The sequence below is a fragment of the Varibaculum cambriense genome, from assembly GCF_022133705.1.
GTDB classification, from domain to species: Bacteria; Actinomycetota; Actinomycetes; order Actinomycetales; family Actinomycetaceae; genus Varibaculum; species Varibaculum cambriense_A.
Genome location: NZ_JAKNHJ010000019.1, coordinates 1 through 47485, shown reverse-complemented (window position 1 = coordinate 47485; position 47485 = coordinate 1). Strand labels below are relative to the sequence as shown.

Below are 47485 nucleotides of genomic sequence, written 5' to 3'. Positions count from 1 at the left end.
CCCCCCCCCCCCCCCCCCCCCCCCCCCCCCCCCCCCCCCCCCCCCACCAGATTTTATTTACTAACGCTCACGCAGTAAGTAACCAAAGTTAGCTACCTACTGAAGTCGTCTACTAGATAAATAAGCTATTTACCTAGCTGTACGGTCCATTCGGGAGGAACGTCCTTGCCGGATTCCTCGTCCTTTTCCGCCTGAGCGAAAGTCTCTTGTACGATTCCCTTCGCATGGTGGGAAGGCGAATAAACTGCATAAACCTTCATCGGTTCATCACCGATGTTAATAATGTCGTGCCATTTGCCGGCCGGTACCATTACCGCCCAGCCATCGCCGACTTCTTGTTCAAAGGTGAGGTTATCTTCCGCATCCCCCATTACCACTTTGCCTTTACCAGCATCTAGGCGCAGGAACTGATCGTTGTCAGGGTGTACTTCCAGGCCGATGGATTCACCTACCGGGATAGACATCAGGGTTACCTGCAGGTATTTCCCGGTCCAGGCGGTGGTACGGTAGTTGGTATTTTCTTTGGTCTCGGTTTCCAAATCGAAGCTATAGGGCTCCGGTCCATTGTCATGAACTGCCATGAGTATTTTCCTTTCAACAGCCTTTCAGATCGTTCTCTTCCATGTTATCCAGGCTGAAACCAGGTCGCAGCACTTCCCGGGAAATATCGCTACCAGCGTTGAAACCGATTTTGTTCATTTTGAGAATATCAAGAGGCTGGTCAGTGTCTATGGTCTGATTTATTTAGTTTTCATTTTGCTGCTGATAGTGCTTGCTAGAGCGGGTTTATGCCGAATTTTTCCCCTGACGAAGATAGTAATGCTGGCGGCATCCCGGATCCTCTAATGGTTATCCTGCGGGAAAGATAACCGTCTTTGAACCAAACCCCTCGTCGGGCAACATGGACAAAATCCAAACACAAACAACGATTACGGGACACGAAATCACAGATTTTAATAGCAGTTATTAGCAGCAGCTCAGTTCTATTTTCAGCAAAGTAATAGTCGCTTTTTCTAGTCAGCGACTCTGCCTGTAAACTTTGCTGCGATGGGCGACCTCAAAGGCTAGTACTATCAACTCATCATCTTTTATTTCGCACAAAACCCGGTAGTTTCCTATTCGATAGCGCCAGGAACCCGCAAGGTTAGCACTAAGTGCTTTTCCTTTTTCTCTCGGATTCTCACATTGGGAAATATTTTTCCGCAGCCAGGAGGTAATCAGTTTCGCAGTTGGTTTATCTAACTTGGAGAGTTGTTTGACTGCATGGGGTGAAATCACCAATTTCCAACTCACAATCCCAGCATCTCTTCCACTTGATCTAGGTCGTAGCTAACTGGATTGGCATCATATTCCGCCTTAGCCTTTTGGTAGGCGGCAACATCTATTTCATTTTCAATCTGTTCCAATACGCACTGCCGCATGAATTGGGAAGTGTTCATTCCGATTATTTGTGCGTAATCAGCTATCAAAGATTTTTCCGCCTGGCTTAACCGCACAGTCATAGTAGCTTCTAACATCGACACCCTCCTTCGTATTACATTGTAACTCGAAGGAGAGTATCAACGCTATAGCTTTTTCGGATTACGGAACGTAGAGGGAGCCACTCCCCCAGTCAATCTTTTACAGACGTTGCTATTTGCTAGTTTTCGGCAAAACACCCAACTCCTTATACGCAGTGATAGCTGGGTAAACAGGCAGGTACTTGATTTCAATAATATCTCTGGGAAGGTAGTCCTCTTTTTTCTATTGAGGACGGTTTGGGCTTGTTAGAGTGGTGATATGTCGAAGTTTTCCCCTGATGAAGATAGTAATGCTGGCGGCACCCCCGGATCCCCGAATGGATTTCCTTCAACACCCCCACCAGCCCCTCCGGTTTACCCAATTCAACCAACATATGCTACTTCTCCCGGACAGCCGGTACCTCCTGCATACCATGTCTCGCAGACGACACCTCCTACCTATCCTGGGCAACCGGTACCTCCTTACTATCCGGGGCAGCCGGCTCCTGGTGGAAAAGCTAAATCGCGACAGGCTTTAATAGTCTCCTTGTGTGTATTGCTAGTGCTTGCGGTTTGTGCTTTAGGGATTACCCTATACAAGTTATTTAGCAGTGATGATTCTTTGGAGGTGGGGGTCAAACCAGCTTGGGATAAACCGTCAAAAGTAGTGATAGAAATAAAAAAGAACCCAGGCAAGCATATACGCTGTACGAACCGGAAAAAGACAAGCTGCTGTTGCTGCAACCATTCAAAGATGGCAGTGGTGTAGGACAATTCCTAGACCCTAAGTCTGGAGCTAAAATCGGTAACCTCATAGCCTTACCAAAATGCGATAGCTCCCTTCAGCAGCCCTACTTGACGGCAAGCGGGAAAATCGCATGCGTCACCAAAGACACCATAAAAACCAACCAAAACCAGAAATACCACTTCAAAGAACAAATTTACGCCGATAAGCACCTGATAGTTGGAGCTAGCCCTTCGGCCACTAACGCTAGGCAGATCGTTGCCTATAACCCGGAAACCAGCAAACTATTGTGGGTGCAAAACTTGGAAAAGCCCGCTGCAGTCACCTGTGACGGCAAAGGAATCTATACCACCAGTATCGCTCAAGATTCCCCCTCACAGCCCACCCAAAGCTCGCAGAATACTACCGAAAACGCAGAATCTGCAGAAACTAATCCTCCCACCCCAAAGGAAGCCTCCGAGCTAGAAGTTATGACCTTGATCGGCAGTTCTAAGGCGCAACCTCACCCTGAAAAAGAGTTAAACCCTAGTGAGAGCAAACCAAGTGAACCACCGGTAGCCAAAGACGCCATCAAAAACATTGACTTCGCCAACGCCTATCTACCCACTTTGGGACTTGATGGCTGTTCAGACCAATATTTCTGGAGCAAAAATGATGGCACTCCTATATCGAGAAAAATGCCAGGAGAAACCACCCCCTGCTGGGCAACCATGCAAAACGGGAAATCAATCGAGAAAGTCACTACTCCCTGGGATGAAGGGACACAGCTTCCTGCACTCAAGCTTTCAGAAAACGAAGGGAATAGCTCAAGCTTTTTTGATTCCGGAAGCTTTGCCGCGGACACCAGCAAGCGCTATAACGTGGCATATGGAGATGTAAACGGTGATGGCTACCTCGATGCGCTGCTAATAGCCAATGATTTAGAAGCAGTCAGTTGCCAGTTGGCGATTTTTGATCCCAGCGACCCCAAGCACCCCTATATTTCGATAATTGGGGGCACTCAAGAACCGAATACCGTAAGGATCGAAAACCCGGGAAAAATTACTATTTTCTATCCAGCATCTATGTCGCCTTCAGGAACTGAGCAGACCATAGCGGAAATATCGATTACCGGCAATGAAATTACCGGTTACAAAAAATTCTCCTAATGGCCGGGTAGTATCGGAGGTTTCCTTGAGATATTTACTGGGCTCAGGTAGCCCCGACTTGATAGCAGAAATGTCAATTAAAGGGTTTAAAATCAGCGACTATCACGATTCTTACTCTTCGCTATAGAGCAGGCAGGTCTGCCAGACCCTGGCAGAATTGCAAAGTGTCGCGGAATCGCTATTCACCGCTCCGAAGTGGGTAGCTGAGGCGATGCCAGGCTAATGGGGACATTTTCGGGCTCCGAGTAGCTTTTAGTGAAAAATCGGGGTTTCCGCCAGTTAAGTTCAAGCGGAAACCCCGATTTAATAATCCTGATGCCCTAGTTCCGTCTAAGGACGCACCCGATCAGGCACTACTGATTGAACAGTCCCTTGAGATCTTCCAGCTGGTCTACTTGCTGTTGCACTGTATCTTCTATCGCAGCTTTCGCGCTGGAGTGGACGGCATAGGTCGCGGTAGGAACCGCAAGTGCCCCAATTACGAGGGAAACGCAAATTGTCCAGATGATATAGAAAACGGTATGCCGCATCTCCGGGCTTTTATCTTGCGGGTACAGTTCTTTTAAGCCTCCGAAGATCAATAGCTCCATAATCAAGAAGGCGGCCGATAACAGTACTTGGAGGATCACTATCAATATCAGTGGCAAAACCGGAATCGGTAGCAGGGAAATCAAGAATATTAGCGCCAGCGCGAACGAGGGCATGACCAGCCCCGTTGCCACTATGGAAGCTACTTGAGTGAAGGTGATGCTACTTTGCTTGGTGCGAGCGGCAGCTAATGCTAATGCCGCCCGCAGAATAACGGCCGCAAATGCCACCAGAGTGAATACGAAGAAGCAAAGGAACCAATACCCGAAATATAAAATGCTATAGGCACCAAATCCCGAGCCGCCGAAAAATCCTCCGGAGAAGATATCGCCGCTGCGTGCTACCAGCACGGAGGCGCTGAGCCCCGCCAATAGGGAAAACAGCAGCGTAATTACCCACCACCAGTGTTTCAACTGAGAGTTGGCTTTTACCCGAAGTTGCCCCTCAGATTTGTGCATAGCCACAAAAGTAGGCCAAATAGCTTTCAAAGCAAGTACAAAATCATTGGGTGTTTTTTGGGGTTGCTGATAACCGGGGAGGTTAGCAACATAAGGAGACTGCATCGCTGCCGGATTCGCGGGCGGATAGCCAGCCTGGGGATACCCCACCATTTCTCCCTGAGGTACCGAAGCTGACGGAGGAAGTGTCTGTGGCATACCGACCATACCTTGCGTCGGATAAGGCGGATACCCAGCGGTAGGCACCGGTTGCGGATATCCTCCTGACGAATATGGCGGATTCATCCCCGCTGGCGGAGCAGGCGGAAGCGGGGGTTGTGCCCCATTAGCAGGGGCTGATGGCTGTGAGGAGCCGGCTGCGGGAGAAAATGAGCTGTTCTCGGAACCAGAGCTGGTACTAGGAGCCAACCTAGTTTCATATCCGTCTGGTTGCTGAGCTTCTTCATCAGGTTGGAAATGGGGCGAGTTACTCAATGTATTTCCTTTCAAATTGTTGCAATACGCAAATTCTAGCATCGTAAATTGTATTGAGCAGTGCCCTGCCAGCATTCGTAACACTCTACCTGCCGTCAGATCCGAATGAGTGTTTCTCTACGATAGAGTTACTCCTTGATCACTATTTCACAGCACTGCCTATCGGCTACTTCTGAACCGAGCAGGCAGAAGGGTGGCAGAAAGCAACGAACTAGGTTACTGCAATGCACTTTCTACCCAAGACACGAGTTCATCATAGCCCGCGGAGCCATCCGCCACTTTCAGCATAGCTTGGAGAAATGACTCATGATTGGGCTTGAAATCTATACCGGAGATTCTGAGATAGGTACCTAGAAGTGCAGCACCAGTTCTTTTGTTTCCATCCAGAAACGGGTGGTTGGAAATAATTCCGAACGCGTACCTGCATGCCTTTTCAACGGGGCTAGGATATAACTGTTGACCAGCAAACACCTGGAAGGGTTGTGCAAGAGCGGAATCTAAGATTCCTTCGTCGCGAATCCCTCCGAGCCCCCCAAACTTAGCGATTACCGTAGCATGAATAGCCAGGACTTCTTGCCGCGAGAACGCAAACTGATTCATTTAGCAAGTTCTTGAAATACGTCTGCGTACTCATCCATAAAATCGACTGCCACGTCAGAAACCTCTCTAACACCCTGCGCTGGTTGGATGACTACCCACGGCCGATTGTTCTTCATAATGGTAAGGGGTTTACCCGTCTTGTTTACCTCCGCGGTGACCCGAGAAAAATTATTCTTTGCTTCCGCGAGCCCCATCGTGAGTGCTGGCATCGACCTCTCCTTTCTACACCTACCAAAATTATGGTCAAAACTTTGGCCAGAGTCAACAGAGCCCTTCCCTCAGCGTCATATCCGCTAATGCTGTTCGTGACTGAGCAATAACATACTGGATCTAGGTAATTAGCATCGAAGTGCCTACAGCTCAAGGTATTGAAGAATGCCTACTCGCAGCCTCACGAAGCTCAAGCTACATCGATGCTATTGCTGACCAGTCAGCTTTTCTGCGCCATACTTCGACACTCTCTTTGCCGCACAAAAATCCAGGTGTCTTTTTTAGGAACTTGATAAACCTTGAGGGTTTCTTTCTGTGACCACGTATTTCTTTTATGTAAGTACAAAAAACGCCGATTCGCGCGCGAGAAATCATTACAGAAAGCACCCGGGCTTCTTCATTCTTCGATTCCTGATTTTTTGCTCTATAATGAGGAATACTCCCTTCTTCCAAGCCAAGCACAAACACCCAGTCGAATTGTTGCCCTTTCCCAGCGTGCCCCGTGAGACAGTGAACGCCTCCTATAGTCGCGATAGTCTCGTTTCCTCTTCGCGCAGCAATTCTCTTTTCAATTTCATGTATTTCCGATAGATCGAAATTGCGTTGAAAAAACTGGTCAAGAAGCCATGCACACCCGTCGTCAAGTTCACTTGTGTGACTTACTGGCGAAATTTCTGCTTGCTGCTGAATATACGGTAAAACTTCAAAACTACTTGAACATGATTTAGCCTGTATGCCAGAACAAATATTTTTAAGAACTCTAGCTACCTCTGGGCTGAATATCCCGCTTCCCCAATCGGTATAGTTGACTCCACTCTCCGTTAAGGTTGTCTTCAAGGTCAATGCGCGGTACCCCGTCCTCGTGATGATGCCAATTCTGTGGTCTGGACAATTCTCCAAGATAGACTTTGACATGTCGACAATCCACTCAGCTTCACAATTCTCGTTTTCAAAAGATGCTGAGCCAGCAACCCCACCCGATTTCCAGTGAGCGGGACAGGCGGTAGTGAGATGCCCACTCCCCGTCAGAGACGATAAGGAGTTGACAGTATCTAGGACCTCAGGAGCCGACCTAAATGACTTAAGTAGTTTTATCTGCGTACTAGAGGATTTGGCTATCTCCCGCTGTATAAAAGTGACGTCTCCTCCCGCAAAAGAATATATGCTTTGTGCCAGATCCCCAGCAAACGTGATGTTCTCACCACAAAGCGCCTGCACGAATCTCAGCTGTTGAGGTGTCAAATCCTGAAACTCGTCAACGAGTGCCGCGAAGAAGTGGTTTCTGTAAAGTGCAGTTACCCTAGGATCGTCTAACAACCACAGCGCGACTCTGATTTGGTCGTCATAGGAAATAATCTTTTCATTCATTCGCTTTTTCTCGATGCTGAGTGCAATTTTGCCAGCCCGCCCAGGTAAACCTTCGAGCTTTTTCTTCACTTCCTCATCGGTCAAACACGTGAGCTTTGCATCACGTATTGCTAGTCTAGCCTGATTAACATCCTCTCGATTGTATCCAGGGGCGCGAAGCTCTCTACCTACCCAGTCTGAATTCGCCAAACTCCAATCGCTTCCAATACCTATAAGCTGACCATGCGCCCTAATGATTCGTGACGCTAAACCATGGAAGTTACAGACGGTGACATGTTCCCTTAGCGTTTTCACACCAATATATTTCTTAAGCCGTTCGTTAATGTTGTCTCGTGCCTGATTGGTGAAAGAGACTATAAGCAGTCTCCTGCCATTGCCTGAGAAATCATATCGCTCAAGGAGTCCTCTTGCCCTATAGGCAAGCGCCTCAGTTTTTCCGCATCCAGCTGGCGCAGTGATTACCATCCCAAAAGGCTCGTAATCGAAAATCTTCTGCTGCTCGGCAGTTACCTCATGCGACTTGGACTGCATTTTGAAGCACCTTGACAACACTGGAAACCCGCTGTGCCGAGGTCTTATCCAGCAGCTTGCAGGCAACAATAGCACAGGAGATTTTCCTCTTCTTATGCCTACAAAACTCTGCAAGCTCATCTTCATTAGGTTTGACTGCGCCATCTGAGATAGCACAGTTCTTCAGTATGTTTGGCGTGAAAAGAGTCGATTTTCTCAATGCCTCCCACAGCGCATCTGCTCCGATTGCGGAAACATACTCGTCTTCGAGATCGGCTCTTGAGACGAACATAGATACTGAAGTGAGATTCTTTTGCTCGTTGGCTGTCTCATTTTCAGCATCTTCATCAACCAGAATACTGATTTGCTTGCCAAACCCGTTGTCGCCAAAAATACCCATAACGGGTTTCATCTCATTGCAACTACCTGCCTCGAGAATTTCAATTCCATCTCTTTTCAAGTGATATCCGCTTAGCTCGGCAACGCGCTCTACTACCATTCTGTCCGATTGCCCTTCTACAGCGATAATATGCCTAGCCGTGAGTAGCTCGATTCGGCTGCTGATCCACCATCTGGCTAGCGTTTTTTGTTCGTCCCGCCCTTTGAGAAACCCAACTTTTGGCTGAGCGGGGGACATGGACTCTCGCATTACTGCAATGTTGTCCGGGCTAAACTCACTTGCAACAGCACCAGAATGCGTAGCAATTATTAGCTGCCTACCGGAAGACTGAAGCACCTCAATCAAATTTCGCTGCGCTGATGGATGAAGATGGGTCTCGGGTTCATCTATAGCGATTATTCCACTCGAATTTATTAATCCGAATATTGCAAACGAGATTAGAGCCTTCGTCCCATCCGACTGCTCGGTAACTTCTCGCATGGAGCCAAACTTATCCTCCATCTCCAATCGCACATCGCTCAAAAGGTTTCCCTCGATTGCTGCTCCAGGTACGAATCGGAGCTTACTATCATCCACTCCGCTTTCCAGTGCCTGATTTAGAGTGGAAGCCAGTGAGTTCAGTGCACCAGTGAAAGCAGTGGAATCATTAATGGCTCCGCTGAGTGCGTTTATTGCTGCTTCTAACTTATATTGATCACCCGAAGCATCGATTTCTTTAAGGTAATCATCTACTAGTGTCCTTCGCCCCGGGGCTAGCGACTTTGCCGAAAAGTCAGATGAAATCATAGTCCATCCAATACTCTTACGCTGCTCTGAGCCTACTGAAGTATTCGCTGCCCCATACGGAAAGAAACGGCTGACAGTGAGATCTTCACCGTCGAGATTCGCTTTCAATCGAACCGTTAATGACTCGTCTTCAAGGTCTACTTCGTCTGGAAAAAAGGAACGTTCGTTACTATTGAGGTTCGTAAGCTGTGCTTCTATGCAGAGAGGGAGGTTTACGTCCCGAAAATCAGAGTTGCTGATGCTGTAATAAAGTTGCTGAATACTTTTTCCCAAGAGCATATCGAGACATCTAATTAACGAGCTTTTTCCAATTCCATTCGGACCTACAAGTATCAAATTGTCCCGAACGTCCAACTTACAGTCAGGCAATCGGCTATGGTTCATAATCGTTATCGAAGATATCTTCACCGTCTGTCATATTCCTTCGCCCACGAACTCTAAGTGTCTTTATCGACATTGTATTGTCTTGAGAATTATCTCACCTGAAGAGCATTAGGCGATGACAACAGAGCCGACAGTGGCTGCTTCCGCCGAGCCTTGTTTCCAATAAATCTGGATTGACAGATGCTGCTATAAGAAATTACGAACCTGGAAATAGATCTCCAAGTAAAGAACAATTACAAAAAATATCTGAAGCACTTGATTGTGATATATCAGCATTAATTGAGCATGAACCTAATTCTATTTTTGAAATAATGCATATAATTATTAATTATGAAAAAGACATGAAGTTTAGACCCTTAGCAGAAGATGGAGAAATTACTGGACTCTTATCAAATGATGTAGACTTCAATAATTATCTTATAGAATGGAATGAGATGAGAAAAAAGCACTATAACGATGAGATGACAGACGAAGAATTTGAAGATTGGAAGTTATCTTATCCTAAAAAATCAAGATTTTTAAAATAATTTTTTACGATTGGAGAAATAATGACAGATAATAATAATAATGAAATAATGATAATTAAAGATAATTCAACACCTGAAACTACAGTTTTTCAATCTTATTTAAAAACTTTAAATCTACCATCAGAAAATATTATTGCTGATACATCTCAAAGAGAAGCTGTAATGAAAACTCTACCTACACTTCTATCTACTATATCAAACGAAGATAAAAGCAACGCTAACTATTTATCTAAATTTGTAGCAGCATCAGCTATTGGGTTATTTGATGCAGCGTTAAATTACATCTGGAACGAAGTAATAGTTAATTTAAGAACTAAAATTAATTATTATGGTTTATATACATTCTATGATAATGCAGTTGGAAACAAGAGAAGAAGCGAATATTCTAATAAAGATGACTTATCTGGAATAAAAGATAAAACTCTATTAGACACGTGTAAAAAATTAGAGTGGATTTCTGATATAATATATCGTAAACTATGTCATATTTTAGATATGAGAAATCAAATCGGTGCTTCACATCCTAATGTTTCAGTTATTAATGCATATGAATTACTTGGTTGGCTAGATGTCTGTGTTAAAGAGGTTATAAACGAAAAACCATCTAAATCTGCAATAGTAGCTAAAAATATTATAGAAAATATAAAGGGGTTGAAAGAGGAAATAGATGATGTTACTATACAGAGTTTAGATATATCATTTAAAGATCTTTCAACTAATACTGCATCTGCACTTTTAGTAACTCTATTTGGTATTTATGTTTCTAGTGATATCCCTACTATTGTTCGAAATAATATTCTTTTAGTTTCATCGAAATTATGGGGATATGTTTTAGAATCAACTAAATATGATCTCGGTACTAAAAAAGAGTTTTATAAAAATAACTTGGAAAAAGATAAAGAAGACTTAGCGTATACTTTTTTTGAAAAATGCAATGGTCTAAATTATCTAACACTAACTGAAAAAAGTTTAACTATAAATAATTTGTGTGATGATTTATATTTAACAACACATGGATGGGATAATTATTACAATGAACCCCCCCATAGCTAAAGAAATAATGAAATATATAAAACTATCATCAGATATACCTGAGGAACAAGCTTCAAAATTAATAAAAACTTTTTTAGAATGTAGAATAGGACGCGAGGTTAATTATTGCAACGGTGTTTCCCCAAGTGCAAAATTGTATTACGATAATTTCTTTAAAATTCTTTCAAAAGATCAAATTAAAATTTTAATTGCTTTATTACAAGATAATTTGCAATCTATTGATCAAAACAATACAATTAAAATCCAAAATATTAAAGAAATTTTGGAACTGATTAAATCTGATTTGCTAGGAGATAGATTAAATGAAATTATAAATTATTTAATTGAATGTGCTGAAGAAAATATACTCCACACCGCATATAATCAAAAAGAATTCAAAGATTTATGTAATGGAGTAATTGAAATCAAATAAAAATTTGTACTCAAAAAGACCGCAGCTTGAAACTGCGGTCTAATTTTTTGTCCAAATGTAAACCACTTGGAACTATTATTCAATTTATTCTTTTTTACAAATGTTCCCATTTTAATCCCAGTTACAGTTTTTTATCTTCTGTAACCGTTGATTTTACAGGTTTTTTTGTTTTTTTGCTACTATTCCCACTCGATGGTCCCCGGGGGCTTGGAGGTGCAATCTAGCACTACCCGGTTAATCTCGGGAACATCCCCGGTAATGCGGTTAGAAATCCGCTCCAGCACGTCGTACGGCAAGCGGAACCAGTCGGCCGTCATCGCGTCCTCGGTTACTACCGGGCGAATCACGATCGGATGCCCATAGGTGCGGGCATCGCCTTGTACCCCGACGCTACGTACATCTGCCAGCAGCACCACCGGGCATTGCCAAATCTGGCGATCTAGCCCCGCAGCGGTTAGCTCCTCGCGGACTATCCGGTCAGCAGCCCGCAAAATAGCTAGGTTCTCTTTGGTGAGCTCCCCTAAGATCCGCACGCCCAAGCCAGGACCGGGGAACGGCTGGCGCCACACCAGATTCTCTGGCAAACCTAGCTCTATCCCTAGCGCGCGTACCTCGTCCTTAAAGAGAGTACGCAAAGGCTCGATCAACTCGAACGAGAGATCCTCTGGCAATCCTCCCACGTTGTGGTGAGACTTGATATTGGCGGATCCTTCTCCCCCGCCCGATTCCACAACGTCCGGATATAGGGTTCCTTGCACCAAGAACTTTATTTCTTCTCCGGCTTCGCCGGCTTGTTTTACGAGGGCGCGTTGGGCGTCCTCGAAGGCCCGAATGAATTCCCGGCCGATAATCTTGCGTTTTTGTTCCGGTTCTTTCACTCCGGCCAGCGCCTTTAGGAAACGTTCGGATTCATCTACCGTGACGATCTTGACGCCACTAGAGGCCGCATAGTCACGCTCGACTTGTTCGCGTTCCCCTTCCCGCAGCAGACCGTGGTCTACGAAGATACAGGTAAGTTGATCGCCCACGGCGCGATGTACCAGGGCGGCGGCGACTGAAGAGTCGACTCCGCCAGATAGCCCGCAGATCACTCGGGCATTCCCGACCTTTTCCCGAATCTGGCGGATTTCGTGTTCCTTAATGGACTCTGGATCCCAGTTTGGCTCTAGCCCGGCAGCATTAAACAGGAAATTCTTGATTAATTGGCTGCCGTATTCACTGTGGCGCACCTCGGGATGCCATTGCACTCCCCAAATGGGTCTGCCCTCAATTTCGAAGGCTGCTATTTGGGCACCAGGCGAACTGGCCACCACTTTTGCCCTTGCCGGCAGCACTTTGGCCTCATCATTGTGAGACATCCATACCACTTGTTCAGCGGGGGTATCAGCGAATAGGGGGCAGTCGGCAGCAACTTTAGCTTCGGCTTTGCCGTATTCGTGACGGCCGGCGCTGGCAACTTCACCCCCCAACATCTGGGTTAGCATCTGGAAGCCGTAGCAAATTCCCAGGATCGGAACTCCGCTTTCTAGAAGCTGCGGATCAATATGAGGAGAGCCGTCTTTATAGACCGAATGTGGGCCTCCGGAAACGATTAAAGCCAGCGGTTTGCGCGCCAGAATCTGCTCGGCAGAAAGCTTAGGAGAGACAATTTCGGAATATACATGGGCTTCCCGCACCCGCCGCGCAATCAACTGTGCGGTTTGCGCACCCATATCGAATACGAGGACGGGGCGTACCCAGTCAGGACTTGATTCATTCACGTATTCCAGCATAGCGGGAAATTATTACCCTAGGTGCCTCCAACCCAAAAAACTTTTTCACCAATGATCAAAAACTTACACATTACTTTTACTTGAGCATTAATTGACCTGGTAGTCTAGGGGTGGACAGTTTTGAAAGGATTGGAAGGAAACAAACGGCAATGGCAAGCTCCTATTATCTGGCGCCCCTGCAGGCAAATATCAATACCAAAACCATTACTGCGGCCTTAACGCAGCTGCTGGGAAACCTGCCGGTTCAACCGGTATTTCAAAGCGGATTGCCCGAGCCCCAAGATTGGGTTTTAAAATCAAAACCAGCTGCCCAAAAGCTAATTAACGCTTTCCCGGTTTCCGTCCCGGCCCTCTACGATGGTTCCTTTACCACCACTTTCCCCGGGATAGACATTGCCTCCGTACATGCGCGCGCTGCCTCCCACCTGCTCGCCCCCATGATTTTGCTAATTGATGCTTCCGGGATGGATGAGGAAGCAGCAGTTCAATCCGGACACATCATGGCGTTTAATGCCTCCCAAGCAGGGGGAACTCCCGTAGCCACTATTTTGGTCAACGCTAGTTTTACCCCTTCGGTTTCCCTCGAACATGCGCCGGTAATTGCATTCAGCGGTAGTGAGGTAAGCGCGGAAGATCTAGCTAAGTTAGCGCCGACTTTAAAAAATGCGCCGCGTCCCGCGATCCCTCCCCTGGCCTTCCAGGGCAGGTTGACCGAGCGCGCGAAAGCTGCCCCACGTACTATCGTGTTACCTGAATCTGAGGATGACCGCGTCTTGCAGGCTGCCGCGCAAATCCTAAAGCTTTCGGCAGCGAATATTATCCTGCTAGGTGAAGAGGCACAGATTTCCTCCCGCGCAAAAGAACTGCACCTAGATTTAGACGGCATACAAGTAGTATCGCTGCGTGATAAGGAACGACTAGACAAATATGCTTCCCGGCTTGCCGAGCTGCGAGCCCATAAAGGCGTCACCATAGAAAAAGCCCGGCAACTATTACAGGATTCCGCCTATTTTGGGACTATGATGATCGAAAGTGGTGACGCGGACGGGATGGTGTCGGGAGCTTGTCATACCACCGCTAATACCATTCGCCCCGCCCTCCAAATCATAAAAACCAAGCCAGAGGTTTCGACCGTGTCCGGGGCTTTCCTAATGCTATTTTCCGATCACGCTCATCTCTACGCCGATTGCGCAGTTTCGATTGACCCTAATGCCGACCAGCTCGCCGATATTGCTGCCTCGAGCGCCAACACTGCCTCCCAGTTCGGTATTGACCCCAAGGTCGCGCTCATCTCCTATTCGACTGGGGATTCTGGCAGCGGACAAACCGTGGAAAAAGTGTTGCAAGCTACCCAGATAGTCAAAGAGAATCACCCGGAATTAGCAGTCGATGGCCCCTTGCAATTCGATGCCGCTATCGATAAAACCGTGGCAGCAAAGAAATGCCCGACTTCGCCGGTAGCGGGACAGGCTAACGTATTTGTGTTCAACCACCTCGATGTTGGAAACTGCGTATATAAAGCGGTGCAACGCACCTCAGGAGCCGTAGCCGTGGGGCCAATCCTGCAGGGGTTAAATAAGCCCGTCAACGACCTCTCACGCGGCGCCTTGATAGAGGATATAGTTAACACCATCATTATTACTGCAGTTCAAGCGCAGGGATAAGTCCCCCAAAGGAGGAAAAGGGCGTGGAAAACGATACGATTCTAGTAATCAATTCTGGATCTTCATCCATTAAATATAAGCTGATGAATCCAGACACCGGTGAAGAGATAGCCCGAGGGATCGTTGAGCAAATCGGCGAAGAGCGCAGCCGGATCAAGCACATCTATCAAGATGTGGAAGAGAAGATGGTTCGCTCAGTACGCGACCACCTCGAGGGAATGGCGATCGTCGAAGAACTATTCGAAAAGATCGGTCCGTCTCTGCAAGAATCTCAGGTAGTGGGTGTCGGACACCGGATTGTGCAAGGCGGCCCCTACTTTTCTGGACCGGCAGTAATCGATAAAGACGTTTACGGTTTGATCGAAGAACTATGTCCCCTTGGCCCTCTGCATAACCCCGCACACTTAAAGGGGATTGATGCCGCCAAGCGGATTTTGCCGAAGGTTCCGCATGTAGCCGTATTTGACACGGCATTCTTTAATCACCTGCCTGAAAAGGCCTACACTTATGCCTTGAAACGATCAGTCGCCGAAAAGTACCGGATTCGCCGTTACGGCGCCCACGGTACCTCCCACCAGTATGTTTCCCAGCGAGTGCGTTCCATTTTGGGAACTGACGATTTGAAACAGATTGTTTTGCACCTGGGAAATGGTGCCTCTGCTTCCGCGATTGTGCGACACCATCCTATTGACACTTCGATGGGACTGACCCCCCTGGAAGGCTTGGTGATGGGAGGTCGCACCGGCGATATTGATCCGGCTGCAGTTTTCCAGCTCTACCGCGAGGCTGAGATGAGCATCGACGAAATTGATGAACTCTTCAACCGCCGCTCAGGTATGAAAGGTCTAACTGGCCATAACGATATGCGCGAGATTTGGAAGTTGATCGAGGCCGGCGATGAGCAGGCCGAGATGGCCATGGAAATCTATCTGCATCGCCTCTTGAAATATGTGGGAGCCTACTGGGCGCTGCTCGGGGGGCTAGATGCCCTAACTTTCACTGCCGGAGTGGGTGAAAACGATCCGGGAGTTCGGTGGGAACTGTGCAGAAGTCTGGCCTTTATGGGAGTTAAAATCGACCAGGAGCTCAACGAGGAACATTTTACCCGCGAAGCAATTATTTCTACCCCAGAATCTACAGTAAAAGTGCTGGTGATTCCCACTAATGAGGAGCTTGCCATCGCTCAGCAGGTCTACTCTTTAGTCAAGCATTAACCAACGATCCTGATAGGGGCGGGGATCGGACACCAAAGATCCGATCCCCGCCCCTAGTTATTCGTATTAGCAATTTTCGCCGCCATCCGTTCGCGGCGGGATATCTACCTGGTTGGCACGGCGTCTAGTTTTCTTGCTCGTATTTATCCATTAGGTCAATGCGCCGCTGGTGCCGCTGCTCCCCCGTGAAAGGCTCCGCAATAAACGCATCAATTATTGCTAAGGCCTCTGGCACTTCATGCATGCGCGCACCTACCGCTACGATTTGGGCATTATTGTGCATCCGGGCAAGTTTGGCAGTCTCCAGGCTCCAAGCCAAGGCAGCGCGAATCCCTTTAACACAGTTAGCGGCCATCTGTTCGCCGTTACCGGAGCCTCCTAAAACTACCCCTAAAGCTCCTTTGTCTGCTAGGACTGCTTCGGCGCAAGGAATACAAGTATTGGGATAGTCGTCCTCAGCATCGTATTCCTTAGATCCGTGATCAATTACCTCTAAGCCTTTCTCCTGAAGGTGACTGACTAGAGCTTCTTTTAATTCAAATGCGGCGTGATCGCATGCAACATGTATTTTCATGCCCTAAGCGTATCAGGGTAAGTAAGCTGAGCGGGCATTAATTGCAGCTTTGGCAATCGCGGGATAATCAGTCATGATGGCATCTACACCCAGGTCTGCCAGCTGTAACATCTCAGTTTCCTCATTAATTGTCCAAGGTTCTACTTTAATTCCTTGGCTGTGACACCAGGAGACAAAAACGCGATCTACCACGGTGATGCCTTTCCATTTGAGGGGCACCTGAGCAAAAGCACCGGCGGAACTAAGGTGCCGCTTACTGGCACTGTGGGCGGCGATAAACGCCTGTACTACTTCAACTGGAGATAAACAGGTTTGCGCCCCCGGGTGACTTTTTCGCAGCTTCGCTAAAGTGCGGGAGGAAAACGAAGAAAAAACTACTCGCTCCCAGGCATCTGCAGCGTTAACTACCTGTAAAGCTCCCGGAAGGGCGCGCGGCTCTTTGATATCAACGTTATAGGCTAAGGTAGGGAAATCTTCGAGGGCGGCTTTTAGCGAAATCGGGTGCTGCCGTTCCGGTCCGCGGAGCGCAAAGAATTCTTGGGAAGTAAGCTCTCCAACTTTACGCGGATCACCCCAGGGGGTTGTTAACTGGGCATCGTGTTGTAGCACCACAGTGCCATCTTTAAGCGCCCGGACATCGGTTTCATAGCGGCTTACCTTTTGAGCAAATGCATAGCCGATGGATTCGCGAGTGTTCTCCAGGGTTTCTCCGCCTCCACCTCTATGGGCAATAATTTGGGGAGTTATTCGCATTTTTGCCCCAGGTAGCGGAAATGATGGGATTCGAGCCAGGGAACGGGATCAATAAAATTGTTTTCATTGCCGGGCATGATCTCAAAGTGCAGGTGATTGCCGGTAGAGTTCCCGGTAGAGCCCACTGCCCCCAACTGGTCGCCAGCTTTAACCTGTTGTCCCACGCTCACCGCAAAAGATCCCGGAAGCATGTGTTTGTATTGGGAGTAAACAGTTTCCCCATCGATAATATGTTTAACCCGCACCGTATTGCCTCCCCCACCCATGGGGCCGACAAAATCTACTACCCCATCGGTTAGGGAATGGATCGGGGTGCCCGAGGGAGCGGCAAAATCCGTTCCCGTATGCAGTTTCAATATGCCCGATATCGGGTGGATACGGTTTCCAAAGGGCGAAGATTGATGAAAGACTCCCCGCTGCAACGGGAAAAGAATCGCGCCTTCGTTAGACATAGTTTGAGTAGCTCGGTTGCCCGATCCCACATTTGAAAACTGACATTGGGGATCCGCACTTAAGATCCGAGCCCGAGTACCGGCAGCCGGTACGGGGACCAATCCTTCTTCTGAATCTACTGCCTCGAGAGAGTGAGCACTTCCCGCCCAGCTTTCTCCGTCAGTCTGCAGAGATAGCACGTGGGCGATCATCGAGCCGGGCTTATCAGCCTGCACAAATCCCGTCAGCGGCGCAATAATAGTAACTGCTGCTAAAGCCAGAATCACCAGCGCCCGAGGAACCGCAGCGTAGCGTTGAAAGCGTCGTCTTCTCCTCCGTTCGGCGCCCCGAGAGCGCCGCCGGGTAACCGACTCGGCCATTTGCTGTTCCTCCAGAAAATAACTAACTCTGAAATAATAACGAATTTATAACGATTTATCCAGAGCAGGTCGATTTGCCACTTAAACAGCTCGACTATCAGTTGGCAGGAAAAACTCCATTCCGCGTCGATGCCACCCGGGACAGAGTTAGTTTTCGCTGCGCTGCATAGTGTCGCGGACTTCTCCCACTAATTCTTCCAAGATATCTTCTAAGAAAATAGCCCCAATGGTTTGCCCGTTCTCGTTGACTTTAGCCAGGTGAACCCCGGTTTTTTGCATAACTCGTAATGCGTCCTCTACTTCTTCATCAGGAGAAACTTCCGGGAGAACCCGAACTCGCCATGATTCCAGAGACGCCTGGCGAGCAGCGCTAGAATCAGCGAAAATAACATCTTTTAGATGCAAATACCCTTGCAAGTCACCGGATTCATCACTAATCGGGAAACGAGAAAACCCGGTTTTGGCCACTTCAGCTTCAAAGTCAGCGGCACTTAGTGGCCAGTCCAAAGTAACTAGTTGCGAGCGCGGAACCATCGCTGAACGCACGTCCTCTTTAGAAAACTCCAGGGTTCCCGACAATAATCCCAAATCATCACGCAAGGTTCCGGCAGCGGTGGATTTTGCGACAATCGCCGCCACTTCTTCAATAGTGAAAGACTGAGAAACTTCCGAACGGGGGGTTATCCCCAGCATTTTCACGAACCAGTTAGCGCTCTCGTCGAGGGCGTGCACAATAGGACGTAATGCCCGAGCAATCCGTACCAAATGCGGAGAAATGACCAGACAGACCCGCACCGAGGTGGCTACCGTGAGATTCTTGGGGATCATTTCTCCCAAAACGATATGTAAAAATACCACGATTATCAGCGCTAACACGAAGGCGATGGGGTGGGTAAGCGAGGGCGATACTCCGAAGAAATCTAGCGGACGCGCGATTAAATGCGCTAAAGCTGGCTCGGCTACGGCACCTAACCCGGTAGAAGCTAAGGTAATCCCCAATTGGCTTACCGCTAAAACCAGGGAAACATGCTTTACCGCCCATAGCGCTGCTTTCGTTCCCCGTTTACCTTGCGCAGCCAAAGGCTCAATTTGCGAGCTCCGGGTGGAGGTGACAGCAAACTCTCCGGCCACGAAAAACGCGTTTGCGGCCAGTAACGCTACCGCGATTATCAGTGCCAACCAATCAGACATTTCCTTCGCCGCCTTTACGGGGATCCTGCCCGGTCAGTTTCGTTACAGGGCGAGCTGCCGGAGTGGAATTAACGCTACTAATCAGCACTTTCTCAATCCGGCGCCCCTCCATTTTTGCCACTGTCAAGACATAACCGCGCACCTTATAGCTCTGACCCACCTGGGGAATCTTACCGGCAACGACCAAGATCAAACCGGCAATAGTTTCATAAGGGCCATCATCTGGCAGCAGCACCTCGATCCGGTCAGCTATTTCATCAGGGCGCAATGTCCCATCTACCAACCACTTATTATCACCCTCGAGGCGGATACCGCGCCGGCGTAAGTCGTGTTCGTCAGCCACTTCTCCCACGATTTCTTCCACTACATCCTCTAGAGTCACAACGCCGCAGGTACCGCCGTATTCATCAACCACAATCGCCATTTGCAGATCAGCTTCCCGCAATTGCACTAGCAGCGGTGCGAGCCTGACGGTTTCTGGAACGCGTAGTGCCTTAACCAGGAGAGACTGGGCAGTAACTGGTACGTTTTGTCTTTTTGTAAAAGGTACCGCCACTGCGCGACGTAAATGCACCAGCCCGAGGACGTCATCGGCGTCCTCGCCTATAACCGGGAATCGAGAGTGCCCGGTACGCCGCGATAGCTCCACCACGTCCTCGGCGCTTTGCCAAGCCTCTAAAGACTCCATTCGTCTCCGGTCAGTCATCACGTCGCGAGCACAGAGCCTACCTAACCCTACGGAGCGGGTAAAAATCGTGGCGGTAGATAAGTCTAAGGTACCGGCTTCGGCGCTATGCCGAACCATCGCCGTTAGTTCCGAAGCTGAACGCGCCGAGGATAACTGTTCTAAAGGTTCTATCCCCAAAGCCCGCACCACCTGGTTAGATATCCCGTTCAGAAGCGTGATTATCGGCTTAAATACGACGGTAAAACCGCGTTGGAGGGGAGTTACCACCCGGGCAACTTCGAAAGGTTTAGCTAACGCCAGGTTTTTGGGGAACAGTTCCCCAAAAACCATAGAAAAGGCGTTGACCAGTATTAGAGCTACTACCACCGCAATGGCCGTGGCCAGGGAGGCCGCCAGTTTTATGTCCTGTAATAACTGCGCAAACAAAGAGGTAAGCGCAGTCTGCGTAGTGTAACCCAACAGGATGGTAGTGAGAGTAATTCCCACTTGCGCCCCTGAAAGCTGGGTAGACAAATGCTGCAAAGCTTTTAGGACTCCGGCGGCTCCCTTTTCTTTCCGTTTCACCCTCTCTTCGACTTGGGTGGGGTCGAGAGCCAGCATAGAGAATTCGGCCGCCACAAACAGGGCGGTACCGATCGTCAGTAAGACCCCCAAAAGCACCATTAACAGGTAATAAACGCTATCAGGCAACTACACCACCATCATCAAATCCGGGGAGCACATACCACAAACACCTCTTCAAGTAGGCAATTCGTAAGCTATTTTAATAGCAATGCACCAACATTAGTAAAGTCTACATAAACTCTCTCAATATCGAGAGAAATGCTAGGACTTTCGAACTAAATAGGCTTAATATCTTATTGGATACTCCGTCACCATCCAGAAAAGGAAGCGCCATGCCCAATTCGGAAGATCAAATGGATCAGTCGGTAAGCCCGATCAACCAGGAGATCATCGATGATCTTTATGACAAATATTGCGCCGACCCCCTGTCGGTTCCCGAAGACTGGAGAGAATACTTCTCCGCTTTGGAGGCACGCAATGAGCAGATAAAAGAGCCAGACCCCCAAGAAAAGCAGCCTCACAAGGTGACGGGAACCGGCTTAGCGGTAAGTGCCCGGGACGTAACTCGTTCCGATTTGCCTCCCGCTCCCCCGGTGGCCGCCTCCGAACCGACCTCTCCCTATGTCGCCCGGAAAACGGCTCTAGATCTAGGCCCAGCAGGTGACAGTGACGAGGAAGATACGGTAGAGCGCCTCCGTGGGGTAGCTAAAGCGGTAGTTAAGAATATGGATGAATCACTGCAGATTCCCACCGCCACTTCTGCCCGCGAGATTCCTGCCAAACTGCTAATCGAAAATCGCAAAGTAATAAATACCCATTTGGCGGCCACTACCGGCGGTAAGGTGTCTTTCACCCACCTAATCGGTTACGCCATTATTGAGGCGCTAGTCGAAATGCCGTCCATGAACGTCCGCTTTGAAAAGGACGAGGACGGCCACGGCTGCATCCGCAAGTTTGCGCACGTCGGTTTTGGACTAGCGATCGATCTTCCCAAGGAAGATGGTTCCCGCTCGCTAATGGTTCCAGTAGTTCACAAGGCCGATACTCTAAACTTTCGGCAATTCATTGACGCCTACGAGGATCTAGTTAAGCGGGCGCGTGCCGGCTCCCTAAAACCTGCGGATTTTGCGGGAGGAACCGTTACTTTAACCAACCCCGGAACCTTGGGTACCAAACAATCGGTTCCCCGGTTAATGACTGGCCAAGGGGCAATCATTGGAGTCGGCGCTACCTCCTTCCCGGCCGAATGGGCTGGAGCCTCGCCTTCGCAACTGGCCAACGCCGGTATTGGGCAAATCATGACCATGACTTCCACCTACGATCACCGCGTGATTCAAGGTGCCGGCTCCGGGGAGTTCTTGCGGATTATTGAACAGAAACTTACCGGCCATGACGGCTTCTTTGAGCGCGTGTTTTCCACTTTAGGGGTAGCTCATGCACCTTATCAGTGGGAACGAGATTTCAACTATGATCAGGTAACCGAAAAAGGTAAACCTGCCCGGATCGCGGAACTGATTCATGCTTACCGGTCCCGCGGACACTTGGCCGCCAATACGGATCCTCTGCAGCAAATCCTGCGCCGCCACCCGGATCTTTCTATCGGATCTTATGGACTGAGCGTATGGGATCTGGATCGCGTCTTTCCTACCGGTGGTTTCGCCGGCCGCGACACTATGAACTTGCGGGATCTGTTAGAGCAGCTGCGCGCTACCTATACTCAGGCTATCGGGATCGAATATATGCATATTCAAGACCCGGTTCAGCGTCGCTGGGTACAAAGCCGCATTGAAAAACCCACAAAGAAGCTTTCAAAAGATGAGCAGATGCATGTGCTCAGTATGCTCAATCATGCCGAAGCTTTCGAGACTTTCCTGCAAACCAAATACGTGGGGCAAAAACGCTTCTCGCTAGAAGGCGCAGAATCCCTGATCCCGCTGCTAGACAAGATGCTATCTAGTGCTTCACGGACTGGGGTAAAAGAAATCACTATCGGGATGGCTCACCGCGGACGGTTGAACGTGCTGTCTAATGTGGCCGGTAAATCTTATGGCCAGATTTTCTCCGAATTTGAAGGCTATCTGGATCCGAACTCGACCCAAGGTTCTGGGGACGTGAAATATCACCTGGGCACCGAGGGTATTTATTCCGCTGACGAGGGCGAAGGGGTGCTGGTATCCCTGACCGCTAATCCCTCCCACCTGGAGGCGGCCAATGGGGTTACCGAAGGTATCACTCGCGCTAAGCAAGATCGCTTAGGGGGTGGAAAAGATGCGGAAAGCCAGGTAATGCCAATTCTTATCCACGGTGATGCCGCTTTTATTGGTGAGGGCGTGGTGCAGGAAACCCTGAATATGTCTCAGTTGCGCGGTTACCGTACTGGTGGCACCGTGCACATTATTGTAAATAACCAGATCGGTTTTACTACCGGGCCGACTTCGGGGCGTTCTACCCGGTACTGCACCGATTTAGCTAAAGGTCTGCAAGTTCCAATTTTCCACGTTAATGGGGATTACCCGCAGGATGTGGTGAAGGCCGCCAAGCTAGCCTTTGACTTTAGGCAAGAATTCCATAAAGACGTAATCATCGATATGGTCTGTTACCGTCGGCGCGGACATAACGAGGGCGATGACCCCTCCATGACCCAGCCGGTGCTTTATTCCTTGATCGATAGCCTTCCCACCACGCGCGAGGTTTATACCCGTAACTTGATTGGGCGCGGAGATCTGAGCGAAGAAAAAGCCCAAGAAGCCTTACAGGAATACCATGACGATCTGAATAAGATTTTCCAGGAGACCCGGGAAAAGAAAGAGTTCGACGCGGCCGAGCACGATGACACCACTAATCCCGGGGGCGACACCCGCTGGGTAATGCCTACCTCCCAGCAACCCGGTCAAGGGATGATGCTCGGCTGGACCTCGGCAATCACTCGCGAAGAGGTAGAGCGGATCGGTCAATCCCAAGTACGGGTGCCCAAGAATTTCACCCCCCACCCCAAGATTATGAAGGTACTGCAAAAGCGGGAAGTCATGTCGCGCGAAGGCAAGATCGACTGGGGAATGGGCGAAATGTTGGCCTATGGTTCGCTAGTAATGGAAGGCACTAATGTTCGTCTCGGCGGGCAAGATTCGCGTCGCGGTACGTTCTCCCATCGTCACGCGGTAATTCACGACTATGAAAATGGGCGCGAATGGACACCGTTGAATTTCTTGACTGAGGAGCAAGCAACTTTCCAGGCCTTCAACTCTCCACTGTCCGAGTATGCTCCGCTAGCTTTCGAATACGGCTATTCAGTGGAATCTCCCGAAACCTTGGTGCTGTGGGAAGCCCAGTTCGGGGACTTTGCGAACTGTGGTCAGGCAGTTACCGACGAGTTCGTTTCTTCTTCTTTCCAAAAGTGGAATGAACGTTCGGGAGTGGTAATGCTATTGCCACACGGATATGAGGGGCAAGGCCCAGACCATTCTTCGGCACGCATAGAGCGGTACCTGCAACTGTGCGCCCAAGAAAATATGTGGGTATGTCAGCCCTCAAATCCGGCGAATAACTTCCATATGCTACGCGCGCAAGCCTATAAGCGCCCACGTAAACCCTTGATTGTCTTCGAACCGAAGCAATTGTTGCGTTTAGCAGCAGCAGCTTCCCCGGTAGAAGATTTCATTTCGGGGGAATTCAAGCCGGTTATCGGCGAAGTAGACGAGCGGGTAAGTCAGCCTTCCAGAGTACTACTGTGTAGCGGACGAGTCTACTATGACTTGGTAAAAGAGCGGGCAAAGCGCGAACGTTTCGATACCGCGATTGTTCGCCTAGAGCAGCTGTATCCGCTCCCGGTAGCCGAGCTGCAAGAAGTTCTAAACACCTGGGGAGATTTGCCGCTCACCTGGGTACAGGATGAACCAGAAAACCAAGGTCCCTGGCCATTTATGGCCTTGCACCTTACCGGAGCTATCGGCAAGAGTCTGCAAGTAGCTTCCCGACCCGAAGCGGCCTCTCCGGCAGCCGGCAATTCCAAGTTGCACAAAGCGGAGAACGCCGAGCTAATGGAGAAGGCTTTCGCCTAGTTCAGTACCGGAAAACTCTTTGGGGGGTGGTGACGAAAAGTCACCACCCCCCAAAGCTTTTACCGCAATGATTTAGCGGTAGCTAAAGCTCTTAGCAGTTAGGCCGTTTGCCGTGATTGGCGGCACTGGTACGGCGGCTTTTGCGTTTACGTCCACGTTTAGACATCTTTTACACCTTCCCAATAAATAAACAACGTCCCTAGTTTTACATATAATCCCACGTTTTCTAAAACTGAAAATGCTGGCGAAAAAATATTTGACCTAAGTAACCATTAATTTCGGCAATCTCAGGTCTGATCTTCTTGGTAACGTTGTTCTTCTTGGTAACGTTGTTCTTCATAGGTAAGCTGCATCCCATCTGTTTGCATAGATACCGCCAGCGCCTGCACTATCCGAGTCCGTAAGGTCGAAGGAGCCACGGTTCCGTGACATAGGCAGCGCCGTAAAGACAAGGAGATTCCGGCAGCTTCGCCCTCTAGGATTTTCCGACAACAAGGGCATTCAGCAATATGGCGTGCCTCATCCTCACTAAGTTCGCGACACTCCTCCGTGGCATGTCTAAAGGGATCACGCCCACATGGCTGCTCGTTCATTACTTCACCCCGATTCCGTACTCGCGGGCATATTCTGATAGTTCCTCTCTAAGTTGGCTGCGCCCTCGATGAAGCCTAGACATTACAGTACCTAGGGGGATTCCCAGAATCTGCGATATTTCCTTATAGCTGAACTGTTCCACATCCGCCAGGTATACTACCGCTCGATGCTCATCCGAAAGTTTTTCAAAGGCAGCCTGGATAGTTTCATTCGGAAGGCGTTCCAAAGCGGTAGTCTCGGCAGAGGGCATTCCCTCTCCATGATGCAGTGATTGCGCTACCTGGGCGTGATCAGTTATTTCTCCAGATCCCTGTTCTTGGGGACGCCGGGTTTTTAAACGGTACTGGTTTATAAAGGTATTAGTCATAATCCGGTACATCCAGGCTTTGAGATTGGTACCTGGTTGGTACTGGTTAAACTTACGAAAAGCCTGCATATAGGTGTCTTGAACCAGGTCTTCCGCATCTGCAGGTTTACGAGTAAGTCGCAGCGCTCCTGCATAAAGTTGATCTAGTAACGGTAGGGCTTCTTTGCTGAAACGGTCCGAAAGGAGCACATTATTATCACCGGTAGCTAAGGGATCTGACACAGATCCGTTCCCGTCCTCGCCGGCAGGCCTATGCCCGCGCTCAAGCGCTACCGTTTTAGGGGGCGCCGCCGTGCCTACCCGCTCTGCCTCTAGGATTTCAGTTTTCATTAATTCCATTCTAGCTTGGTTTCAGCAACCCTACTTTGGGTAATTAAGCTCCCAGAAGCTAGAAATAGCCAGCAGCTTAGGTAAGAATAGAAGCATGGCTAAAAGGTATGCACTTTCTCGCGCGCTTATAGCAGCGCCTTTGATGATTGAGGGGATCGACGCGATCCGTAACAGTGATAAGCATGCACACTTAGCCCAACATCACCTAGAGCTAATGGAAAAGAACGGTTTTCCTCCTCTAACCAAAAACGATGTGAAAACTATTGCGAAAGTTTGCGGCGCGGCCGTTGCCGTTTTGGCTTTGCGGATGGCTACCACTCGTCGTTCTCCCCTAGCCACTAGTGCTTTGGTGCTAGCTAACGGAGCCGCTACGATTGTCAATGGCTGGCAACCAGGCAAAGTTGATGCTTTACGAATTGCGCAAGGTTTAGCGCTCCATGCCGGTCTAACCTCCGAAGTGTTTCCCACTAGACAGGACTAAGTATTGACTGTCTGGAACGCCCCCGTTAAAAGTACCCCGCTGAATGCGGTAATCTCGCTTCCGCCCTCTAAATCTTTAACTGCCCGCGCCTTAGTGTTAGCACTGCTAGCGGAAGAACCAACTTTAATCACCAATCCGCTACGCTGTCGGGATACCGAGTTGATGATTGCCGGGATCCAAGAGTTTGGTGCCCAGGTGGAAAAGCAAGCGGGAGGACTCCTAATTACTCCCCCGGCACATTTATCTCCCCAAACTGGGGTTATCGAGTGCGGTCTGGCAGGAACGGTAATGCGGTTCTTAGCGCCGGTAGCGCTGCTGAGCGGGCAGCCGGTACGTTTTCAAGGCGATGTAGCTGCCAGCGCTCGTCCTATGAAGGGTCTGTTAGATGCTTTAACTAAACTGGGTGCCACATTTAGCGATATGCCAAACCCGGGACAGCTACCTTTCACTATTAACGGTCAGCTTAATGCCAGTGAGCAACTGCAACAGCTAAAGATAGATGCTTCTGCTTCTTCCCAATATGTTTCTGCCCTCCTATTAGTCTCACCCGCGCTACCCTTCGAACTCCAGATAGAGGTTGACTCGGTTTTACCTTCTATTCGCCACGTGGAAATGACAGTAGCGGAAGTAAACGCCTGTGACGGGCAGATTGAAAACCTGGGTGGAGAAACCGGTGATTGGAATACTCGCCAGATTCGTCATCTGTGGCGCTGTCGGCCTGCTCGCTTACGGGGAGGCCAGCGTCACATCGAGCCCGATTTAACTAATGCCGGACCGTTCCTGGCCGCGGCCATGATTTGTGGCGGACAAGTTAGTATCCCGCATTGGCCTGCTAAGACTTTTCAACCTGGGGATGCTTGGCGCCAACTGCTAACTCCTATGGGAGCACGGATTTACCGCTCTCCGGAAGGCAGTCTGGTTTGTCAAGGCAGTGGGGTAATCGGTGGCGCCCAATGTGATTTGGAAGCGGTAGGAGAATTAACTCCTACTTTAGCGGGCTTGTGCACCTTAGCGGTGGAGCCTTCTAAACTGACCGGGATCGGGCATTTGCGCGGACACGAGACTGACCGCTTAAACGCCCTCGAAACGGAAATTAAACGCTTGGGGGGTAACGCTAAAGCCAGTGAAACTACCCTCCGGATTTCTCCGGCACCTTTACAGGGTGATTTAGTGCAAACCTATGGTGATCATCGAATGGCTATGTTTGCTGCTCTGATCGGTTTGAAGGTTCCCGGGGTACAAATTGAAGATATTGAGTGCGTAGGTAAGACTTTCCCGGACTTTACTGCGACTTGGGAAGCCATGTTGGCCGGTGCTGATGGCGCGGCGTGATATTGGTACCGACGATCCCAGGGTTAGAGTTCGTCCCGCCCGTTCGAAACCGCGCCGGTCAAAAAAGCAGGTAGATTATTCCGCCAGTCCCACCGCTTTTGTGTTCGCGGTAGATCGCGGTCGGATCCACGTACAAATGGGAGACACCAAACTAGTGGGGGTAAAAGCCCGGGCACTAGGCAGGCACGGTATCGTAGTCGGGGATCAGGTGCGGGTCACCGGGGATTTAAGTGGAAATAGTGGCTCTCTGGCGCGGATTGTGGAGGTTTTACCGCGGAAAACAGAACTAACCCGCTCCGCCGAAGATAGTCCCGGGGCGAAAGAAAAACCCATGGTAGCCAACGCTAATCAAATGGCAATTGTTACCGCCTGCGCCGATCCCCTGCCCCGTCCGGGAATGATTGATCGGCTATTAGTCGCCGCTTATTGCGCCGGAATCAAGCCGTTACTACTGGTTACTAAATCCGATCTGACCTCACCAGAGCCGCTGCTAGAGCTTTTTGGTCCTTTGCAGGTTCCCAGCGTGGTAACCAGTATAGAGAGCGGAGAAGGAATCGATGAGGTAGCCGAGATGCTGGCTGGGCGGGTCAGTGTACTGGTTGGCCACTCGGGTGTAGGTAAATCTTCGCTGATGAATGAGCTGATCCCCCAGGCTGAACGCTCCACCGGACACGTTAACCAGGTGACCGGACGCGGTCGCCACACCTCTACTTCGGTAATGGCACTCCCCTTCCACGATGGCTGGTTGATTGATACTCCCGGGATTCGCTCTTTCGGTTTAGCGCATATTAGCGAGGAGGATCTGCTGGCCGCCTTCCCCGATCTAGCGGAGGTAGCCACCGGCTGTCCGAAACTTTGCCGCCACCTAGCGTCTTCACCGGGCTGCCAGTTGAGTGCGCTGGAAAAAACCGATCCCGCGCAAGCGCGACGGGTAGAATCCTTCCGCCGTCTACTTGCCTCCCAACATAGCCAAAATCCGCTGATGTAGCTGGGAGTTAGTCGCCAAGGCGCTGCGACCAACGCATCCTTTTTCCCCTTCCAGCGAGGTAAAACACCCTCCAGCTTGCTCAACGATGGGCACTAACGCTGCCATATCGTAGATCTCCAGTTCCGGTTCGGCCGCGGCGTCAACTACCCCTTCGGCCACTAACATATAGGAATAAAAATCTCCGTAGGCGCGGGTGCGCCATACTTTTCGAGCCAGCTCCAAGAATGCCTGCAATTTGCCGCGTTCTTCCCACCCGGACAGGGAGGAATAGCTAAAAGAAGCTTCTTTTAAATCCGTTATTTTCGATACTCGATTAGCCTGTGGTTCCCCACTGTTAAAGGAACGCCACGACCCTACGCCGCGACCAGCCCACCAGCGGCGAGCCAAAGCTGGAGCGCTAACCACCGAAGCCACCATTTCTCCATCCAGTTCCAAACCGATTAGGGTTGCCCAGACGGGTACTCCCCGCACAAAATTTTTGGTGCCGTCAATGGGATCAATAATCCAGCGAGCTTGGGTAGCTTCGGCGGCGCTCCCCCCGTATTCTTCCCCATAAATCAGGTCATCAGGGCGGGCATCCGCTAACGCCTGCCGAATCATCTGTTCGGCACCGCGATCAATATCAGATACTGGGGTTAGATCAGCTTTTTCATACACCTGGTAGTCACGCTGGGTAAAATGCGTTAGCGTGTACTGATCTACCTGGTCTGCGATTTCTAGTAGCAGGCCTACGTCCTCACCAATATTCCTCATATTATGATTCTTCCTTTCCGAGAGCGGATAGAACTTCTGCTTGCAAAGCGGCTGTTACTTGTCCCGGGGCGCTGGGTTCCGCTCCTGGGAGCACCGCGAAAGTTGCACAGTTACCGAATACTCCCCCTACCAGACGACTGGCGGTACCAAGTGGCCCCATACCTGCAACGAGAAATGGGCGCTTACCAGCAGTGTCCCGGTAATAGTTTTCCATGGCGGTAAAAACGGCTAGCAGATGCTGCGTGCTGGTGATGGTAAGAGCCAGTTTTGCCACCTGCGCCCCGCGTTCATGGGCGGCGGCTAACCAGTTATAGATGCTTTCGCGATCCATCTTTTCGGCTTCTGCGGCCGCAAAATAATGCCGAGAAAGCACACTCACTACCCCCAGGTCATGAGCATAAGCTAAAGCCTCAGTTGCCAAAGAAAAATCATCCTCAATATCGAGGGCGCTGGCTCCCGCCTTTACCAGCATCTTCATAGTTTCAAACTGGTGGGTAGGCACCATCTGCGAGCCTCCCCCCTGATGTTTGCTGCGGCAGGTAGCTAGCCACGGGAGTTTGATAACCGGAGCCACGGCCTCCACAATTTCCCGCAAGTAGGCGGGGTTGTGGTATTCACGGAGCAGATCCAATCGCCACTCGACCAGATCGGCTGCCTGGGGAATTCGGGAAATCTGCCCCCGCAGTTCGACTTGATTTGTACCGGTCAGTGGAACAATTAGTGCCGGTCGCCCCGGGGAAAACAGTGAGCCTGGTTCCATCGGTTTGCCTCCTGGAAGTCTTACTAGCTCAAACATATCGCACCTGACATCCCCGGTGCCTAGCCGGTAAATAAGTAAAATCGATGGTATGAAGTTAGTCCACACCTCCGATTGGCATGTGGGTCGCACTCTTTATGGGGAAGATTTAGCTGCGGCGCATCGCCAATTTTTTTCTTTCCTCACTCAGCTGGTGCGTGAGGAGCACGTGCAGGCCGTGATGGTATCTGGGGATATTTTTGATCGCGCGATTCCCTCCCTGGAATCTTTAGAGATTGTTTCCGGGGCATTGGCGGAACTGACCGAACTAACCGCAGTAATTTTAACTCCCGGAAACCATGATTCTGCGGAAAGACTGGGCTTTTTAGCTCCCTATGTACGGGGCAACCTATATTTGCGTACCGCTTTAGCCGATATTACCCGCCCGGTGGAAATCAATGCCGCCGCTGAAACCCTGCGGGTTTGGGGCATCCCCTATCTCAACCCCGATATGGTACGCACCAGTCTTTATGATGGATATCTACCTGCGGAAAAAGAAGAAGCAGCAGGTGGTGACGGAGAAGAATCCCTTCCCCGCCTGCCGCGTTCACACGAAGCAGTAGTAGCGGCGGCCATGCGCCGAGTGGGCAAAGCGCAACTCCGCCTTCCTCGCGTTGACCGCACTATGGTTATGGCCCACGCTTTTGCCGTAGGTGGCGAGGCTAGTGACAGCGAACGGGACATCACCGTCGGGACTGTGCAATCGGTTCCCCTGCAGGTCTTTGAAAACTATGGGGAAACCGATCCCGAATCATCTTCCGATTTAGCGGCACCCGATTATCTAGCGTTGGGACATTTACATGTGCCCCAAAAACTACATACCGACAGATCTGCAGGACGCTATAGCGGCTCCCCGATTACTTTCTCTTTCTCCGAATGTCACACCCCGAAATCGGTGGTGCTATTAGATACCGCAGCTGCCGATCTGGATCCCCAGCTAGTGCCCACCCCAGTATTCCGGCCGGTAGGACGCATCAAAGATTCCTTTGAAAACCTGTTGACCAGCCCCCGCTATGAAGATTTCACTTCCTATTGGCTCGAAATTACGGTGACCGACCCGCAGCGTCCAGCCCATCTGGTCACCAAGTTAAAGCGACGTTTCCCCAAGGCCTTAGCTATCTTGCATGAAACTTCCCGGGCAAGTTTCGAGGAGCAACACCGCTCCCTAAGAGCTAATCGCTACCGTCCCGCCGCGCTTGCTAAAGATTTCTTTAAGCAAGCACGCGTCGGAAAAGAGCTAACAGAAAGTGAAACCCGACTGGTAGAAGAGATTTATGAGCAGGTTCGGGAGGAGAGTTAAATGCGGATTTTAAAGCTTAGCTTCGAGGCCGTAGGCTCTTTTGGCGGCAAAGAAACGATTGATTTCACCAAACTGGGTACCGGCTCAGGTCTGTTTTTGATTCATGGCCCTACCGGTTCTGGAAAATCTACCATTCTGGATGCCATTGTATTTGCCCTCTATAACGACGTGGCTTTGGAATCTAACTCCTCAAAAAGCCGGCTGCGCTCTGATTATGCTGGTGATGACCAAATAAGTTGGGTGCAGCTAGATTTTGAGGCGCGCGGACAGCTTTACCGGATTTGGCGCACCCCCAAATATGAGCGACCTAAACAACGCGGATCGGGGACAACTTCGCAGCCAGCACAGGCAAGCTTGTGGCGTCTAAGCAGTGAGGATGCTGATCCGGGCGACGCGATTGCCTCGCAACCGCGAACCGTTAATGAGGAGTTAGCTAACCGGATCCTGCCGCTAACTAAATCCCAGTTTTTGCAGACCGTGATTTTGCCCCAGGGGGCTTTTTCTCGTTTCTTACGGGCATCTTCCGATGAGAGACAAGAGATTTTGCAACAAATTTTTGGCACCCAAGTCTTTGAGCGGATGCAAAAGGAATTTACCGAGCGCGCCCGGCAGGCGGAAACTAATGCTCAAGCAGGCTCGACAACTATTGTCAGCAAGTTAGAGATTTTCGCTGATAACTGGAATAAACTGGCACAATCGGTGGGCAGTTCCCACAGCGAATTAGGCACCTTACGCGATACGCTTTCGGATTTGCCGAAAGTCTTAGACGAAGATTTAATCAAATCTTGGGAAGCTTACTACCTGTTGCCAGCCGCGCACTCTAATCAGTGGCTATCCACCCAAAGCCAGCAGGTAAAAACCGCAGGTACCCAGTACCAGGCAGCCTTAGAGAAAAAAGAGGCAGCAAAAACCCTCAGGGAGGACTTCCAGGAACTTACTCGCCTATTGGCGGAAGATAAAGAGCTTCGAGAACGCCAGCAAGGCATAGAGACCAATCGAAGACAAATTGCGCTTCACGAACGCGCAAAACTAGTGGATTCCGAAATCAAAGAAAAACTACGCTATCAAGAAAACTTAGCTACCGCTAAGACGCGACTGCTAACAGCGCTGCAGACTTGCCCCGCGCCCTTTGATACCTACCCGCTACCGACCTCAGAAACTTCCCTAGATAACCTAAACGCAAAGGTAGCCAAGCAACAGGAAGATAATTCTAAAGAGTTGGGGTTACTGGCGCCACTGATTGAACGGCAGAAAAAACTTCACACCCTAGAAGTTGCCGCTAAAAACGCTCGTAAAGGCTACATTGAGCATTCCCGAGCTGCCGCCCAGGCTGCCAAAGAGTTAACGCTGTTAGCACCACAGCTGCAGACGCTACAAATCCGGCAGCTGCGCCTAGAAAAAGAACAGCTCAGTTTCGAGCCTGCCCGGCAAAAACAGCTCCAATTACGTCACTACGAGGGAGAACGCCAGCATTTTTTGCAGGATTTTAAACGCTTTCACAGCGAGGTCAATAAACTTCCCGCATTAAAACAAGAGGTGGAGACGAGGCGAGCGGCGACTGACGAATACGAGCAAGGTTTTTTCGTAGATTCGGCGATTCTTTTGGCTTCTCACCTGGAAGCGGACATTCCCTGCCCGGTTTGTGGATCCCTCTCGCATCCGGATCCTGCCCTGGGAAACGCTAATAGGGAGCGCTCCCTCAGCGAGTTAACTAAACAAAAAGACGAGCTCAGTGGCGCAGAGGCTACTTTAAAAGAAAAAGAGGAACAGCTAAGAAAAGTACGCGACCGTTTGCGGGATGAAATCCAACACTTAAGGCAAAGCTGGCCTGGAAAAGCACAAGCAATTGACGCCCGAGTGGCCTACCTGCAGGCGCAAGCAAAAGAGCTAAAAGCGGTGCGGCGGCAGCTAGCAGAGATAGAAAAACAGGCTCAACAGTATCGGGATTTAGCACTAACCTCGGTTAACGGGGCTAACCTAGAAAAGAATAAGTATGTTAACGCGCTGAACCAGATCCGTGAAATTACCACCGAAGTTACTGCTTCCGGGCAGTCAAGTAACCTTTTGGCTCGGCAAAACCGCCTTAGTGAAGACCAGAAGAAACTGGCTTTACTGGTAAAGAACCTGACCAGTACCAAGGAAGCCCTAGGGAACCTCGCACAAGCGCGCCAACGTTTAGAGAAAGCTTTACTTGGGGCGCGCTTCCCGGATGTTCAGGCGGTACAAGCTGCCTTGTTGGAAGCAGACAAATACCAAGAATTAAAAACTGTCGTACAGACCTGGGATCAGGCATTTCAGACCAACCAGGTAAAGTTGAAGGCTGACCGGATGCAAAAGCTGAGAGCCCCAGAATTTGTGCTGCCAGATTTAGAAGCCTTGACGGAAAAAGCCAGAGCCCAGGCAGAAATTCTCCGACAGAAGCAGGCAGAACTAGCGAAAGTTCAAGAGCAATTAGAGGCGGTGGAGGCCGCGGTAAGTGACTTGCAAACCGCTACTGCCCATTATTTGGAATCGATCCAGGATTCTGCCACCCTAATCACCTTCGCAAATCTAGCTAGGGGTGAAGAAGGTTCCGCGCTGCGTGCTCCCTTAGCTACCTGGGTGCTCTTGGATCGTTTTGAAGAAGTTTTAAGTGCCGCCAATCCGCATTTAAGAAAAATTTCTGGAGGACGCTACCAGCTTTCCCGTAGCGACTCCGAATCTTCCCGTCGCCGTAACCAGGCGTTATCCCTGGCAGTCACCGATAACTCTTCCGATAAGGTCCGTGAAATATCAGCGCTCTCAGGCGGAGAGCTGTTTTATTGTTCCCTCTCTTTGGCTCTGGGACTCTCCGAAGTGGTAACTGCGGAAGCTGGAGGAATAGAAATCTCGTCAATGTTTATTGACGAGGGTTTTGGTACTTTGGATACCAGTAAACGCGAATTGGTAATGGAAGCGCTAAAAAACACTTCCACTTCTGGGCGAACTGTGGGGTTGATTAGTCACGTGGACACGTTACGCGGTGAAATCGCGGATCAGATTCAGGTTATCGCCGCAAAAGATAAAGGCTCTACCTTAAGAATTATCGGTAACTAGCTAGCGCGCTAAAACCTGTGCGTGCGCTCCAACTTAGGAAGTAACCCAAATTGCGGCTACCGCCGGTTTACCCAAGGTAATTTCTTGTCCTGCTACCTTTAGGCGCATTATTCCGGCTTCCGGAATAATCTCTAAAGGCAGCAACTGACAACCGGGAACTACCCCTACCGATTCTAAGAAGCGCAGCAATTCAGCCTGACTATCTTTAATGCGGGTAACTGTAACCGGGGTGTTTAAGGGAGCTTGCCCTAGCGGCATCATCGAAACTTTAGGTAAGAGCCCATCACTGGTGGGAATGGGATCGCCATGGGGATCCACCTGAGGACTGCCCAGTGCCCGTTCCATCGCCGCAATTAATTTATCGGAGGCGGCGTGTTCTAGTTCTTCTGCTTCCGCGTGAACCAGGTCCCAAGGGTACCCCAGTTTCTGGTGCAGATAGGTCTCGAGGATGCGATGTTTTCGCACCATTTTTAAAGCTAACTTTTCTCCTTTTTCAGTAAGCGTAATCCCCCGATAGGGAACGTGAGTGATCAGCCCCAACTTGTCTAAACGGCGGACATTTTCAGAGGCAGTCGAGGGCGCTACCCCCATTTTTTGAGCCAATCCCGATACTGATAGGGAGTTTCCTCCCCATTCGGTTGCTCCTAAAAGACGCTTTAAATAGTCTTGCACTACCCGCGAGGCTGCCGCTTCGTCCCCCGCCTGCTCGTCCCTAGATTTCTTATCCATCTTTTTACACCTTAGGTTAGAGCCGGAAAATCTGCAGACCAAACGCCGCGAATAGCACCGTAACGACTACCGCTACGCTCAGCAGCGCACCTAACCACCAATACCCTACTAATATGCGGCGCGCGCCCTTTAACGGGCGAGTGGGACTAGCCGCTGTTCTCACCCAAAGCGCATAGGATAGCCAAGCGAGAAAAATAGTTGCCAGCCAGGTTAAGAAGCAGTATGGGCACAGGGAACGCAGCTGAAATACCGAGGTTGCAAGGAAGAACAGCACTGCTCCCAAGCCGGCACTGGTTCCTATAACAAAAACCATCAGTCCCCATTTAGGCAATCGTCCTCCACACAGCAGGTAGATTCCCGCTGCGCTGAGCATCGCAAAAAGTACCATCCCGAAAATGGAATTGGGGATCCCGAAAAGAAGATGCCCGGCCGCAGAATCCATGGCTCCCCGACAATCCACCACATTATTTATCGAACAGCCTAGTCCCCGTTCTGGCTGGGAGCGGTGAATTATTTCGGTTCGCCATAACTGCCAAGAAGCTACCAGTCCTAACAGTGAAAATAGCAGAATCTCCAGGCTGGACAGGCGAGGAATCCGCCCGGCACGCATAGCTGGGGACGGAGAAAGTGGATCGGAGTTAAATGCCAGTTCGTTTGCAGATAGCGATGCAGTGTTCTCGGCCATTAATCCTCCTACCCTAAATCTGAACCATAATCTAGCATATAGGCGAACTATAAAACGGGTGAGGCGCTCCCACGACCTCACCCGTTTTTTGGCCAAATAGGGGTTACTTTTTCGCTTCCCGCATCCGCAGCGGCACATAATCACGCTGCGGCTCGCCTTGGTATACCTGGCGCGGACGCCCGATACGGGTCATGGGATCATGCAGCATTTCAATATATTGGGAAATCCAACCCGGCAGGCGCCCAAGGGCAAATAGCGGGGTAAACATCTTGGTAGGGAAGCCCATAGCGGAATAAATCAGACCGGTATAAAAGTCAACGTTCGGATAGAGTTTACGTTCGATAAAATAATCATCCGAAAGGGCAACTTCTTCCAGTTCCATAGCTAGGTCAAACAGGTCATTGTTTTTACCCATCCGATCCAGAACGTTATGCGCCTGTTCCCGCACGATTGCCGCCCGGGGATCATAATTTTTATAGACGCGGTGGCCAAAGCCCATCAGCTTTACCCCTTTTTCCTTATTCTTTACTTTCTCTACGAATTCGGGGATGGAAAGATCGTTGTCGCGAATATTGATCAACATCCGCAACACGGCCTCGTTTGCACCGCCATGGAGCGGCCCAGAAAGGGCTCCCACTCCGGCGGCAACCGAGGCATACATATTGGCGTTAGAAGAACCGACCAACCGCACGGTGGAAGTGGAACAGTTTTGTTCGTGATCGGCATGCAAAATAAAGAGTACTTCCAGAGCTCGTATAATCGCCGGGTCAATATCGTACGCCTGATAGGGTAAACCAAAGGTCAAACGAATAAAGTCCTCTACATAGGAACGCTCATTATCGGGATACAGCAGTGGCAGACCCGCCGCCCGCTTAGCGATATACGAGATCATAGTCGGCACTTTCGCTAGCAACTGCACAGCTTGAATATCCTGCAGCTCCGGATCATGTACATCCGCGAAGGTTTCTTCGTAATAGGTGGCCATCCCGGCAATGCCGCCTTGCAAAATCGCCATCGGGTGCCCATTAGAGGGGAAGGCAGTAAAGAATGCCCGAAAATCTTCATGCAGCAGGCGTTGACGTTTTACTCGGCGTACGAACTCATCTAGTTGCGAGGGCGTAGGTAGTTCCCCTCTGATCAGCAAATAGGCAACTTCCAGGAAACTGGAGTGATGTGCCAGCTGGTCAATCGGGTAGCCCCGGTAACGTAAAATCCCTTTACCACCGTCAATGAAGGTAACTTTCGAGGTACAGGAAGCAGTAGTGGAAAAACCGGGGTCAAGCGCCACGAGCCCGGTTTGATTACGCAGCTTGGAAACATCGATGCCTTGATCACCACAGGTTGCTTGTACCGGTGGGAACTCGATGGTTTTACCTCCGACCTCCAACACTCCCGGTAGCCGAGCGGACTCATTAGATTCTGGGGTGTTATTTTGATTTCCTGCCATTTTAATAACCTTCCCTAAAAGGGAGACTTATTGCCTTCCCACTATCACCCTATAGGACTTAGTACCCTTAAGAATACAACCTTTTTTAAAGACTTTACCATTTTTAGGCAAATTTCACTAAACGTTTGGCAGTCTCCTGAATTTCGTTATCGCTAACACAGAGAGCCACTCGCACATGAGATCCTGGCCGAGCGTTGTAAAAACTTTCCGGGGCTACTATCAACCCCAGATGCGCCATACGATCTAGCAAACGCCAATCTGCTCCGCTACCAGGAGCCCGCAACGCCGCAGTTACATCGGCTTTGTCCGCGGGATCGAAAACCCACAGGTACAGTCCGGCCTCGCATTCCTCAGCAACTTTAAGACCCGCCTGTTCGAGCGCCGCCGCCAACACTTTTCGCCGGCGCCCGTAGCGCTCCACTTGTTCCTTAACATGCGAGCGTCCCGATAATACCTGCGTTAGGGCGGCCTGTACCGGAGAGGGCATTATCTGTCCGCAGTGTTTGCGCACCGCTAGCAGCGCTGAAATCAAAGCCTGATCCCCCGCCACAAAAGCCGCCCGGTAACCGGCCAGATTTGATTCTTTTGATACCGAGTAAACCAGTAGCAGATTCTCGGTGCTGCCCCCACAGACGTCTTCTTGCAGCAACGAGGGCGCCGGCCCTTCTCCCCCGTAGGTCAATTCGCTATAGCACTCATCGCTAGCTACCACGGCGCCTACTTCTCGTGCCCAAGAAACAACTTCCCGCAGCCAGTCCTTTGTCGCCACCCAGCCGGTAGGATTCGCGGGAGTATTTATCCACACCAACGAGGCGTCGCGTGGCCAAGTGGAAATATCATTGGAAACCGCGACCCCTTGGGCGCCGGCAAGTCGGGCACAAATATCGTAAGTAGGGTAAGCAATTTCGGGAAATAAGACCTTATCTCCCCTACCTATCCCCAATTGCCAGCCAAGCGAGGCAATAAGTTCTTTAGACCCGACCGTCGGCAGACAAGAGTCCTCTTTTATGCAATCGATTCCCCGCTCGCGTGCCCAGCCAACAATGGCACGCCGCAGCTGGATGCTGCCGACAACCGCGGGATAACCCGGACTATCCGCACCCGCCTGCAGCGCCGCTTTCGCGCTAGCTGGACAATCATCAATCGGGGTTCCGATAGATAAATCTATGGCTCCCCCCGGGAAAGCGGCGGCAGTTTCCCGGTAGGGGGTTAATAAATCCCAGGGAAAAACTGGCAGGTCTAGCGAACGCGGTAAATCACTGTTGCTCATGCATTCACCCTATGACAGTCGCCTGGGCGCCAGCCGCCACGTCCAAAGGTAAAAACCGATAACTCACCCTCAATCCCCGGGGATTATTCCTCGCGGGCAGGTAGCTTCTCGATCATAGGATCGTCATAGCCGGTGGCGCCCACGCTGGAGGCTCCTCCCGGAGATCCCAAGCCCTTAAGTTCGAAAAAGTCTACGTTGGCGCGGTAGTAGTCTGCCCATTCTTCCGGCAAGTCATCTTCGTAGAAAATGGCTTCAACCGGGCATACCGGTTCGCAAGCCCCACAGTCTACGCATTCTTCAGGGTGAATATAAAGCGAGCGCTTTCCCTCGTAAATACAATCTACGGGACACTCATCGACGCAGGCTTTATCCTTAACATCTACGCAGGGTTCAGCGATTACGTAAGTCATATATTCTCCTTAAGTTCCGATATTGCTAGTATCTCACTATGAAGTTTGTGGGCAATCAGAAACCGCCGCCGCGCCTGCCTTGGCTATCTTGGAAAGTAGGCGAACGGGTAGTTTTGCGCCGGCGAGAAGCAGACGGACTCTATGATGCCCTCGGGGAAGTTATGGACGTAAGCCCTGCTAGCGTCACTATTTTAACCCGCAAAGGGCCGGTGACAGTGCCGGCAGAAAAAATGGTCACTGGGAAACGGGTTCCTCCCCCGCCGAAAATCTAGCCACCCCGAATGACTTAAAAATCACCTATTCTCCGCGTTCTTGACGGCGTCTGCGGGAGGCAATTTTGAAACGATCCTGCGCACTTAATACCACTTTGCGAATCCGGATCTCTTCCGGGGTAACTTCCACGCATTCGTCCTCGGCCGCAAATTCTAAAGACTCCTCCAAAGTCAGTACCCGAGGAGGTACTAACCCTTCGAAGGCATCGGCAGTAGAAGAGCGCATATTGGTTTGCTTCTTTTCGCGAGTGATATTGACATCCATATCTTCTCCGCGTGGATTTTCTGCTACTACTTGCCCCTCATAGACTTCGCTGCCGGGTTGAATAATAAAACTGCCCCGTTCTTGCAGCTGAATCAGGGCATAGGGGGTTGATTTTCCGGCACGATCTGACACCAGAGAACCGCTCTGACGGCGGGTAATTGTGCCTTGCCAAGGTGCATAACCGTCAGCAATAGAAGAAGCAATCCCCGAGCCGCGAGTCTCGGTTAGGAACTTGGAACGGAAGGAAATCAGACCGCGAGCCGGTACCCGGAAAATCAGGCGCACCCAGCCGGTACCATGATTCGACATAGTCTGGAGTTTTCCTTTACGCGCCGCCATTAACTCGGTGACTTTACCTAGGTAGTCTTCGGGTACATCGATGGTCATTTGCTCCATCGGCTCATGGGTTTTCCCGTCAATCTCTTTGGTTACCACCTGCGGTTTACCGGCAGTGAGCTCGAAGCCTTCCCGGCGCATCTGCTCAATCAAAATCGCTAACGCCAGTTCTCCCCGCCCTTGCACTTCCCAGGCGTCTGGACGTTCGGTTGGCAGTACTTTCAAGGACACGTTCCCGATGAGTTCGCGATCTAGGCGATCTTTAACTTGCCGCGCCGTGAGCTTATGCCCTTTAACCCGGCCTGCCAGCGGAGAAGTGTTGGTACCGATAGTCATCGAGATAGCCGGGTCATCTACTTTTATCAGCGGTAGAGGCTGCGGATTATCTAGATCCACCAAGGATTCCCCAATGGTGATTTCGGGAATGCCCGCTACCGCCACGATATCTCCCGCGTGGGCTTCCTCAACGCTTTTACGTTCCAAACCAAAAGTGGCTAGCAGCTCAGTTAGCTTCACATCGGTTATTGAACCGTCGTGGCGTGCCCAACCTACGTGTTCTCCTTGCCGCAAAGTACCGTTATGAATCCGCAGCAAGGCCAGGCGTCCTAGGAAGGGCGAAGAATCCAAGTTAGTCACATGAGCAGCCAAGGGGGCATCCGGGTCGTATTCCGGCCCGGGAATCCGGTTAATAATGGCATCGAATAGATCGTGGAGGTCACTTCCTGGCAGCTGCCCGCGAGCTGGTTTTTCCCAGGAACAGCAGCCTGCTTTTGCCGAACAATACAGCACCGGAACGTCCAGCAAGGAATCTAAATCTACTTCTTCGCCCTCGTCAACCAGGTCTTGTGCTAAAGACAATAACAGGTCAACGGTTTCGGCTTCTACTTCTTCTATCCGAGAATCTGGGCGGTCAACCTTATTAATTACCACGATCACCGGCAGACGGGCGGCAAGCGCCTTGCGCAGTACAAACCGGGTTTGCGGCAGAGGCCCTTCGGCGGCATCTACCAGCAGTACTACCCCATCAACCATCGAGAGGGCGCGCTCTACTTCTCCCCCGAAATCAGCGTGCCCGGGGGTATCGATCACGTTAATAGTGATTCCTTCGCTGACTCCCACATTTTGCGCTGCTTTACCCGCATAATGCACGGCGGTGTTTTTCGCGAGGATAGTGATCCCTTTTTCCCGTTCCAAGTCGCCAGAATCCATCACCCGTTCGCCGGTTTTTTCTACGCTGGCATGGTCACCGAAGGCACCCGATTCCCAGAGCATTTTGTCTACTAAGGTAGTTTTTCCGTGGTCTACGTGGGCAACGATTGCCACATTTCGCAAATCCTGGCGAACCTTCATCCGCGCCTCCTTATTTGGTTCCGAGCGTTAACTCGCGCATGAAAAAACCGGCGGGATTAGGGTCGCAGCGCCGGAACTTCCTTAAATATACCCCTGAGGCAACTACCAGTGCTAATGAGCGTCGTTTAGCTCACTGTTTTCGGGTTCCGCCTGCCCGGTTTGCCCCTGAGTCGGCTGCCCGGATAGGTCTTTCGTATCTGGGGTAGAAGTTTGCGGAGCTGCTACCTCAGGGCTACCTGAGCCAGTGGCGGGGCGCTGTTCGTTTACCTGTGTTTGCTGTGCCCGCAGTTGCTTGCGTGCCTTGGGACTTAGGCGAACCCCGAAACGAGGACGCTCGTCCAGGCGGGATCCGAACTGGGTAGGCCCATCATCGACGCTACTAGGGGCATCCTGTTCCACTACGGCCGCTTGGAAGCGGGAATCGTCCAGGAGGTGACGCCGGGCAATATAGTAATCGGCGGCGGTCATGAGTACGTGCTCTTGTCCGGTAAGGGAGGAGGCATAGGCAATCGGGTAGCCCGCACCCGAAGAGCGCAGCGCCCAGGCAACTAGACGCTCAATTGCGGTCAGAAGGGCGAAAGCTGCAATCACTAGGGGCGCAAAAACCGCCCAGGAAGGTTTCCAAAGCACAAATAGTAGCGCAAAGAAAATTCCCATCATCAGGCCACGAGAAAAACCAGCCAGCAGAGCCTTCGGCCAGGTAACAATCCCAACTACTTGATTGGAACGAGTTAGCCCGCGCTCTTGTACCAGAAGTTGCTGCAATGGGAAATCTTTAGATTTTAAGTAATTAATGGCTTCTTCCACGTCTTCTTTCGAGGAGAAGATCGCCAAATCCTGCCCTTGGAGAGCTGCGTTTACCATGCGGTTTCGAGGAAAAGCCATAGCCTAAGTGTCTATTGAGGATCAACGCATTGCAAAACTAATGCCCGTAATGCCCGTAAAATTTTGCCGCCGGCGAATCTAGCTACCCCGCTTGACCTGCTAACAAACGGGTATTGTCTGCTAGAGAAATTACTGCAATTTGGCTAAAGCCTTGCCCGCTTCAATCTTCAAGTAGAGTTAGAGATATGGAGCACGCCAAGCATTCAATTAAACCCATCGGTTCACGCGTTTTCATTGGCAAATTGGCAGGAACTCGCGTATTTGACCCGGTAGGAGATGAAATCGGCAGGGTAACCGATGTAATTATTGTTTTGCGTTTTACCGGCCTGCCCACGGTGGTGGGTTTGGTAGTTGAGGTGGCCGGACACCGGAGGGTGTTCGTTCCGGTAACCCGGATAGTGGCGATCCAACCTGGGCAAGTTATCACCACGGGACTGGTTAATATTCGTCAGTTCCAACAGCGGGTAGCAGAGACCATGGTTATGGGCGAGCTTATGGATCGGGTCTTGGCGATGCGAGACGGTTCTGGAGACGTAAAAATCCAGGATATGTGCATGGAACAGGATGATCGTCGTGACTGGTATATCACCAAGCTCTATGTGCAGCGAGTAACTTCCGCGCTGGCTCTTAGCCGCGGAGAAACCATGCTAATTGACCCTTCCGAAGTATCTCACCTGCGTAAATCAGTGCTCCCCCAGGAGGCAACCACCCTACTAGCTCAATTAGAGGACGCCAAAGCTGCGGATGTGGCCGATGTCTTGGCTGATCTACCTGAAGAGCGGCGCTTAGAGGTGGCAGCACAGTTAGGAGATGACCGCTTAGCTGACGTACTTGAAGAGCTAGGTCAAGAGGATCGAGTCTCTATCCTGACCTCTCTCGATGTGGCGCGAGCCGCCGATATCTTGGATGTGATGCAACCGGACGATGCCACCGACTTGGTAAATGAACTGCCCGAAAAACAGGCGCAGATATTACTGGCAGAAATGGAACCCGAAGAGGCGGCGGATGTTCGGCGCCTAATGGCCTATGGGGAACGGACTGCCGGGGGTTTAATGACCACCACTCCCGTGATTTTGCCACCCGATGCAGATGTAGCCACTTTATTAGCCCACGTGCGGCGCAAAGATATACCCCCGGCGCTGGCAGCAATGGTATGCGTGTGCCGTCCCCCCACCGAGACTCCCACCGGCCGTTTCCTGGGGGCAGTCCATATCCAAAAAGCCCTACGCGAGCCGCCACAAACCTTGGTGGGACAGATCCTAGATGACGATCTTAAGGGAGTGGATCCCTCTGCCGGTATCGGCACGGTGACCAGACTGCTGGCTACCTATAACCTGACCGCAGTTCCGGTAGTTGATAAGAATCGACATCTTTTAGGGGCAGTTAGTGTTGATGACGTCCTCGATCACCTCTTACCTGAGGATTGGCGCGATGCGGACGAAGACGAAACCGATTTAGCGATGGAAAGAGAAAGGATCGAAGATGGCGGACAGGCTTGACACTCCCCGCGAAAGGAAACGTCGTTTTCGGCTCCCGCGTATCAATTTACAGTCCGAGGGCGTCGGGCAGGTTTCGGAGTCTTTCGCGCGCTTCCAGGGAACTCCCCAATTTTTGGTTTACTTGACGGTATTCGTCGTTCTGTGGCTAGCTTGGAACTCCTGGGCTCCGGAGGCCTGGCGTTTCGACAGTGCCGCCCTGGGATTTACTGCCCTGACTCTCATGCTTTCCCTGCAGGCTTCTTATGCTTCTCCCCTGATTTTATTGGCTCAAAACCGACAAGATGACCGCGATCGAGTTTCTGCGGAACAAGACCGACGCCGCGCGGAAAAGAACCATGCCGAAATCGAATATCTCACTCGGGAGATTGCTTCATTGCGCCTATCTATGTCGGAAGTGGCAACCCGAGATTTCGTGCGCGGGGAACTGCGCGACCTCTTAGATGAACTTAAGGACGAAGACGAACACAAACAACGGCGCGAAACCGAAGAATAATTATAGTCTAACCGGTCAAGCCGGACACCAGGAACCTCCCCTTATCCGTTCAACCTTACCCGCCGGCTCCTTCGAAGCGAGCCTTAAGCGGTATCGCCATTAGCTTAGCTAAAAGTGAGGTATTGGCTTGCGCCATATAGGATGGAGGTCATGAGTCAGTTAAACGAAGACGCGATTAGGCAGGCACTAAGTCGGGTAATCGATCCCGAACTAGGACGGGCAATTACCGACCTAGATATGGTGCGCGAAATTTCTATTGGCGAGGACGGCGCGGTCAAAGTCGGTGTTGATTTGACTATCGCAGGTTGTCCCCTGCAATCGGTAATCGAAAAAGATGTCCAAGAGGAAGTCTCTAAAGTTCCCGGCGTAAGTGCAGTGACCGTAGAAATGGGGGTCATGGATGAGGAGCAACGAGCCTCGCTGAAAGAAAAACTTTCGGGGCCGCAAAATGTGATTCCCTTTACCCAACCCGATAATCTGACCCGAGTCTACGCGATTACTTCTGGTAAAGGCGGAGTCGGTAAATCTTCGATGACCGCCAACTTGGCTTTAGCTCTGGCCTCCCAAGGTCTCAAAGTTGGGGTGCTAGATGCTGATATTTATGGTTTTTCGATTCCTAGAATGCTAGGGGTCGCGGAAGAACCAACCGTGATTGATGGCATGATTGTTCCCCCGGTTGCCGGCGGAGTAAAAGTGATTTCTATCGGCATGTTCGTTCCGGACGGGCAGCCGGTAGTTTGGCGCGGCCCTATGCTGCACCGTGCCCTCCAACAGTTCTTAGCGGATGTTTACTGGGGCGACCTGGATGTATTACTGCTGGATCTACCTCCGGGAACCGGAGATGTCGCTATTTCGATTTCCCAGTTGCTGCCAGGTTCAGAAATCCTGGTGGTAACTACCCCGCAGGTGGCGGCGGCAGAAGTTGCCGAGCGCGCCGGAGTCATCGGAGCGCAAACCGAACAGCGAGTCATCGGGGTAATCGAAAACATGTCATATCTTCCGCAAGAAGATGGCAGTAAACTGCATTTATTCGGTACCGGTGGCGGAGACATGGTGGCCGGACGCCTCAGCGCTCAACTAGGATACGAAGTGCCGGTTCTGGCTAACGTCCCCCTAGATATCGCTTTGCGGGAAGGATCTGACCAGGGAACTCCGGTAGTGGCTATGCATCCTGATTCCCCGGCCTCCCAAGCTATTAACCAGGTCGCCAAGGCACTGGCTAAGCGTACCCGTTCACTTGCCGGACGAAACCTGGGCGTTAAACCCCTGTAAGTTACGGAGCTGGTTACGTAAACTGGTTGCAAGCGTAAATCCGCTAGCGAGGAAGTCGTAATGAATAACAACAAAGCTTTAAGTTGGGACTGGACTGAGTCTCAGGTGGTTGAAGACGAAATCACCGCGGCGGCTCGAACCGCCGCGGTAGAAATGGGGGCTGCCCCAGTTTCTCCTGCCACCGGAGCTGCTTTGCGGATGTTATCGGCTGCCTGTGGCGCAAAAGCTGTTTTCGAAATTGGTACCGGAGCGGGAGTTTCGGGTTTATATCTGCTGGCTGGAATGTCTGAGAACGGGGTACTTACCACCATTGATTCCGAATCCGAGTTCCAGCAAGCAGCCCGTACCGCTTTCCGCCTCGCCACCCAGAAATCAAATCGTACCCGTCTCATCAATGGTCATGCGCTGGAAGTACTCCCTCGCATGGCAGGTGCCGCCTACGACCTGGTGGTAATTGATGCAGACGTAAGGGAAATCTCCAGCTATATTGAACAAGCAACTCGGATTCTGCGTCCCGGCGGTATGGTGGCAATCGTGCACGCCCTCTGGATGGATCAGGTGGGAGACCCGGCGCGCCGCGAAATGGAAACTACCCAAATGCGGCAAGCGGTTACGGCGTTGCTGAACGATGAACGTTTCATTGCCAATGTGCTCACCTGTGGTGATGGACTAGCTGTGGGGGTTTATTGTCCGCCTGAGTAGGCGGGCGATATTTCTCCCCTTTGAGGGAACATTTTAGTTAAGCGCTCAACGGTCGCTACTAGCAGTTTTCCTTATTTTGCAGTGGCGAGCTATCCAATGTTTCGGCGCTGTTAACTAAGGGTTCAACTGCTTACTGGTATGCTTCGCGAGTGAGAAGTTTTAAAAATGATGGCGTGTACCGCCGCGGTCCCATTCAAATGCGTAACGCCCTAATGCCTACCGAGACTTCGGAGCAGCGGCTGCTTAGCCCCCAAAAGGATACTGACTGGCTTCACAACGACACTTGGCGAGTTCTTAGAATTCAGAGCGAGTTTATCGAGGGCTTCGGGGCCTTAGCAGAACTGGGACCGGCTATTTCGGTCTTTGGGTCCGCGCGTACTTCCCAGGATGCCCCCGAATATGCTTTGGGGGAAGAAACTGGCCGACTCCTAGCTCAGTCGGGCTGGGCAGTGATTACTGGGGGCGGACCGGGACAAATGGAGGCCACTTGCAAAGGCTGCACCGAGGCGGGAGGCATTGCGGTGGGGCTAGGAATCGAGCTGCCGCACGAGCAAGTATTCAATGATTGGGTTTCGCTGGGGATCTATTTCCGGTACTTTTTCGCTCGCAAAACCATGTTTGTGAAATATGCGCAAGGTTTTATGGTTTTACCGGGAGGATTCGGCACTTTAGATGAGCTATTTGAAGCCGTCACCTTGGCAGAAACCGGCAAGATCCAGTCCTTCCCCATCGTGCTAGTAGGACGCAGCTATTGGAGTGGTTTACTTGCTTGGATAAAGGAGCAGGCAATCGGGTTGGGAATGATTACGGAGAAGGAATTCGCTTCCATACAGCTGGTTGATACCCCCGCCGAAGCTCTTGAGATTATCGGTAAAGCTCCTCAAGATCGGTAATTCTGCTCCCTAGCGCCCACTTTTACTGCCAGCTTCCCTGTGCTGCCCTAACCGGGATCACCAAGCGTTAATCGAGCCGCAAGGCGGGTAAAGGTCTTAATCTGCTATAATTAGCTAGGTAATTGCTGTTTCAGCCGTTTTGATTTAGCTCTCTGGGGGTTAGCATGGCCGCAATGAAACCACGAACCGGAGATGGTCCGTTAGAAGTAGCCGAGGACGGAGTTCGCACCGAAGCCGGACGGGAAGTCGTGTTACGTCTACCTGCTTTAGGGGGCGGACGCCTCGTGATCGAGATGAGTAAACAGGAAGTTATCGATCTAGCGGTAGCTATTCACCAGCTCTACCCTGACGAAGTCTAGTTCGCCCTCCCACCCAGTAAACCACCGGTTCGTGGCTGGTACCCTACCCAGGTTACTTAGGTTATTTAGGCTACTTACCGCTGCCTCCATAACCCTTTGAAGCGTCCCAGGTTTTGTTCCTAGGTTTTTTTGATTTTTTGAGAGGATTGT

General features: G+C 50.7%; 45 protein-coding genes. 19 read left to right on the top strand and 26 right to left on the bottom strand.

The features are described from left to right. Positions 1–125: 125 nt before the first annotated feature. From L0M99_RS08885 to relB, 3 genes are all read right to left on the bottom strand, one after another. Complete coding sequence (locus L0M99_RS08885; RefSeq protein WP_024058773.1) at positions 126–581, bottom strand: cupin domain-containing protein; 456 nt, start codon at positions 579–581, stop codon at positions 126–128. Positions 582–1017: 436 nt separating this feature from the next. Further along, positions 1018–1278, bottom strand: a complete 261-nt coding sequence (locus L0M99_RS08880; RefSeq protein ID WP_337954211.1) for a type II toxin-antitoxin system RelE/ParE family toxin — start codon at positions 1276–1278, stop codon at positions 1018–1020. 11 nt (positions 1279–1289) lie between these two features. Next, positions 1290–1517, bottom strand: coding sequence for a type II toxin-antitoxin system RelB family antitoxin (relB, locus tag L0M99_RS08875; RefSeq protein WP_024058771.1), 228 nt, complete (start codon positions 1515–1517; stop codon positions 1290–1292). Between the two features lie 717 nt (positions 1518–2234). Between relB and L0M99_RS08870 the strand changes: the two genes are divergently transcribed. Then, on the top strand, positions 2235–3392 hold the full coding sequence (locus L0M99_RS08870) for a hypothetical protein (RefSeq protein ID WP_238128386.1): 1158 nt from the start codon (positions 2235–2237) through the stop codon (positions 3390–3392). A 353-nt stretch (positions 3393–3745) separates the two neighbouring features. Here the strand turns inward: L0M99_RS08870 and L0M99_RS08865 are convergent, their stop codons facing one another. The 5 genes from L0M99_RS08865 to L0M99_RS08845 form a co-directional block, all read right to left on the bottom strand. Further along, positions 3746–4912, bottom strand: a complete 1167-nt coding sequence (locus L0M99_RS08865; protein ID WP_238128385.1) for a hypothetical protein — start codon at positions 4910–4912, stop codon at positions 3746–3748. 216 nt (positions 4913–5128) lie between these two features. After that, on the bottom strand, positions 5129–5512 hold the full coding sequence (locus tag L0M99_RS08860) for a type II toxin-antitoxin system death-on-curing family toxin (RefSeq protein ID WP_024058768.1): 384 nt from the start codon (positions 5510–5512) through the stop codon (positions 5129–5131). Continuing rightward, positions 5509–5721, bottom strand: a complete 213-nt coding sequence (locus tag L0M99_RS08855) for a type II toxin-antitoxin system Phd/YefM family antitoxin (RefSeq protein ID WP_024058767.1) — start codon at positions 5719–5721, stop codon at positions 5509–5511. Before L0M99_RS08855 ends, L0M99_RS08860 begins: the two co-directional genes overlap by 4 nt. 196 nt (positions 5722–5917) lie before the next feature. Further along, complete coding sequence (locus L0M99_RS08850; RefSeq protein ID WP_024058766.1) at positions 5918–7621, bottom strand: UvrD-helicase domain-containing protein; 1704 nt, start codon at positions 7619–7621, stop codon at positions 5918–5920. Then, positions 7602–9194: an ATP-dependent nuclease gene (locus L0M99_RS08845; RefSeq protein WP_038108943.1), complete on the bottom strand. Its 1593-nt coding sequence runs from the start codon at positions 9192–9194 to the stop codon at positions 7602–7604. The genes L0M99_RS08850 and L0M99_RS08845 overlap by 20 nt, the downstream gene beginning before the upstream one ends. Before the next feature lie 113 nt (positions 9195–9307). Here L0M99_RS08845 and L0M99_RS08840 point away from each other — a divergent pair, with 113 nt between their 5' ends. The 3 genes from L0M99_RS08840 to L0M99_RS08830 are packed head-to-tail and all read left to right on the top strand — an operon-like array spanning position 9308 to position 11162. Further along, complete coding sequence (locus L0M99_RS08840) at positions 9308–9697, top strand: helix-turn-helix domain-containing protein (RefSeq protein WP_278338776.1); 390 nt, start codon at positions 9308–9310, stop codon at positions 9695–9697. A 21-nt stretch (positions 9698–9718) separates the two neighbouring features. Then, positions 9719–10750, top strand: a complete 1032-nt coding sequence (locus tag L0M99_RS08835; protein WP_238128383.1) for a hypothetical protein — start codon at positions 9719–9721, stop codon at positions 10748–10750. Continuing rightward, a complete protein-coding gene (locus tag L0M99_RS08830; protein WP_238128382.1) occupies positions 10731–11162 on the top strand; it encodes a hypothetical protein in 432 nt (143 codons plus the stop codon). The genes L0M99_RS08835 and L0M99_RS08830 overlap by 20 nt, the downstream gene beginning before the upstream one ends. Before the next feature lie 179 nt (positions 11163–11341). Here the strand turns inward: L0M99_RS08830 and guaA are convergent, their stop codons facing one another. After that, positions 11342–12934 carry a glutamine-hydrolyzing GMP synthase gene (guaA, locus tag L0M99_RS08825; RefSeq protein WP_024058762.1) on the bottom strand — a complete coding sequence of 531 codons (1593 nt, stop codon included), beginning with the start codon at positions 12932–12934 and terminating at the stop codon, positions 11342–11344. Between the two features lie 149 nt (positions 12935–13083). Between guaA and pta the strand changes: the two genes are divergently transcribed. Then, positions 13084–14598 (top strand): phosphate acetyltransferase, encoded by a 1515-nt coding sequence (gene pta / locus L0M99_RS08820; RefSeq protein ID WP_024058761.1) that lies wholly within the window; start codon positions 13084–13086, stop codon positions 14596–14598. A gap of 23 nt (positions 14599–14621) precedes the next feature. After that, complete coding sequence (locus L0M99_RS08815) at positions 14622–15812, top strand: acetate/propionate family kinase (RefSeq protein ID WP_238128381.1); 1191 nt, start codon at positions 14622–14624, stop codon at positions 15810–15812. Positions 15813–15936: 124 nt separating this feature from the next. Here L0M99_RS08815 and L0M99_RS08810 read toward each other — a convergent pair whose 3' ends face one another. The 5 genes from L0M99_RS08810 to L0M99_RS08790 form a co-directional block, all read right to left on the bottom strand. After that, entirely contained in the window at positions 15937–16386 is a 450-nt protein-coding gene (locus L0M99_RS08810; RefSeq protein ID WP_024058759.1) for a ribose-5-phosphate isomerase, read from the bottom strand. Between the two features lie 12 nt (positions 16387–16398). Then, positions 16399–17139: a glycerophosphodiester phosphodiesterase family protein gene (locus L0M99_RS08805; RefSeq protein ID WP_024058758.1), complete on the bottom strand. Its 741-nt coding sequence runs from the start codon at positions 17137–17139 to the stop codon at positions 16399–16401. Next, a complete protein-coding gene (locus L0M99_RS08800; protein ID WP_024058757.1) occupies positions 17130–17951 on the bottom strand; it encodes a M23 family metallopeptidase in 822 nt (273 codons plus the stop codon). Before L0M99_RS08800 ends, L0M99_RS08805 begins: the two co-directional genes overlap by 10 nt. Before the next feature lie 147 nt (positions 17952–18098). Next, positions 18099–19142 carry a hemolysin family protein gene (locus L0M99_RS08795; RefSeq protein WP_024058756.1) on the bottom strand — a complete coding sequence of 348 codons (1044 nt, stop codon included), beginning with the start codon at positions 19140–19142 and terminating at the stop codon, positions 18099–18101. After that, entirely contained in the window at positions 19135–20493 is a 1359-nt protein-coding gene (locus L0M99_RS08790) for a hemolysin family protein (protein ID WP_238128387.1), read from the bottom strand. The genes L0M99_RS08795 and L0M99_RS08790 overlap by 8 nt, the downstream gene beginning before the upstream one ends. 233 nt (positions 20494–20726) lie before the next feature. Between L0M99_RS08790 and L0M99_RS08785 the strand changes: the two genes are divergently transcribed. Further along, a complete protein-coding gene (locus L0M99_RS08785; RefSeq protein WP_024058754.1) occupies positions 20727–24452 on the top strand; it encodes a multifunctional oxoglutarate decarboxylase/oxoglutarate dehydrogenase thiamine pyrophosphate-binding subunit/dihydrolipoyllysine-residue succinyltransferase subunit in 3726 nt (1241 codons plus the stop codon). 91 nt (positions 24453–24543) lie between these two features. Here L0M99_RS08785 and L0M99_RS10025 read toward each other — a convergent pair whose 3' ends face one another. From L0M99_RS10025 to L0M99_RS08775, 3 genes are all read right to left on the bottom strand, one after another. After that, complete coding sequence (locus L0M99_RS10025; RefSeq protein WP_373277209.1) at positions 24544–24618, bottom strand: 50S ribosomal protein bL37; 75 nt, start codon at positions 24616–24618, stop codon at positions 24544–24546. Positions 24619–24739: 121 nt separating this feature from the next. Then, complete coding sequence (locus tag L0M99_RS08780; protein ID WP_024058753.1) at positions 24740–25045, bottom strand: hypothetical protein; 306 nt, start codon at positions 25043–25045, stop codon at positions 24740–24742. Beyond that, on the bottom strand, positions 25045–25743 hold the full coding sequence (locus tag L0M99_RS08775) for a sigma-70 family RNA polymerase sigma factor (RefSeq protein ID WP_238128380.1): 699 nt from the start codon (positions 25741–25743) through the stop codon (positions 25045–25047). Before L0M99_RS08775 ends, L0M99_RS08780 begins: the two co-directional genes overlap by 1 nt. Positions 25744–25837: 94 nt before the next feature. On the opposite strand from L0M99_RS08775, the gene L0M99_RS08770 reads away from it, so the two are divergent. The 3 genes from L0M99_RS08770 to rsgA are packed head-to-tail and all read left to right on the top strand — an operon-like array spanning position 25838 to position 28544. Beyond that, the gene (locus tag L0M99_RS08770; protein WP_038108941.1) at positions 25838–26224 is read left to right on the top strand and encodes a hypothetical protein; all 387 of its coding nucleotides are present in this window, start codon (positions 25838–25840) and stop codon (positions 26222–26224) included. Between the two features lie 3 nt (positions 26225–26227). Further along, entirely contained in the window at positions 26228–27556 is a 1329-nt protein-coding gene (gene aroA, locus L0M99_RS08765) for a 3-phosphoshikimate 1-carboxyvinyltransferase (RefSeq protein ID WP_024058750.1), read from the top strand. Next, positions 27543–28544, top strand: a complete 1002-nt coding sequence (gene rsgA, locus L0M99_RS08760) for a ribosome small subunit-dependent GTPase A (RefSeq protein WP_024058749.1) — start codon at positions 27543–27545, stop codon at positions 28542–28544. Before aroA ends, rsgA begins: the two co-directional genes overlap by 14 nt. On the opposite strand, the gene hisN is transcribed toward rsgA, so the two are convergent. Together hisN and L0M99_RS08750 are read right to left on the bottom strand one after the other, a co-directional pair. Further along, positions 28506–29297, bottom strand: a complete 792-nt coding sequence (hisN, locus tag L0M99_RS08755) for a histidinol-phosphatase (RefSeq protein ID WP_024058748.1) — start codon at positions 29295–29297, stop codon at positions 28506–28508. The genes rsgA and hisN overlap by 39 nt on opposite strands. Before the next feature lies 1 nt (position 29298). After that, positions 29299–30057 carry a type I 3-dehydroquinate dehydratase gene (locus L0M99_RS08750; RefSeq protein WP_022865137.1) on the bottom strand — a complete coding sequence of 253 codons (759 nt, stop codon included), beginning with the start codon at positions 30055–30057 and terminating at the stop codon, positions 29299–29301. A gap of 88 nt (positions 30058–30145) precedes the next feature. On the opposite strand from L0M99_RS08750, the gene L0M99_RS08745 reads away from it, so the two are divergent. Further along, on the top strand, positions 30146–31393 hold the full coding sequence (locus tag L0M99_RS08745; protein ID WP_238128379.1) for an exonuclease SbcCD subunit D: 1248 nt from the start codon (positions 30146–30148) through the stop codon (positions 31391–31393). After that, positions 31394–34468, top strand: a complete 3075-nt coding sequence (locus L0M99_RS08740; protein ID WP_024058746.1) for an AAA family ATPase — start codon at positions 31394–31396, stop codon at positions 34466–34468. 33 nt (positions 34469–34501) lie between these two features. Here L0M99_RS08740 and L0M99_RS08735 read toward each other — a convergent pair whose 3' ends face one another. The 5 genes from L0M99_RS08735 to fdxA all read right to left on the bottom strand — a co-directional run bounded on the left by L0M99_RS08735 (position 34502) and on the right by fdxA (position 39009). After that, the gene (locus L0M99_RS08735; RefSeq protein WP_024058745.1) at positions 34502–35197 is read right to left on the bottom strand and encodes a metal-dependent transcriptional regulator; all 696 of its coding nucleotides are present in this window, start codon (positions 35195–35197) and stop codon (positions 34502–34504) included. A 16-nt stretch (positions 35198–35213) separates the two neighbouring features. Continuing rightward, positions 35214–35882 (bottom strand): vitamin K epoxide reductase family protein, encoded by a 669-nt coding sequence (locus L0M99_RS08730; RefSeq protein ID WP_024058744.1) that lies wholly within the window; start codon positions 35880–35882, stop codon positions 35214–35216. A 103-nt stretch (positions 35883–35985) separates the two neighbouring features. Then, positions 35986–37329 carry a citrate synthase gene (locus L0M99_RS08725; protein ID WP_024058743.1) on the bottom strand — a complete coding sequence of 448 codons (1344 nt, stop codon included), beginning with the start codon at positions 37327–37329 and terminating at the stop codon, positions 35986–35988. A gap of 103 nt (positions 37330–37432) precedes the next feature. Continuing rightward, positions 37433–38599: a succinyldiaminopimelate transaminase gene (gene dapC, locus L0M99_RS08720; protein ID WP_024058742.1), complete on the bottom strand. Its 1167-nt coding sequence runs from the start codon at positions 38597–38599 to the stop codon at positions 37433–37435. Positions 38600–38682: 83 nt separating this feature from the next. Next, complete coding sequence (gene fdxA / locus L0M99_RS08715) at positions 38683–39009, bottom strand: ferredoxin (protein ID WP_024058741.1); 327 nt, start codon at positions 39007–39009, stop codon at positions 38683–38685. Positions 39010–39047: 38 nt separating this feature from the next. Between fdxA and L0M99_RS08710 the strand changes: the two genes are divergently transcribed. Further along, on the top strand, positions 39048–39281 hold the full coding sequence (locus L0M99_RS08710; protein ID WP_024058740.1) for a hypothetical protein: 234 nt from the start codon (positions 39048–39050) through the stop codon (positions 39279–39281). A gap of 25 nt (positions 39282–39306) precedes the next feature. On the opposite strand, the gene typA is transcribed toward L0M99_RS08710, so the two are convergent. Together typA and L0M99_RS08700 are read right to left on the bottom strand one after the other, a co-directional pair. Then, positions 39307–41232: a translational GTPase TypA gene (gene typA / locus L0M99_RS08705; RefSeq protein ID WP_024058739.1), complete on the bottom strand. Its 1926-nt coding sequence runs from the start codon at positions 41230–41232 to the stop codon at positions 39307–39309. A gap of 111 nt (positions 41233–41343) precedes the next feature. Next, on the bottom strand, positions 41344–42117 hold the full coding sequence (locus L0M99_RS08700) for a general stress protein (RefSeq protein WP_024058738.1): 774 nt from the start codon (positions 42115–42117) through the stop codon (positions 41344–41346). Positions 42118–42302: 185 nt separating this feature from the next. On the opposite strand from L0M99_RS08700, the gene L0M99_RS08695 reads away from it, so the two are divergent. From L0M99_RS08695 to L0M99_RS08670, 6 genes are all read left to right on the top strand, one after another. Continuing rightward, entirely contained in the window at positions 42303–43616 is a 1314-nt protein-coding gene (locus L0M99_RS08695) for a magnesium transporter MgtE N-terminal domain-containing protein (protein ID WP_024058737.1), read from the top strand. Continuing rightward, the gene (locus tag L0M99_RS08690) at positions 43600–44109 is read left to right on the top strand and encodes a DUF1003 domain-containing protein (RefSeq protein WP_024058736.1); all 510 of its coding nucleotides are present in this window, start codon (positions 43600–43602) and stop codon (positions 44107–44109) included. The genes L0M99_RS08695 and L0M99_RS08690 overlap by 17 nt, the downstream gene beginning before the upstream one ends. Before the next feature lie 150 nt (positions 44110–44259). Further along, positions 44260–45381, top strand: coding sequence for an Mrp/NBP35 family ATP-binding protein (locus L0M99_RS08685; protein ID WP_024058735.1), 1122 nt, complete (start codon positions 44260–44262; stop codon positions 45379–45381). 60 nt (positions 45382–45441) lie between these two features. Continuing rightward, positions 45442–46083: an O-methyltransferase gene (locus L0M99_RS08680; protein ID WP_238128378.1), complete on the top strand. Its 642-nt coding sequence runs from the start codon at positions 45442–45444 to the stop codon at positions 46081–46083. Positions 46084–46280: 197 nt separating this feature from the next. Continuing rightward, positions 46281–46976: a TIGR00730 family Rossman fold protein gene (locus tag L0M99_RS08675; RefSeq protein WP_024058733.1), complete on the top strand. Its 696-nt coding sequence runs from the start codon at positions 46281–46283 to the stop codon at positions 46974–46976. Positions 46977–47140: 164 nt separating this feature from the next. Next, positions 47141–47335, top strand: coding sequence for a DUF3117 domain-containing protein (locus tag L0M99_RS08670; RefSeq protein WP_024058732.1), 195 nt, complete (start codon positions 47141–47143; stop codon positions 47333–47335). Positions 47336–47485: the final 150 nt, after the last annotated feature.

Coding starts and splice junctions, on each gene's coding strand:
- L0M99_RS08885 (WP_024058773.1), bottom strand. CDS start 581: ATGGCAGTTCATGACAATGGACCGGAGCCCTATAGCTTCGATTTGGAA.
- relB (WP_024058771.1), bottom strand. CDS start 1,517: ATGTTAGAAGCTACTATGACTGTGCGGTTAAGCCAGGCGGAAAAATCT.
- L0M99_RS08860 (WP_024058768.1), bottom strand. CDS start 5,512: ATGAATCAGTTTGCGTTCTCGCGGCAAGAAGTCCTGGCTATTCATGCT.
- L0M99_RS08855 (WP_024058767.1), bottom strand. CDS start 5,721: ATGCCAGCACTCACGATGGGGCTCGCGGAAGCAAAGAATAATTTTTCT.
- L0M99_RS08850 (WP_024058766.1), bottom strand. CDS start 7,621: ATGCAGTCCAAGTCGCATGAGGTAACTGCCGAGCAGCAGAAGATTTTC.
- L0M99_RS08835 (WP_238128383.1), top strand. CDS start 9,719: ATGACAGATAATAATAATAATGAAATAATGATAATTAAAGATAATTCA.
- L0M99_RS08830 (WP_238128382.1), top strand. CDS start 10,731: ATGAACCCCCCCATAGCTAAAGAAATAATGAAATATATAAAACTATCA.
- guaA (WP_024058762.1), bottom strand. CDS start 12,934: ATGCTGGAATACGTGAATGAATCAAGTCCTGACTGGGTACGCCCCGTC.
- pta (WP_024058761.1), top strand. CDS start 13,084: ATGGCAAGCTCCTATTATCTGGCGCCCCTGCAGGCAAATATCAATACC.
- L0M99_RS08810 (WP_024058759.1), bottom strand. CDS start 16,386: ATGAAAATACATGTTGCATGCGATCACGCCGCATTTGAATTAAAAGAA.
- L0M99_RS08805 (WP_024058758.1), bottom strand. CDS start 17,139: ATGCGAATAACTCCCCAAATTATTGCCCATAGAGGTGGAGGCGGAGAA.
- L0M99_RS08800 (WP_024058757.1), bottom strand. CDS start 17,951: ATGGCCGAGTCGGTTACCCGGCGGCGCTCTCGGGGCGCCGAACGGAGG.
- L0M99_RS08795 (WP_024058756.1), bottom strand. CDS start 19,142: ATGTCTGATTGGTTGGCACTGATAATCGCGGTAGCGTTACTGGCCGCA.
- L0M99_RS08790 (WP_238128387.1), bottom strand. CDS start 20,493: ATGGTGCTTTTGGGGGTCTTACTGACGATCGGTACCGCCCTGTTTGTG.
- L0M99_RS08785 (WP_024058754.1), top strand. CDS start 20,727: ATGCCCAATTCGGAAGATCAAATGGATCAGTCGGTAAGCCCGATCAAC.
- L0M99_RS08780 (WP_024058753.1), bottom strand. CDS start 25,045: ATGAACGAGCAGCCATGTGGGCGTGATCCCTTTAGACATGCCACGGAG.
- L0M99_RS08775 (WP_238128380.1), bottom strand. CDS start 25,743: ATGAAAACTGAAATCCTAGAGGCAGAGCGGGTAGGCACGGCGGCGCCC.
- L0M99_RS08770 (WP_038108941.1), top strand. CDS start 25,838: ATGGCTAAAAGGTATGCACTTTCTCGCGCGCTTATAGCAGCGCCTTTG.
- rsgA (WP_024058749.1), top strand. CDS start 27,543: ATGGCGCGGCGTGATATTGGTACCGACGATCCCAGGGTTAGAGTTCGT.
- hisN (WP_024058748.1), bottom strand. CDS start 29,297: ATGAGGAATATTGGTGAGGACGTAGGCCTGCTACTAGAAATCGCAGAC.
- L0M99_RS08750 (WP_022865137.1), bottom strand. CDS start 30,057: ATGGAACCAGGCTCACTGTTTTCCCCGGGGCGACCGGCACTAATTGTT.
- L0M99_RS08745 (WP_238128379.1), top strand. CDS start 30,146: ATGAAGTTAGTCCACACCTCCGATTGGCATGTGGGTCGCACTCTTTAT.
- L0M99_RS08740 (WP_024058746.1), top strand. CDS start 31,394: ATGCGGATTTTAAAGCTTAGCTTCGAGGCCGTAGGCTCTTTTGGCGGC.
- L0M99_RS08735 (WP_024058745.1), bottom strand. CDS start 35,197: ATGGATAAGAAATCTAGGGACGAGCAGGCGGGGGACGAAGCGGCAGCC.
- L0M99_RS08730 (WP_024058744.1), bottom strand. CDS start 35,882: ATGGCCGAGAACACTGCATCGCTATCTGCAAACGAACTGGCATTTAAC.
- L0M99_RS08725 (WP_024058743.1), bottom strand. CDS start 37,329: ATGGCAGGAAATCAAAATAACACCCCAGAATCTAATGAGTCCGCTCGG.
- dapC (WP_024058742.1), bottom strand. CDS start 38,599: ATGAGCAACAGTGATTTACCGCGTTCGCTAGACCTGCCAGTTTTTCCC.
- fdxA (WP_024058741.1), bottom strand. CDS start 39,009: ATGACTTACGTAATCGCTGAACCCTGCGTAGATGTTAAGGATAAAGCC.
- L0M99_RS08710 (WP_024058740.1), top strand. CDS start 39,048: ATGAAGTTTGTGGGCAATCAGAAACCGCCGCCGCGCCTGCCTTGGCTA.
- typA (WP_024058739.1), bottom strand. CDS start 41,232: ATGAAGGTTCGCCAGGATTTGCGAAATGTGGCAATCGTTGCCCACGTA.
- L0M99_RS08700 (WP_024058738.1), bottom strand. CDS start 42,117: ATGGCTTTTCCTCGAAACCGCATGGTAAACGCAGCTCTCCAAGGGCAG.
- L0M99_RS08695 (WP_024058737.1), top strand. CDS start 42,303: ATGGAGCACGCCAAGCATTCAATTAAACCCATCGGTTCACGCGTTTTC.
- L0M99_RS08690 (WP_024058736.1), top strand. CDS start 43,600: ATGGCGGACAGGCTTGACACTCCCCGCGAAAGGAAACGTCGTTTTCGG.
- L0M99_RS08685 (WP_024058735.1), top strand. CDS start 44,260: ATGAGTCAGTTAAACGAAGACGCGATTAGGCAGGCACTAAGTCGGGTA.
- L0M99_RS08680 (WP_238128378.1), top strand. CDS start 45,442: ATGAATAACAACAAAGCTTTAAGTTGGGACTGGACTGAGTCTCAGGTG.
- L0M99_RS08675 (WP_024058733.1), top strand. CDS start 46,281: ATGCGTAACGCCCTAATGCCTACCGAGACTTCGGAGCAGCGGCTGCTT.
- L0M99_RS08670 (WP_024058732.1), top strand. CDS start 47,141: ATGGCCGCAATGAAACCACGAACCGGAGATGGTCCGTTAGAAGTAGCC.